The sequence below is a fragment of the Rhodococcus sp. NPDC059179 genome (assembly GCF_042754885.1).
Classification (GTDB): Bacteria; Actinomycetota; Actinomycetes; order Mycobacteriales; family Mycobacteriaceae; genus Rhodococcus_G.
The window spans coordinates 704,214-759,576 of the sequence record NZ_JBHZBV010000001.1 but is presented as its reverse complement, the minus strand read 5'-3'; the positions used below and the strand labels follow the sequence as shown (position 1 = coordinate 759,576).

At 69.8% G+C, this 55,363-nt stretch carries 55 protein-coding genes, 1 tRNA gene and 1 pseudogene (2 of these 57 only partly in view); 29 read left to right on the top strand and 28 right to left on the bottom strand.

Features of this window, described 5'->3' with window-relative positions:
- Positions 1-665: the 5' portion of a dienelactone hydrolase family protein gene (locus ACFXMV_RS03470; RefSeq protein ID WP_378498674.1), read on the bottom strand. 64 nt of this gene lie to the left of the window's left edge; 665 of the gene's 729 nt are visible here — the first part of the coding sequence; its start codon is at positions 663-665; its stop codon lies off the left edge, out of view.
- A 114-nt stretch (positions 666-779) separates the two neighbouring features.
- Between ACFXMV_RS03470 and hisC the strand changes: the two genes are divergently transcribed.
- A complete protein-coding gene (hisC, locus tag ACFXMV_RS03465; RefSeq protein ID WP_378498675.1) occupies positions 780-1,871 on the top strand; it encodes a histidinol-phosphate transaminase in 1,092 nt (363 codons plus the stop codon).
- A 23-nt stretch (positions 1,872-1,894) separates the two neighbouring features.
- Here the strand turns inward: hisC and ACFXMV_RS03460 are convergent, their stop codons facing one another.
- The 5 genes from ACFXMV_RS03460 to ACFXMV_RS03440 all read right to left on the bottom strand — a co-directional run bounded on the left by ACFXMV_RS03460 (position 1,895) and on the right by ACFXMV_RS03440 (position 6,982).
- Positions 1,895-2,890 (bottom strand): alpha/beta hydrolase, encoded by a 996-nt coding sequence (locus tag ACFXMV_RS03460; RefSeq protein ID WP_378498676.1) that lies wholly within the window; start codon positions 2,888-2,890, stop codon positions 1,895-1,897.
- Positions 2,891-3,014: 124 nt separating this feature from the next.
- Positions 3,015-3,104, bottom strand: a tRNA-Ser gene (locus ACFXMV_RS03455).
- A gap of 52 nt (positions 3,105-3,156) precedes the next feature.
- Positions 3,157-3,651 (bottom strand): MarR family winged helix-turn-helix transcriptional regulator, encoded by a 495-nt coding sequence (locus ACFXMV_RS03450; protein WP_378498677.1) that lies wholly within the window; start codon positions 3,649-3,651, stop codon positions 3,157-3,159.
- Positions 3,652-3,754: 103 nt separating this feature from the next.
- The gene (locus ACFXMV_RS03445; RefSeq protein ID WP_378498678.1) at positions 3,755-5,617 is read right to left on the bottom strand and encodes a DUF5615 family PIN-like protein; all 1,863 of its coding nucleotides are present in this window, start codon (positions 5,615-5,617) and stop codon (positions 3,755-3,757) included.
- Positions 5,618-5,818: 201 nt separating this feature from the next.
- Positions 5,819-6,982: an alpha-hydroxy-acid oxidizing protein gene (locus ACFXMV_RS03440; RefSeq protein ID WP_378498685.1), complete on the bottom strand. Its 1,164-nt coding sequence runs from the start codon at positions 6,980-6,982 to the stop codon at positions 5,819-5,821.
- Between the two features lie 118 nt (positions 6,983-7,100).
- On the opposite strand from ACFXMV_RS03440, the gene ACFXMV_RS03435 reads away from it, so the two are divergent.
- The gene (locus ACFXMV_RS03435; RefSeq protein ID WP_378498679.1) at positions 7,101-8,087 is read left to right on the top strand and encodes an NAD(P)H-quinone oxidoreductase; all 987 of its coding nucleotides are present in this window, start codon (positions 7,101-7,103) and stop codon (positions 8,085-8,087) included.
- Between the two features lie 15 nt (positions 8,088-8,102).
- Here the strand turns inward: ACFXMV_RS03435 and ACFXMV_RS03430 are convergent, their stop codons facing one another.
- Positions 8,103-9,305, bottom strand: a complete 1,203-nt coding sequence (locus ACFXMV_RS03430; RefSeq protein ID WP_378498680.1) for a cysteine desulfurase-like protein — start codon at positions 9,303-9,305, stop codon at positions 8,103-8,105.
- Between the two features lie 150 nt (positions 9,306-9,455).
- Between ACFXMV_RS03430 and ACFXMV_RS03425 the strand changes: the two genes are divergently transcribed.
- The 4 genes from ACFXMV_RS03425 to ACFXMV_RS03410 are packed head-to-tail and all read left to right on the top strand — an operon-like array spanning position 9,456 to position 12,715.
- Positions 9,456-10,040, top strand: coding sequence for a bacterial proteasome activator family protein (locus tag ACFXMV_RS03425; RefSeq protein WP_378498681.1), 585 nt, complete (start codon positions 9,456-9,458; stop codon positions 10,038-10,040).
- Positions 10,041-10,088: 48 nt separating this feature from the next.
- Positions 10,089-10,964, top strand: coding sequence for an ABC transporter permease (locus ACFXMV_RS03420; RefSeq protein ID WP_378498682.1), 876 nt, complete (start codon positions 10,089-10,091; stop codon positions 10,962-10,964).
- Between the two features lie 12 nt (positions 10,965-10,976).
- Positions 10,977-11,825, top strand: coding sequence for an ABC transporter ATP-binding protein (locus ACFXMV_RS03415; RefSeq protein ID WP_378498683.1), 849 nt, complete (start codon positions 10,977-10,979; stop codon positions 11,823-11,825).
- Positions 11,826-11,833: 8 nt separating this feature from the next.
- Positions 11,834-12,715: a glycosyltransferase gene (locus ACFXMV_RS03410; protein ID WP_378498686.1), complete on the top strand. Its 882-nt coding sequence runs from the start codon at positions 11,834-11,836 to the stop codon at positions 12,713-12,715.
- A 75-nt stretch (positions 12,716-12,790) separates the two neighbouring features.
- Here the strand turns inward: ACFXMV_RS03410 and ACFXMV_RS03405 are convergent, their stop codons facing one another.
- Positions 12,791-14,641 carry a glycosyltransferase gene (locus tag ACFXMV_RS03405; protein WP_378502574.1) on the bottom strand — a complete coding sequence of 617 codons (1,851 nt, stop codon included), beginning with the start codon at positions 14,639-14,641 and terminating at the stop codon, positions 12,791-12,793.
- 132 nt (positions 14,642-14,773) lie between these two features.
- On the opposite strand from ACFXMV_RS03405, the gene ACFXMV_RS03400 reads away from it, so the two are divergent.
- The 3 genes from ACFXMV_RS03400 to ACFXMV_RS03390 are packed head-to-tail and all read left to right on the top strand — an operon-like array spanning position 14,774 to position 19,030.
- The gene (locus ACFXMV_RS03400) at positions 14,774-17,035 is read left to right on the top strand and encodes a hypothetical protein (protein ID WP_378501200.1); all 2,262 of its coding nucleotides are present in this window, start codon (positions 14,774-14,776) and stop codon (positions 17,033-17,035) included.
- 53 nt (positions 17,036-17,088) lie between these two features.
- Complete coding sequence (locus ACFXMV_RS03395; protein WP_378501203.1) at positions 17,089-18,096, top strand: glycosyltransferase; 1,008 nt, start codon at positions 17,089-17,091, stop codon at positions 18,094-18,096.
- Between the two features lies 1 nt (position 18,097).
- A complete protein-coding gene (locus ACFXMV_RS03390) occupies positions 18,098-19,030 on the top strand; it encodes an NAD-dependent epimerase/dehydratase family protein (protein WP_378501201.1) in 933 nt (310 codons plus the stop codon).
- On the opposite strand, the gene rfbB is transcribed toward ACFXMV_RS03390, so the two are convergent.
- Entirely contained in the window at positions 19,031-20,053 is a 1,023-nt protein-coding gene (gene rfbB / locus ACFXMV_RS03385; protein ID WP_378502575.1) for a dTDP-glucose 4,6-dehydratase, read from the bottom strand.
- A gap of 62 nt (positions 20,054-20,115) precedes the next feature.
- Here rfbB and rfbA point away from each other — a divergent pair, with 62 nt between their 5' ends.
- Genes rfbA through ACFXMV_RS03365 form a run of 4 tightly spaced genes read left to right on the top strand, consistent with a single transcriptional unit; the run spans position 20,116 to position 22,958 of the window.
- On the top strand, positions 20,116-20,991 hold the full coding sequence (rfbA, locus tag ACFXMV_RS03380; RefSeq protein ID WP_378502576.1) for a glucose-1-phosphate thymidylyltransferase RfbA: 876 nt from the start codon (positions 20,116-20,118) through the stop codon (positions 20,989-20,991).
- A 3-nt stretch (positions 20,992-20,994) separates the two neighbouring features.
- The gene (locus ACFXMV_RS03375) at positions 20,995-21,600 is read left to right on the top strand and encodes a dTDP-4-dehydrorhamnose 3,5-epimerase family protein (protein ID WP_378501005.1); all 606 of its coding nucleotides are present in this window, start codon (positions 20,995-20,997) and stop codon (positions 21,598-21,600) included.
- Positions 21,601-21,648: 48 nt separating this feature from the next.
- Entirely contained in the window at positions 21,649-22,131 is a 483-nt protein-coding gene (locus tag ACFXMV_RS03370; RefSeq protein WP_378501006.1) for a GtrA family protein, read from the top strand.
- Entirely contained in the window at positions 22,128-22,958 is an 831-nt protein-coding gene (locus ACFXMV_RS03365; protein ID WP_378501007.1) for a glycosyltransferase family 2 protein, read from the top strand. The genes ACFXMV_RS03370 and ACFXMV_RS03365 overlap by 4 nt, the downstream gene beginning before the upstream one ends.
- Positions 22,959-22,970: 12 nt before the next feature.
- Here the strand turns inward: ACFXMV_RS03365 and ACFXMV_RS03360 are convergent, their stop codons facing one another.
- Together ACFXMV_RS03360 and ACFXMV_RS03355 are read right to left on the bottom strand one after the other, a co-directional pair.
- The gene (locus ACFXMV_RS03360) at positions 22,971-23,507 is read right to left on the bottom strand and encodes a hypothetical protein (RefSeq protein ID WP_378501008.1); all 537 of its coding nucleotides are present in this window, start codon (positions 23,505-23,507) and stop codon (positions 22,971-22,973) included.
- A gap of 111 nt (positions 23,508-23,618) precedes the next feature.
- Positions 23,619-24,869 carry an MCE family protein gene (locus ACFXMV_RS03355; protein WP_378501010.1) on the bottom strand — a complete coding sequence of 417 codons (1,251 nt, stop codon included), beginning with the start codon at positions 24,867-24,869 and terminating at the stop codon, positions 23,619-23,621.
- 222 nt (positions 24,870-25,091) lie between these two features.
- On the opposite strand from ACFXMV_RS03355, the gene ACFXMV_RS03350 reads away from it, so the two are divergent.
- Positions 25,092-26,264, top strand: a complete 1,173-nt coding sequence (locus ACFXMV_RS03350; protein ID WP_378502577.1) for a S1C family serine protease — start codon at positions 25,092-25,094, stop codon at positions 26,262-26,264.
- Between the two features lie 87 nt (positions 26,265-26,351).
- Here the strand turns inward: ACFXMV_RS03350 and ACFXMV_RS03345 are convergent, their stop codons facing one another.
- The gene (locus ACFXMV_RS03345) at positions 26,352-26,819 is read right to left on the bottom strand and encodes a GtrA family protein (protein WP_378502578.1); all 468 of its coding nucleotides are present in this window, start codon (positions 26,817-26,819) and stop codon (positions 26,352-26,354) included.
- A 134-nt stretch (positions 26,820-26,953) separates the two neighbouring features.
- Here ACFXMV_RS03345 and ACFXMV_RS03340 point away from each other — a divergent pair, with 134 nt between their 5' ends.
- Both ACFXMV_RS03340 and ACFXMV_RS03335 read left to right on the top strand, forming a co-directional pair.
- Positions 26,954-28,405 (top strand): FAD-binding protein, encoded by a 1,452-nt coding sequence (locus ACFXMV_RS03340; protein WP_378502093.1) that lies wholly within the window; start codon positions 26,954-26,956, stop codon positions 28,403-28,405.
- Positions 28,402-29,163: a decaprenylphospho-beta-D-erythro-pentofuranosid-2-ulose 2-reductase gene (locus ACFXMV_RS03335; RefSeq protein WP_378502092.1), complete on the top strand. Its 762-nt coding sequence runs from the start codon at positions 28,402-28,404 to the stop codon at positions 29,161-29,163. The genes ACFXMV_RS03340 and ACFXMV_RS03335 overlap by 4 nt, the downstream gene beginning before the upstream one ends.
- Positions 29,164-29,275: 112 nt before the next feature.
- Here the strand turns inward: ACFXMV_RS03335 and ACFXMV_RS03330 are convergent, their stop codons facing one another.
- A complete protein-coding gene (locus ACFXMV_RS03330) occupies positions 29,276-29,599 on the bottom strand; it encodes a hypothetical protein (protein WP_378499789.1) in 324 nt (107 codons plus the stop codon).
- A gap of 303 nt (positions 29,600-29,902) precedes the next feature.
- On the opposite strand from ACFXMV_RS03330, the gene ACFXMV_RS03325 reads away from it, so the two are divergent.
- Positions 29,903-31,750 (top strand): galactan 5-O-arabinofuranosyltransferase, encoded by a 1,848-nt coding sequence (locus ACFXMV_RS03325; protein WP_378499793.1) that lies wholly within the window; start codon positions 29,903-29,905, stop codon positions 31,748-31,750.
- Between the two features lie 51 nt (positions 31,751-31,801).
- Here the strand turns inward: ACFXMV_RS03325 and ACFXMV_RS03320 are convergent, their stop codons facing one another.
- Positions 31,802-32,698, bottom strand: coding sequence for an NAD-dependent epimerase/dehydratase family protein (locus ACFXMV_RS03320; RefSeq protein WP_378499790.1), 897 nt, complete (start codon positions 32,696-32,698; stop codon positions 31,802-31,804).
- 22 nt (positions 32,699-32,720) lie between these two features.
- Complete coding sequence (locus ACFXMV_RS03315) at positions 32,721-33,524, bottom strand: SDR family NAD(P)-dependent oxidoreductase (RefSeq protein WP_378499791.1); 804 nt, start codon at positions 33,522-33,524, stop codon at positions 32,721-32,723.
- Positions 33,525-33,652: 128 nt separating this feature from the next.
- Here ACFXMV_RS03315 and ACFXMV_RS03310 point away from each other — a divergent pair, with 128 nt between their 5' ends.
- Entirely contained in the window at positions 33,653-34,372 is a 720-nt protein-coding gene (locus tag ACFXMV_RS03310; protein ID WP_378499792.1) for an IclR family transcriptional regulator, read from the top strand.
- 62 nt (positions 34,373-34,434) lie between these two features.
- On the opposite strand, the gene ACFXMV_RS03305 is transcribed toward ACFXMV_RS03310, so the two are convergent.
- On the bottom strand, positions 34,435-34,872 hold the full coding sequence (locus ACFXMV_RS03305; protein ID WP_378499812.1) for a DoxX family protein: 438 nt from the start codon (positions 34,870-34,872) through the stop codon (positions 34,435-34,437).
- Between the two features lie 96 nt (positions 34,873-34,968).
- Positions 34,969-35,439, bottom strand: a complete 471-nt coding sequence (locus ACFXMV_RS03300; RefSeq protein ID WP_378499811.1) for a MarR family winged helix-turn-helix transcriptional regulator — start codon at positions 35,437-35,439, stop codon at positions 34,969-34,971.
- A gap of 84 nt (positions 35,440-35,523) precedes the next feature.
- Here ACFXMV_RS03300 and ACFXMV_RS03295 point away from each other — a divergent pair, with 84 nt between their 5' ends.
- The 3 genes from ACFXMV_RS03295 (at position 35,524) to ACFXMV_RS03285 (ending at position 38,117) form a co-directional block, all read left to right on the top strand.
- Positions 35,524-36,075, top strand: coding sequence for a carboxymuconolactone decarboxylase family protein (locus tag ACFXMV_RS03295; RefSeq protein ID WP_378499810.1), 552 nt, complete (start codon positions 35,524-35,526; stop codon positions 36,073-36,075).
- A gap of 83 nt (positions 36,076-36,158) precedes the next feature.
- Positions 36,159-36,836 (top strand): TetR/AcrR family transcriptional regulator, encoded by a 678-nt coding sequence (locus ACFXMV_RS03290; RefSeq protein WP_378502579.1) that lies wholly within the window; start codon positions 36,159-36,161, stop codon positions 36,834-36,836.
- Between the two features lie 54 nt (positions 36,837-36,890).
- On the top strand, positions 36,891-38,117 hold the full coding sequence (locus tag ACFXMV_RS03285; RefSeq protein WP_378499808.1) for a serine hydrolase domain-containing protein: 1,227 nt from the start codon (positions 36,891-36,893) through the stop codon (positions 38,115-38,117).
- On the opposite strand, the gene ACFXMV_RS03280 is transcribed toward ACFXMV_RS03285, so the two are convergent.
- The 8 genes from ACFXMV_RS03280 to ACFXMV_RS03245 all read right to left on the bottom strand — a co-directional run bounded on the left by ACFXMV_RS03280 (position 38,114) and on the right by ACFXMV_RS03245 (position 48,102).
- Entirely contained in the window at positions 38,114-39,106 is a 993-nt protein-coding gene (locus tag ACFXMV_RS03280) for an ABC transporter ATP-binding protein (protein ID WP_378499807.1), read from the bottom strand. The genes ACFXMV_RS03285 and ACFXMV_RS03280 overlap by 4 nt on opposite strands.
- Complete coding sequence (locus tag ACFXMV_RS03275; protein WP_378499806.1) at positions 39,103-40,092, bottom strand: ABC transporter ATP-binding protein; 990 nt, start codon at positions 40,090-40,092, stop codon at positions 39,103-39,105. The genes ACFXMV_RS03280 and ACFXMV_RS03275 overlap by 4 nt, the downstream gene beginning before the upstream one ends.
- Entirely contained in the window at positions 40,089-40,994 is a 906-nt protein-coding gene (locus tag ACFXMV_RS03270; RefSeq protein ID WP_378499805.1) for an ABC transporter permease, read from the bottom strand. The genes ACFXMV_RS03275 and ACFXMV_RS03270 overlap by 4 nt, the downstream gene beginning before the upstream one ends.
- Positions 40,991-41,938 (bottom strand): ABC transporter permease, encoded by a 948-nt coding sequence (locus tag ACFXMV_RS03265; RefSeq protein WP_378499804.1) that lies wholly within the window; start codon positions 41,936-41,938, stop codon positions 40,991-40,993. Before ACFXMV_RS03265 ends, ACFXMV_RS03270 begins: the two co-directional genes overlap by 4 nt.
- Before the next feature lie 43 nt (positions 41,939-41,981).
- Positions 41,982-43,520 (bottom strand): ABC transporter substrate-binding protein, encoded by a 1,539-nt coding sequence (locus ACFXMV_RS03260; protein ID WP_378499803.1) that lies wholly within the window; start codon positions 43,518-43,520, stop codon positions 41,982-41,984.
- Between the two features lie 73 nt (positions 43,521-43,593).
- Entirely contained in the window at positions 43,594-45,114 is a 1,521-nt protein-coding gene (locus ACFXMV_RS03255; RefSeq protein WP_378502741.1) for an ABC transporter substrate-binding protein, read from the bottom strand.
- A gap of 57 nt (positions 45,115-45,171) precedes the next feature.
- Positions 45,172-46,695 carry an ABC transporter substrate-binding protein gene (locus ACFXMV_RS03250; RefSeq protein ID WP_378502580.1) on the bottom strand — a complete coding sequence of 508 codons (1,524 nt, stop codon included), beginning with the start codon at positions 46,693-46,695 and terminating at the stop codon, positions 45,172-45,174.
- Positions 46,696-46,947: 252 nt separating this feature from the next.
- Complete coding sequence (locus tag ACFXMV_RS03245) at positions 46,948-48,102, bottom strand: RNA-guided endonuclease InsQ/TnpB family protein (RefSeq protein WP_378501341.1); 1,155 nt, start codon at positions 48,100-48,102, stop codon at positions 46,948-46,950.
- Between the two features lie 89 nt (positions 48,103-48,191).
- Here ACFXMV_RS03245 and ACFXMV_RS03240 point away from each other — a divergent pair.
- Together ACFXMV_RS03240 and ACFXMV_RS03235 are read left to right on the top strand one after the other, a co-directional pair.
- Positions 48,192-48,332 (top strand): annotated as a pseudogene (locus tag ACFXMV_RS03240) (heme-binding protein); the annotation flags it as partial.
- 142 nt (positions 48,333-48,474) lie between these two features.
- Positions 48,475-48,621: a heme-binding protein gene (locus tag ACFXMV_RS03235; RefSeq protein WP_378501342.1), complete on the top strand. Its 147-nt coding sequence runs from the start codon at positions 48,475-48,477 to the stop codon at positions 48,619-48,621.
- A gap of 13 nt (positions 48,622-48,634) precedes the next feature.
- On the opposite strand, the gene ACFXMV_RS03230 is transcribed toward ACFXMV_RS03235, so the two are convergent.
- Positions 48,635-49,228 carry a TIGR03086 family metal-binding protein gene (locus ACFXMV_RS03230; RefSeq protein WP_378501343.1) on the bottom strand — a complete coding sequence of 198 codons (594 nt, stop codon included), beginning with the start codon at positions 49,226-49,228 and terminating at the stop codon, positions 48,635-48,637.
- The gene (locus tag ACFXMV_RS03225; RefSeq protein WP_378501344.1) at positions 49,225-50,211 is read right to left on the bottom strand and encodes a sigma-70 family RNA polymerase sigma factor; all 987 of its coding nucleotides are present in this window, start codon (positions 50,209-50,211) and stop codon (positions 49,225-49,227) included. Before ACFXMV_RS03225 ends, ACFXMV_RS03230 begins: the two co-directional genes overlap by 4 nt.
- A 178-nt stretch (positions 50,212-50,389) precedes the next feature.
- Between ACFXMV_RS03225 and ACFXMV_RS03220 the strand changes: the two genes are divergently transcribed.
- Together ACFXMV_RS03220 and ACFXMV_RS03215 are read left to right on the top strand one after the other, a co-directional pair.
- Positions 50,390-50,686: a type II toxin-antitoxin system Phd/YefM family antitoxin gene (locus tag ACFXMV_RS03220; RefSeq protein ID WP_378501345.1), complete on the top strand. Its 297-nt coding sequence runs from the start codon at positions 50,390-50,392 to the stop codon at positions 50,684-50,686.
- 6 nt (positions 50,687-50,692) lie between these two features.
- Positions 50,693-50,974, top strand: coding sequence for a type II toxin-antitoxin system RelE/ParE family toxin (locus tag ACFXMV_RS03215; protein WP_378501346.1), 282 nt, complete (start codon positions 50,693-50,695; stop codon positions 50,972-50,974).
- A 26-nt stretch (positions 50,975-51,000) separates the two neighbouring features.
- Here the strand turns inward: ACFXMV_RS03215 and map are convergent, their stop codons facing one another.
- A complete protein-coding gene (gene map / locus ACFXMV_RS03210; protein WP_378502581.1) occupies positions 51,001-51,768 on the bottom strand; it encodes a type I methionyl aminopeptidase in 768 nt (255 codons plus the stop codon).
- Between the two features lie 51 nt (positions 51,769-51,819).
- Between map and ACFXMV_RS03205 the strand changes: the two genes are divergently transcribed.
- From ACFXMV_RS03205 to ACFXMV_RS03190, 4 genes are all read left to right on the top strand, one after another.
- Positions 51,820-52,089, top strand: a complete 270-nt coding sequence (locus ACFXMV_RS03205; RefSeq protein WP_378498496.1) for a helix-turn-helix domain-containing protein — start codon at positions 51,820-51,822, stop codon at positions 52,087-52,089.
- A 48-nt stretch (positions 52,090-52,137) separates the two neighbouring features.
- Positions 52,138-52,602: a hypothetical protein gene (locus ACFXMV_RS03200; RefSeq protein ID WP_378498497.1), complete on the top strand. Its 465-nt coding sequence runs from the start codon at positions 52,138-52,140 to the stop codon at positions 52,600-52,602.
- 184 nt (positions 52,603-52,786) lie between these two features.
- The gene (locus ACFXMV_RS03195) at positions 52,787-54,577 is read left to right on the top strand and encodes a glycosyl transferase (RefSeq protein WP_378502582.1); all 1,791 of its coding nucleotides are present in this window, start codon (positions 52,787-52,789) and stop codon (positions 54,575-54,577) included.
- A 53-nt stretch (positions 54,578-54,630) separates the two neighbouring features.
- Positions 54,631-55,363, top strand: partial view of an arabinosyltransferase domain-containing protein gene (locus ACFXMV_RS03190; protein WP_378498499.1) — the 5' portion only. The gene runs 2,558 nt beyond the window's last position; only the first 733 of its 3,291 coding nucleotides appear in the window; the start codon lies at positions 54,631-54,633; its stop codon lies beyond the right edge, outside the window.

The window sequence follows — 55,363 nt, the reverse complement described above, 5'->3', positions numbered from 1 at the left end:
GCCGGATCGTTGTCGTCCCCGTCCGCCGGAAACTCCGGCGGCTCGTCCGCGCGATGCTCCAGGCCGCTGTAGCTGACCACGAGGGTCGCGACGTCGGCGCGCGCGATCGCCTCCCGCAGTCGCTCGACGTGCTCGGGCGGGGCGCCCGGGTCGTCCTCCCCGTACAGCCCCAGCCACGGCGCCAGCAGGCCAGGGGCCGCGTCCACCAGCGCCGGCGCACCCTCTCCGAGCGACTCGACGATGCCGCGCGCCGACACGCTGACCGCCGCCCCCACCGGCCTGGTCGTCGCGACGAGCAGAGCGGCCGTCCCCGCGTCGTCGAATCCGAGCACCCCGACGCAGTCCGCGTAGACGCCGCGCGCGGTGAGCCAGTCGAACGCCGCGTCGAAGTCGGCGAACAGGGTGTCGCCGAACACCTCTCCGGTGCTGTGCAGCGGTTCGCGGTGGAACAGGTGCGGCGCCACCGTCAGCCATCCCTCGGCCGCGAGCGAACGCATGAGATCGAGCAGGGCGTCGGTGAACTCCCGCGACTCGTGCAGGACCACGATGCCGCCCCGGGCGGGTCCGTCCGGTTCGACGGCCGTCACGGGAACGCGGACGGGAGGCTCGTCCGGATGCTCCCCCAGTGCGCGCAGTGCCGCGCTGTCTGTGAAGATTCCCGACATACGTATACCTTGGCACGCCCACGGCCCACCCGTTCAAGATTCTTTTTCGGGTACCCGGCTTCGTGTTCAGCACACCCGCCCCGCCCGGCGGGGCGCGGCGCGTAATCTCCATCCATGACCGTTCGCACCCGCCCCGACCTCTCCGGAATCGCGCCCTACGTGCCCGGACGCAGCTTTCCCGGCGCTATCAAACTGGCCAGCAACGAGACCACCGCCGGTCCGCTGCCCAGCGTGATGAACGCGATCGCCGAGGCCGCCGCGAGCGCGAATCGCTACCCGGACAACGGCTCCGTCGCCGTGCGCGAGGCGCTGGCCGCCAAGCTCGGCGTGAGCGTGGACCGAATCACCACCGGCTGCGGATCGGTGGGCCTCTGCCTCGAACTGGTGCAGGCGACCGCCGGGCCGGGCGATGAGGTGATCTATGCGTGGCGCTCGTTCGAGGCCTACCCCGTGGTGGTCAAGGTGGCCGGCGCCACCCCGGTCGAGATCCCGCTGACCCCGGACTACGGGCACGACCTCGACGCCATGCTCGCGGCCATCACCGACCGCACACGGCTGATCTTCGTGTGCAACCCGAACAACCCGACCGGATCCCTGATCGCCGCCGAGGCCCTCGCACGGTTCCTCGACGCGGTGCCCGCCCACATCCTCGTCGTGCTGGACGAGGCCTACTTCGAGTACGTGCGACCCGAGGACGGCGCCGAAGCTGCACCCGACGGCGTGGCCTTGGCCGAGGGCAGACCGAATGTCGTTGTGCTGCGGACGTTCTCGAAGGCTTATGGCCTGGCCGGGCTGAGGATCGGGTACGGGATCGGCGACCCTGAGATCATCGCCGCGCTGTTCAAGGTGCACCTCCCCTTCGCGGTCAGCAGCGTCGCCCAGGCCGCCGCGGTGGCCTCACTCGCCGCCGACGCGGAGTTGCTCGCCCGCACCGACGAGGTGGTCGCCGAGCGGACCCGGGTCCGGGACACCCTGATCGCGGCCGGCTACGACGTGCCCCCGTCGTCGGCCAACTTCCTCTGGCTTCCGCTCGGCGCGCAGTCGACGACGTTCGGCGAGGCGAGCGTCGCCGCGAAGGTGCTGACGCGGCCCTTCGTGGGGGACGGCGTGCGAGTCACCATCGGCGATCCCGACGAGAACGACGCATTCCTGGCCTTCGCGGTCGGGGCCGGCCTGCCGATCTGGAAGGCGTCACAGCAGGGCTGAGCGACCGCGGTGACCCGACGGACTCAGCGTCCGAGCGCGCGTTCCAGGGTCGGCCAGGAGTCGTGCAGGTCGTCCTGCCAGTACCGCCAGCGGTGGGTGCCGTCCGGCCGGTAGACGAAGGTGGCGGGGATGTTCAGCTCCCGCAGGCGTCGGTCGAACTGCTGGGTGCAACGCAGCGCACCCACCTCGAGCGAGCCGCCGAGCGCGATGATCAACGGCAGGTCCGGGTCGGCCAGGTCGTCGTGCGCCCCCAGCGCTCCGGTGCCGACCGACGAGTAGACGACCTTCCCGCGCAGCGCCTCGGCATTGCGCATCGGGTTGTGGGCTTGCCAGGCGGGGTCGCCGTCCGGGCCCCACATGTTGGTGGCGTCGCCCTTCTTGAACCCGACCGTACGGCGCACCGAGAACTGCGCCTCCGGGGTGTCGGCGGTGTCCGCGCAGCCGCTGTACGACGCGACCCCGGCGTACAGGTCGGGGTGGCGGGTGATCAGGTTCAGCGCGCCCGCCGCGCCCATGGACACGCCGGCGACCGCGTTGACGCCGTTGCCCTCGAATCGGGAATCGATGATCGGAGGGAGCTCCTTCGCCAGGAAGGTCTCCCACCGGTTGACGCCGAGGACCGGGTCGCTCTGCTTCCAGTCGGTGTAGTAGCTCCCGGTGCCGCCGACCGGCAGCACCACGTTGACATCCTTGTCCGCGAAGAAGTCAACGGCGTCGGTCTCCAGCGTCCAGGTGCTCTCCGCGTAGTCCGACTCGTCGCCGCCGCCGACGCCGTCGAGCAGGTACAGGGTCGGCCGGGTCGCATCGCGGCCGGCGGGCAGCAGCACCTGCACCTGCACGACGCGGTCCATCGCGGGCGAGTTCACGAACACCGCGGCACGCTGATCGGTGAGCATGGTGACGTGATCGACAGTGGCGACGGGCGTGGCCGGGGCGCCGACGACGCCGCCCGCCGCCGCCATCGGGCTGACGAGCCCCGTGAGCACGACCGAAACAGCGAACGCCGCGCCGAACCTCATGAGTCCACCTTCACCCGAGCCCACGGGTGCGGGCGATCGTCGTCCGACAACCTAGCGGAACCCGTATTCGTACAACACAAAACGGCTCCGACCGGGGTTGCGCCCTGGTCGGAGCCGTTTGGTTTGGCGGAAGCGGAGGGATTTGAACCCCCGGTGGGTTTAACGCCACGCTCGCTTTCAAGGCGAGTGCATTCGGCCGCTCTGCCACGCTTCCATCGCAGATCCTAACGGCAGCGCCGGTCCGGGGAGGAATCCGCCGCGGCGGGTCAGCCCGCGGGTCGACGGCTGAGGGCGTCGTCCACCTTGGCGAACACCCCCGCGACGGTCTTCAACTCGTCCCGGCCCAACAGGTCGACGAGATAACGGCGGACCCCGCCGACGTGTGTCGGGGCGGCCTCCTCGAGCCGTCGGCGCCCCTCCTCGGTGAGGATCGCGAGCACCCCGCGCCCGTCCTCGATGCAGGTGTTCCTGGCGACCATGCCGTCCGCCTCCATCCGGCGGACCTGATGGGTCAGCTTGCTGCGCGACGCGACCACGCCGTCCGCGAGCTCGCTCATCCGGACCGATCCGTCGGGCGATTCGGACAGCATCACCAGAATTCGATAGTCGGCCAAGGTGATCCCGTGCCGATCCTGTAAGTCCCGGTTGAGAACTTCCATCAATCGCTGGCCGCCGTCGATGAAGCCGCGCCACGCGGCCATCTCCGTGCCATCGAGCCAGCGGGGAGTCGCACCCTGCACACCGTCAATCTGTGTTGTCACACAAACATTCTAGTGGGAGGCGTGCGCAGTTTCATACCGCTCGGTCTGAAACGACAACGGACCCCGGCCGCGATGGCCGGGGTCCGCGTCGGATCGAAATGGATCAGCTGCGACGCAGCGGCAGCGAGCGAACCCGGATCCGCTCGACGCCGAGCGAGGCCAGCGCGCCCGAGCCGATCGCGGGCGCGACCTTCGGAATGCTCGCCAGCAGCACGGAGGCCTGCTCGTCGATGGTGGCGCCGCCACGGCGCAGCAGCAGCACGCTCGGACCCGACTGCGACGCGATCAGGTCGTCGACGTAGCTGAGCTCCGCGGTGATCAGCGTCCGGCCGTCCGCGGTGGCACGGGCGAGCACCTGATCGTTGTTGCCGCCACGCAGGTCCGCATCGAAGACGTGGACCGCGTCATAGCCCGCATCGCGCAGCAGGCCGGCCACCTTCGGGCTGAGGTTCTCGTCGACCAGGAACTTGACCCCGCCGACCGCCGCCGTGGGAATGCCGGTGACGACCTCCTCGTAGCTGACGTCGATGTCATCCGTGCCGCCGAGCCCGGCGTAGACGGCCTCGAGATTGGCGTCGGAGCCACCCTTCTTGCTGGTGAGCCAGGTCAGCGCGCCCGCACCGAGGCCCGCGGCCGTGAGGCCGCCCGCGACCTTGCCCGCACCGGACAGGCCGACGTTCGGCGCGTCCACGTCCAGGCCGCCACCCAGCTTCGGCGCGTTCACGTCGACATCGGCCTTCGGCAGGTCGACGCCCGCGTCGGGCAGGTCGACGTCGGCCTTCGGCAGGTCGGCATCGACGTCCCTGCCGGAGCCGGTCAGCTTGCCGCCCAGGGCCGCAGCGCCCAGCCCGGCCGCACCGACGGCACCGGCCGCACCGGCGACCGCGCCGCCACTGAGCTTCGGCGCCTTCACATCCGGCAGGTCGGCATCCGGCAGGTCCAGGTCCGGGGCGCTGTGCTTCGGCACCTTGACGTCGGGAGCCTTGACATCCGGCAGGTCGACATCCGGGGTCTTGAGCGTCGGGGCCTTGAGGTCCGGTCCATCGATCTTCGGGGCCTTGAGGTCCGGTCCGTCGATCTTCGGGCCCTTCACGCCTGCCACGTCGACGTCACCCTTGCGGCGGCGTCCGAGCAGTCCGAGCAGTCCGCCCGCGCCCGCCGCGATGGCCAGGCCGACCGGGACGGCCCACCACTTGTTGATGCCGCCGCCGTCGTCGGTCGACTCCTCCGAACCGTCGACATCGATGTCGACACCCGGAACGTCGACGTCAACGGACGGCACCGACGCGTCAACGGTCGGAACGCTCACACTCGGCACGCCGGGGATCGCCAGGCCCTCGAGATCGGCCGCGAGTTCCGGTGGCACGGTGACGAATCCGTCTGCCTCACTCCAACGGATCTCCGCGGTGCCGCCATTGCCGCTGAACTTGGCGACGTGCACGCCGTCCACCTCGGCCTCGGCGGCGATCGGGTAACCGATCGGGCCTGCCGCGCCGCCGAGCTTGTCCCACGCGGCCAGAATGGGTCCGCGGACCAGCCAGGCACCCGCCTCGGGAGTCCAGAAGATCTTGGCGCCGCCAGGCGTGCGGAATTCACTCACCCGATTCGCGCCACCGGTCGCATCCGCCTCATCGGTGCTCGGGAAGCCGACATCACCGGCCGGACCGCCCAATTCGCGGTACTTATCGAGGATCACGCCGTACATGACCTTCGCCCCGCTGTCGGGCGAATAGAAGATCACACCGCCCTCGTAGTTCTGACCGAATCCGTTTCCGACGACATAAACCTCGCCGACCGGACTGCCCAGAGGCGAACCCGCGCCGCCCCATTCGACGTACTTCTTCTCGATCTCGACGTTCTGGGCCTGCTGATGCACGATGGCCGGACCTGCCAGCAGCGGCGAAGCCGCGACCGGCGACGCGAGGAGCAGACCGGCGCCGACTGCCGTCGCACATCCGATGGCCACTCGATTGACTAGCGGTGAATGCTTCGGCTGTTCCATTGACACAACGGACTCCTCACTGGGTGCGCGCATCGACGCGGCAACTGATCACACCAAAGTAAAACGAGTTTGATCTTGTAGGAAGTAAAACATGCCAAAGAGTTTGTTGACCGCTCATTCCGCGCCCGCGAGTTCTTCGGGAGTCGCACCGGCACAACAAACAAATCAGCCGGAAACGGCACGCAACGCGGAGGTGTCAATCTCGTCGATGCTCGCGAATCCGGCCAATCCGAGCGTCAAATCGAAATCCGCCAGCAGGATTCGCAGGGCGTGCCGCGCGCCCGCCTTGCCCGCGAGGCCGAGCCCGTACACCCAGGGTCGGCCGTAGAGCACCGCGTCCGCGCCGAGGGCAAGAGCCGTGAGGACATCAGCTCCAGATCGAATTCCGGAGTCCAGCAATATATCCGCGCGATCCCCTACCGCCGCGGCCACCGGCGCGAGGGCGTCGAGCGCGGCAATTGCGCCGTCAACCTGCCTACCGCCGTGGTTGCTCACCACCACGCCCGCCGCGCCTGCGTCGACCACCGCCCTCGCGTCGTCCGGGTGCACGATGCCCTTGACCGCGATCGGCAGGTCCGTCCACTCCCGCAGCCGGGCCACATCGGAGGGCCGCAGGCTGTGATTTCCGAACATCGACACCCAGGTCAGCACCGCCATCTGCATAGCCTCCGCACTCTCCTCCGGCGCCGTCGCGAGCCGGGAACGGAAGACCGGGTCGGTCAGATAGTTCGCGATTCCCTTGCCCTGCAGGAACGGCAGGTGACCCAGCTCGAGATCTCGTGGGCGCCATCCCATTCCCGGCGTATCGGCGGTGACCACGATCGCCTTTGCGCCCGCCGCCTCGGCCCGGCGCACCAGCGACTGCGCCACCTCGTCATCGGCCGGCCAGTACAGCTGGTACCACCAGTTCTCACCGGAGACCGCCCCTACCTCCTCGATCGGGGTGGACGACGCCGTGGACAACACCGAACCGATCCCGAGTTCGTCGGCGGCCTCGCCGATCGCGAGCTCCGCGTTCGGGTGCACCAGTTCGAGAACACCGACGGGCGCGGTCAGCACCGGCGCGGCCAGCCTGGTGCCGAGCACCTCGACGCTCAGGTCCCGCGCGTCCGGCGCCGCCGTCCCGCGCAGCATCCGGGGCACGATCGCGTGCCGCTCGAACGCGGCCAGGTTCGCGGCGGCGGTCCGCTCGGTCGACGCGCTACCCGCGATGTAGGCGAAGGCCTCCGGCGACAGGGTGGCCGCGGCCAGTTCCTCCAGCCCGGCAGCGGTCATCGGCAGCTCAGGCCGGGCGCCGCCGATCCCGGACAGGTAGATCTCGTTCTGCATGTTGCCGTAGTAGGTCACCCGCGTGACGCTAGCGGGTCCGGACCCCCAACGGGTGGGAGCAACGCAGCGGTTCGGCCGCTCCCGCGACAGCCGGGCTCGGCGGGGCTAGCGTCGACTCATGCGCGCCATCACCGTGACCGGCCCCGGCGGACCCGAGGTGCTCAAGTGGACGGAAGTCCCCGACCCGCGACCCGGCCACGGCCAGGTCCTCGTCGACGTCGCGGCCACCGCGGTGAACCGTGCTGACCTGCTGCAGCGGCAGGGCCTGTATCCGCCTCCGCCCGGTGCGAGCGAGATCCTCGGGCTCGAATGTTCGGGCACCATCGCCGAACTCGGCGACGGCGTGCGCGGGTGGGCCGTCGGCGACCAGGTGTGCGCGCTGCTCGCGGGCGGCGGCTACGCGCAGCGGGTGGCGGTCCCCGCGACCCAGCTCCTGCCGATTCCCGCGGGTCTGGACCTGGTCGCGGCGGCCGCATTGCCCGAGGTGGCCTGCACCGTGTGGTCGAACCTGGTGATGATCGCGGGCCTGCAGGCGGGACAGGTGGTGCTGATCCACGGCGGCGGCGGGGGCATCGGCACCCACGCCATCCAGGTGGCCGCAGCCCTCGGTGCCACCGTAGCCGCGACGGCGGGCTCGGAGGAGAAGCTGGCCGTGTGCCGCCGGCTCGGCGCGTCGATCGCCGTCAACTATCGCGAGGACGACTTCGTGGCCGCGCTGTCCGGCACCCCGCACGGCGGGGCCGACCTGATCCTCGACAACATGGGCGGCGCCTACCTCGGCCGCAACATCGACGCCCTCGCCAAGGACGGTCAGCTCTGCGTCATCGGCATGCAGGGCGGCCGGGTCGGCGAGCTGGACCTCGGCAAGCTGCTCGCCAAGCGCGGCCGGGTGTTCGCGACGGGTCTGCGTGGCAGGCCCGAGACCGGGCGCTCGAGCAAGGCGGCCATCGTCGCGGCCGTCACCGAACGCCTGTGGCCGTTGGTCGCGGACGCCGTCGTGCGGCCGGTCGTGCACGCCGAGCTACCGATCACCGAGGCCGCGGCCGCGCATGCGCTGCTCGACGCCCCCGAGACGGTCGGCAAGGTCGTGCTCACCGTCGGGTGACCACCGGGTCGGCGGTCAGCCGAGGGCGGCGACGGCGCGGACGAGCTGATCGATCTCGTGCCGGGTGGTGTACGGCGCCAGGCCGATCGTCACGGCGCCGCCCTCGTCGCTGACGCCGAGCGAATCCAGCAGCCTGCTGTCGCCGCGCCCGCCGACGAGGGTGCCGATCCGGCGCTCGGCGAAGTGCTCCGACACCTTCTCCGCTGGCACCCCGGCGACCGTGAAGCTGATGGTCGGCACCCGGCTGTGCGAGGTGCCGATCAGCATCACCTGGGGCAGTCGGCGCAGCGCCCGCAGCAGGTGGTCGAAGAGCTGGTCGTGGTAGTCCTGCAGCGAGCTGATCGAGGTCTCCAGGCGCTCCCTGCGGCTGCCGCGGGCCGTCTCGTCCAGCCCGGCCAGGTAGTCGATCGAGGCGGTCAGGCCGGCCAGCAGCGCGTACTGGTGCCCGCCCATCTCCAGCCGCTCCGGCCCGGTGGCGTACGGGTTCAACGAGATTGCGGGGATCTTGTCGAGCAGTTCGGGCTCGCGGAAGATCAGCGCACCGATCTGCGGCCCGCCCCAGCTCGGCGCGTTCACCGCGAGCACGTCGGCGCCGATCTCGTGGATGTCGACGTGCGCGTAGGGCGCGGCCGCGATGGCGTCGGCGACCAGCAGGCCACCGACCTCGTGGATCCGGTCCGCGGCCACCCGGACGTCCGGCGCCGACCCGACGATCGGCGAGGCCGCCGTCAACGCGACCAGGCGGGTGGTTGGTCCGATCAGCTCGGCGAACTGCCAGCTGGGCAGGTCACAGGTGTCGATCTCGACCTCGGCCCAACGCACCTGCGCGCCATAACGATTCGCGACCCGCAACCAGGGCGCGACGTTGGCCTCCTCGTCGAGCCGGGAGAGCACCACGCCGGTACCGAGGCCGAGCCTCGAGCTGAGCGCCTCCGCCAGCCACGCCAGCAGCACCGCCCGGTCCTGCCCGAGCACCACGCCCGCCGGGTCGCCGCCCACGAGATCGGCGACGGCCTCGCGGGCCGCGTCCAGGGTCGCGGCGCTGCGCCGCGCGGAGACGTGCCGACCGGTGTGCGAGGCCGCGGAGCCACGAAAGGCGGTCGACACGGCCGTGGACACCGAGTCCGCGTGCTGCATGCCGGACTGCGGATCGAGATGGATCCATCCGTCGCCGAGCGAAGGGATAAGTCCCCGCACCCGGGCGACGTCGTATGCCATGCCGACAGCCTAGGACCTAATTTCCGAACGGTGCGATGCGGAGGGTCGGATTGTGAGGCATCACAGTATGTGTAACCGTGCAGAACACAAACTTTCGCGTGTTTGCCGTCGGCCGATGCGCGGGCTCCGCTCCTGATACAAGATGGAGCCATGACGCAACCGGACAATCAGCAGGTGGTCGTGATCGGACCCGACGGGCAACCCATGACGGTGGCCGCCGCAGGCCTCCCCGGCGTCGGAGCGGGACCGGGCGACGGCGGATTCGCGGGCGCTGGCGCAGCCAACGGGGAGAACGGCGAGTCACTCGCGGACATGGTGGAACAGCCCGCCAAGGTGATGCGGATCGGCACCATGATCAAGCAACTCCTCGAGGAGGTCCGCGCGGCACCGCTCGACGACGCCAGCCGGAACCGGCTCAAGGAGATCCACCGGTCCTCGATCCGGGAGCTCGAGCAGGGCCTTGCCCCCGAGCTCCGCGAGGAGCTCGAACGACTGACGCTGCCGTTCACCGACGACACGGTGCCGACCGATGCGGAGCTGCGGATCGCGCAGGCGCAGCTCGTCGGCTGGCTCGAGGGCCTGTTCCACGGCATCCAGACCGCGCTGTTCGCCCAGCAGATGGCGGCCCGGTCCCAGCTCGAGCAGATGCGCCAGGGTGCGCTGCCGCCCGGCATGGGCGCCGGCCACGGGCACCAGAATCCGCAGCAGGGCCCGGGTACCGGCCAGTACCTGTAGCTGTGCGCGTGGTCGGGCCCGCGGAGCGGACCAGTAGGCTCGACCCTCGTGTCAGCATCCGCCGCAGAATCCGAGGCATTGGCCACCAATGTCCCCCCGGTCTCCGACTCGCAGACCTTCCGTCGCGCGTTCAAGGACCTGCGGGACGGATTCGCCCAGCGCGAGCTGTGGCTGAGTCTCGGCTGGCAGGACATCAAGCAGCGCTACCGCCGCTCGGTGATCGGCCCGTTCTGGATCACCATCGCCACCGGCGTGCAGGCGGCGGCGATGGGCATCCTCTACTCGGCGTTGCTGGACATCCCGCTCGACGAGTTCCTGCCGTACGTGACCGTCGGGCTGATCGTGTGGAACCTGATCAGCGCCTCGATCCTGGAGGGCTCCGAGGTCTTCGTCGCGAACGAGGGGCTGATCAAGCAGCTGCCGTCGGCGCTGAGCGTGCACGTCTACCGCCTGGTGTGGCGTCAGCTGCTGCTGTTCGCCCACAACCTGCTGATCTATGTGGTGATGCTCGTCGCGTTCGGGGTGTGGCGCGAGCTGACGTGGGCCTCGCTCGCCGCGATCCCCGCACTCGCGCTGATCATCGTCAATGCGCTGTGGGTGTCGATCGTGTTCGGCATCTTCTCCACCCGGTACCGGGACATCGCGCCGATCCTCGGCAGCCTGACGCTATTGCTGTTCGTGTTGACCCCGATCATGTGGACGACGCAGAGCCTCGAGGACCAGGGCGGCACCGCGGCGGACCGGGTCAAGCTCGCCGAGCTGAATCCGCTGTTCCACTACCTCGACATCATCCGCGCGCCCATGATCGGACAGCCGCAGGACGCCTACCACTGGTACATCGTGCTCGCCATCACCGTCGTGGGCTGGGCCGTCGCGCTGCTGGCGCTGCGCAAGTACCGGGCGCGCGTGCCCTACTGGGTGTAAGGACCGCAAACAATGACACAACACGTGAGCATCGAGACGCACAACGCGTGCGTCGACTTCCCAATCTTCGACGCCAAGTCGCGGTCCCTCAAGAAGGCATTCCTCGGCAAGGCGGGCGGGGCGATCGGCCGCAACGACTCCGATGTCGTGGTGGTCGAGGCCCTGCGCGACATCACCCTCTCCCTCAAGGAGGGCGACCGGATCGGGCTGGTCGGCCACAACGGCGCAGGCAAGTCCACGCTGCTGCGGCTGCTGTCCGGCATCTACGAGCCGTCCCGCGGCAGCGCCCGGATCCGCGGCCGGGTGGCACCGGTGTTCGACCTCGGCGTCGGCATGGACCCCGAGATCTCCGGGTACGAGAACATCATCATCCGCGGCCTGTTCCTCGGCCAGACCCGCAAGCAGATGCTCTCGAAGATGGACGAAATCGCCGAGTTCACCGAGCTGGGCGAGTACCTGTCGATGCCGCTGCGCACCTACTCGACCGGCATGCGGGTGCGGGTGGCGATGGGCGTGGTCACCAGCATCGATCCGGAGATCCTGCTGCTCGACGAGGGCATCGGCGCGGTCGACGCCGAGTTCATGAAAAAGGCCCGGGTGCGGCTGCAGGCACTGGTCGAGCGCTCCGGCATCCTGGTCTTCGCCAGCCACTCCAACGAGTTCCTCGCCCAGCTGTGCGACACGGCGATGTGGATCGATCACGGCCAGGTGCGAATGCACGGTGAGATCGAGGACGTGGTGCGCGCCTACGAGGGCCCGGAGGCGGCCGCACACGTCGCAACCACCATCGCTGAGATGGCGGCCGAGAAGAGCGCCACGGCGGTGGACGGCGCCGCTCGGCCGGGGAACGGTGGCGCGTGAGCGAGCCGATGATCGTCGGGGTCGTCGTCACCCACAGGCGCCGGGAACTGCTCGCCGAGTCGCTGAAGGTCCTCGCCGCGCAGACCCGCCCCCTCGACCACCTCATCGTGGTGGACAACGCGAACGAGGACGCCGTGCGCGAGCTGGTGGGGGCCGCGGACGTGCCCACCACCTACCTGGGCTCGCGCCACAACCTGGGCGGGGCAGGCGGCTTCGCCCTCGGCATGCTGCACGCGCTCTCCCTCGGCGCCGACTGGGTCTGGCTCGCCGATGACGACGGCCGCCCGGAGGGCCCGGAGGTGCTGGCCACCCTGCTCGACTGCGCCACCCGGCACGGACTGGCCGAGGTGTCGCCGGTGGTCTGCAACATCGACGAGCCGGCCCGGCTGGCCTTCCCGCTGCGCCGCGGGCTCGAGTGGCGGCGGCTGCGTTCCGAGCTCGGCGACGACGGCGACCTGCTGCCCGGGATCGCGTCGCTGTTCAACGGCGCGCTGTTCTCCGCTGACGCGATCGACGCCGTCGGCGTCCCTGACCTGCGGCTGTTCGTCCGCGGCGACGAGGTCGAGGTGCACCGCCGGCTCGTGCGCTCCGGACTGGCGTTCGGCACCTGTCTGCGGACGGCATACCTGCATCCGTGCGGCACCGAGGAGTTCAAGCCGATCCTCGGCGGCCGGATGCACACCCAGTACCCGGACAACGAGACGAAGCGGTTTTATACCTACCGCAACCGCGGCTACCTGCTCTCGCAGCCCGGCATGCGCCGGCTGCTCCCGCAGGAGTGGCTGCGCTTCGGCTGGTACTTCCTGATCACCGAACGCGACCCGGCGGGCCTGCGCGAGTGGGTGCGGCTGCGTAAGCTGGGCCGTCAGGAGCGGTTCGAGCGGCACTGAGCCGCGAGTTCTCACGGGGTCTGCGAGGTGCCCCCCATGCGGGCCAATCGCACGGGGGCGAATCCGCCCGCGACCCTACTGCTCGTAGAGACGTTCCCAGTTCTCCCGGCTGGTCAGCTGCGGGACCGCGTCGCGGTACTGGCGGGAGACGGCGGCGCCGTCCTCGCGGAGGCGCCGCAGCACCTTGACGGTCCGCCGCAGCAGCGCGACCGCGGTGGCCTTGTCCCGCTGACGGATCCGCACGCCGGACTGCGAGGCGTCGGTGACCACCACGTGATCGAACAGCGAGATGTGCCACCAGTGCGCATCCTCGCGCGGAACGTTGATCAGGCCGTGTTGGGTGCGGCCGAACCACTGGTCGATGGCCCGCTTGATCAGGATCAGCCGCATGTGGCTGGGCTCGCCGCCGGAGCGCCTCGTGGTGAGGTCCGCGGACCGCACCGGGGCGGTGGCCGCGTCGTGCTTGACCGTCTCCGGGTACTTCGCCCGCTCCGCACGGATCGCGGCCATCACTTCGATTCCGCCGTCCTGCAACACCTTCGGCCCCTCGAGGAAGTCCTCGATGCCCCGCAGCGTGGTGGCCGCGAGACCGTACTGCATGCCGACGATGAACTCGCTGATCTGCCGGAAGAACATCCGCCCCAGCGCCTTGGTCTCGAGTTCGCTGTGCAGGGCGCCGACGATCAGGGAGTTACGGGTGCTGAAGTAGCGCGCCCAGTCGTCGAAGTCCTTCCAGTAGAAGTCCGCGTGCCAGACCGCCGCGTTCGGCAGGGTGACCGTGACGAAGCCCGCCTCGCGGGCGCGGACGCCGTACTCCACGTCGTCCCATTGGAAGAAGATCGGGATGGGCAGGCCGATCTTCGCCACGACCTCCGCCGGGATCAGGCAGGTCCACCAGGCGTTGTAGCCGGCGTCGACCCGGCGCTCCTGGTTCTTCTTCAGCATGCTCGTGTTGCGCAGCGCCTTCGGCACCTTCTGCCCGTGCTGGAGGGTGGCCAGGTTGACGCCTTCCGCGCCCACGTTGAGGTAGTCGGGGTTGAGCAGGAACATCATCTGCGCGCCGACCAGGGTCGGCTCGACGGTGACGTTCGCGAAGGCGTTGAGCCGCAGCACCGTCTCCGGCTCGCACAGGATGTCGTCGTCCATCAGGATCACGTCGGCATGCCCATCGGTGACGGAGGCCTCGTAAAGACCGCGGGTGAAGCCACCCGCGCCGCCGAGGTTGGGCTGGCGCAGGTAGTGCAGCTTGTCGCCGAACCTCGGCGCGACCTCGCCGTACAGGTCGCGGTCCCGGACCAGGTCGGTCCCCTGGTCGACCACGTAGACGGCGTCGATGACCTCGAGCACCCGGTCGTCGGACGCCAGCGCCGCGACCGTCTTCGCGCAGTCGTCGGCGCGGTTGAACGTGCAGATCGCGATCGCGACCGGGCGGACGGTCTCGGGGGCGGCCGCAGTCCACTCGAGCCGGTCAACGGTCAGCGGGGCGTCCAGCGCGTCGATCTCCACCCAGAGGGCACCGCCGTCGACGAACTTGTCGAGCGGTGAGGAGAGTTCGACCGCCTGGTCGCCCGATCCGGCGACGGCGCCGACGATCCGGCGGTGCCCCGCGATGTCGGAGGCCACCAGGCGGACCCGGAAACGGCCGGAGCCGGCCGCCCGCAGGCTGACCCGCACCTCGGTCACGGTTGTCCAGCGCTGCCAGTAGCTGGCCGCAAACCGTCCGAAGTAGGTGTTGGTGTGGGCGCGCGCACCCTCGTCCAGGCGCAGCGTGTGGCGTTCCCTATCGCCGGAGCCCTTGCTGAACGCGACATAGAGATCGTCGTTGACGATCGGCGACATGCCGACGAAGACGCCGCGCTGCACGAGCAGCCGTGCCGCGACCTCGGTCGCCGGAGCCCCGGACTCACGGAATTCGGGCTTGTTCATCCAACCGCCAACTCTCGATCGTGTCGCCAATGTCCACCGGCAGGGTATCGCGACGTGCAGTTGACCGACGAAACCACCGAGCTCGACCTCGGTTAATGTCACTGGGCACCCGACCGCTACCTGGAGCTCCTCGTGACACTCGAACCGCCCGCATCCACCCGGCGCACCCGATGGGCATGGGGGGCCGTGGTCGCAGGCGTCATCTGCCTCGGATTCCTCATCGTCCTGCGCGTGGACCCCCGCTACTTCTACGTCGACGACACCGAATCGGGCGCCGTCGGCAACTGGATCCAGCTGGGTCATCTGATGCGGGACGGTCAGTGGTTCCCGACCCTGGTACTCGACCAGTGGATGGCGGGCAACTACCCGGTGGAGGGTCAGGGCGGCCTGTGGAACCCGGTCCAGATGGCGATCAACTATGCGGCCCCGTCGGTGGACGACCTCGCGTTGCTCGCGACGGCGGTCAAGCTCGGGTTCTCGATCGTTCTCGGCTGGGGCGTCTACCGGGTGGCGATGGAATACGGTGCCCGCCCGGCCTGGGCCGCGGTCGCGGGCGCCGCAGTCCCGTTCGGGGGTTTCACCCTCTACTTCGAGGACCCGTCGTGGGTCACTTCGCTGATCGGCATGGCGTGGGTGGTGCAGGCCTGGGCCAGCGGGGTCCGATACGCACGCGGCAGGTCCGGCCCGCTCCCCCTGTTCGCCTTCCTCTATCTCGCGATCAGCGTCGGCTACGCGCATTCCGCGCTGATGGCAGGCGTGCTGATCGGATGCCTGATGATCGGCGAATACCTGTACCAGCGGCGCTGGTGGCCCTCCCTGCTACTCGGAGGGGTCGGCGTCGCCGCGGCGGCCTGCGGGGCCGTCACGTTCCTGCCCGGGATGCTGTCGTCCTCGGTGACCTGGCGCACCGGCGAGGAGGGCGCGCTCAACGACAACTTCCTCACCGCACCCTGGTCGGAGACGTTCACCGCGAGCATCCCGTCGTCGGTGTCGAGCATCGAGTCGTGGACCGGGGAGACAACCACCGCGCCGATCACCTACATCGCCTGGTTCGCGATTCCCGCCCTCGCGTTCATCGCGTGGCGGAAGGCGCAGCCGGCGCTCCGCGAGTTCTCCGCGCCGCTGCTGCTGCTCGGCTTCATCCTGCTGTTCACCGCCGGTCCGAGCGACATCGGGCAGATCCGCTGGCCGGCCCGTCTGCTGCCGTTCGTGGCGGTGATCTCCCTGGTCCTGCTGGCGACGCTGCTCAGCCGGTACGGCACCACGCGACCCGTGCGGCCGCGGTTAGTTGCGGCCGGGCTCCTGATCCTGGTGCTGGTGCTGCGCGCGAGCTCGTCGGGACCCCAATACTTCGGACGCCACGTCATGTGGGGCGCGCTGATCGCCGTTTTCGGTGGCCTAGCCCTGTACCTCGCCCGCCGGTTCGGCGATCGCGGCGTCGCGGCGCTGCTGATCGCCACGATCCTGCCGATCCTGGTGTACCAGGTCTCCAACTATCCGCAGGCGCTGAACAAGTGGTACCTGCCGACGTCGCAGTCCGAGGCTAAGGCCGGGTTCCCTGACTGGGAGGGCACCACCCTGCAGCTCGGCGACCGGAGCCTGATCCGGATCGACGCGGAGACCTCGGAGCTGCCCTGGCAGTCGCAGGTGTACGGCAACTACGCCAAGGACCTGGACCTGACCTACGTCAACGCATACACACCGGTCGGGCACCGCTGGTTCTCCGGCATGCTGTGCATGGGCTTCGACGGCTCGACCTGCCCCGACGCGCTGGAGAACGTGCTCACTGTCGACCCCTACACCGGCCGGACCTTCGCCGACCTGATGCTCATCGACCGGATCGTGCTGCAGGACAAGCAGTATCCGGACGCCGCGGACAACCCGCCCCCGCCCGGCTGGACCTGGGTAAGCGTCCCGGAACCAGCCGCGGGCCAAGTGCACGCCCTCGAGCGGGTCGACGGCCCCGTGTCCGGCCAGGCGGGTCGGGTGAGCGCGGCGGTCGGCACCGAGGTCGTGCCCGAGTCGGCCGCGGTCAACTCGGAGCGGCTCCGGGTCACCGCACCCGACGGCGGCAGCGTGGTCTTCGCCCGGCTGGCCTGGCCGGGATACACGGCCACCCTGGACGGCGCGCCCCTGCAGACGAAGGGTCTCGGCGACATGTTCCTGATGGTCGATCTGCCGCGGGGCACCGACGACGCCGAGCTGGTCGTCACGTTCCGACCGCCTGGGCAGCGGCTCGGCTTCGCTGCGGCGGGGGTCGGCCTGGTGCTGATCGTCGCGCTGACCGGCCTCTACTACCGCGACCGTCGGGCTGCGCGGCGCGGGGTGGGCCGGCCGTACGCGGACGAGGCGGCGACCGCTTCCGGGGACGGCGCCCCCGGGCAGGGTGTATAAACTCCCAGCCTGTGACCTCCGATGACGCCCGACCCACGGCGGCGCCGCACCGTATCTCCGTCGTGGTGCCGGTGTACCAGGGCGCCCAGACGCTGCGCGCCCTGGTCGACGAGATCCTGCCGTGGACGACGACCCGATTCACCCCGGCGGGTAGGCCGATGCTCGTCGAGGAGGTCCTGCTCGTCTTCGATCACGGCCCCGACGCGTCGGCCGAGGTCATCCGCTCCCTCGCTGCCGAACACGACTTCGTCAGGCCGATCTGGCTGAGCCGGAACTTCGGCCAGCACCCCGCGACGCTGGCGGGCATGGCGTCGAGCGGCGGCGAGTGGATCGTCACCATGGACGAGGACGGCCAGCACGACCCGGTCGCGATCGGCGGGATGCTCGACACCGCCCTCGACGAGCAGGCCACCGTCGTCTACGCGAATCCGACCAACCCCGCCCCGCACGGGATGCTGCGCAACGCCGCCTCCCGCGGCTCGAAGTGGCTCATCGCGCACGCCCTCTCCGGCGACAACACCCGCAGCTTCCAGAGCTTCCGCCTGGTGCTCGGCGAGGTCGGCCGGTCGGTGGCCGCCTACGCGGGTTCCGAGGCCTACCTGGACGTCGCGCTCGGCTGGATCGCGGGCGAGGTGACCACCAGCCCGGTGGCGCTGCGCGAGGAACACGGCCGCCGCTCGGGCTACCACCTGCGCAGCCTGCTCTCCCACTTCTGGCGGATGGTGCTCTCCAGCGGCACCAAAGGCCTGCGCATGGTCAGCTTCATCGGGGTGCTCTTCGCCGCACTTGGACTCGCGCTGATGCTGTACGTCCTGGCGTCCTACCTGTTCAGCGATGTCGGCAGCGAGGTCCGCGGCTGGGCCTCGACGATGGTGATCCTGCTATTCGGCATGGGCGCGATCCTGTTCTCGCTCGGGGTGATCGCCGAGTACGTCGGCGTCGCGGTCAAGACCGCGATGGGCAAGCCGCCCTACCTGATCGTCGGGGACCCGGCCGCCGGCCCACTCGGCCGCACCGCGCCTGTCCCGCACGAGTGCCGAGCCGACGCAGCGGGCGACTGACGTGACCACCCCGACCTGGGTCGTGGGCGGCGGCGGGCTGCTCGGCGGCGCCGTCACCCGCGAACTCGGGCGGCGGGGCCTGCGAGTCGAGACGAGCCGCGTCCCGTGGCACGACGGCGACGGCGCGAGGCGGGTGCTGTTCGCGGACGCCCGTCGGGTGATCGACTCGACGAACGGAGGGCCGTGGCGGCTCGTCTGGTGCGCGGGCATCGGCGTGAATGGCACCACCGCCGCCGAGTTCGCGGCGGAGAACGCGGTCGTGTCCGACGTTCTCGACGAGATCGCCGCGATCACGCGCGGCAGCGTGCACCCCGGTGTGATCGTGCACGCCTCGTCGGCAGGCGGCGTGTACGCCGGGTCCACCGGGGCGCCATACACCGAGGACACCGCCCCGGTACCACTCGGCGATTACGGCAGGGCGAAGCTGACGGCCGAGCAGCTGATGCACCGATTCGGCGCCGCCACGGGGGCGTCCGTGGTGGTCGGCCGGTTCGCGAACCTGTACGGACCCGGTCAGAACCTGGCGAAACCCCAGGGATTGATCTCTCACCTGTGCCGCGGCTACCTGATGTCGGCGCCGATCTCGATCTACGTGCCGATGGACACGATGCGCGACTACCTCTACGTGACCGACGCCGCCGCGATGGTCGCCGACGCCCTCGACCTCGCGCAGTCGCGCCCCGGCCGGCAGGTCACCAAGATCTTCGCCTCGGGCCAGAGCACCACCATCGGCGCGCTGCTCGGCGCCTGCCGAACCGTGTTCCGTCGCAAACCGACCGTCGTGCTCGCGGCGTCGCCGCTCGCGAGCGTCCAGTCCGGGGACCTGCGATTGCGCTCGACCGTCTGGCCGGAACTCGATCATCGGTCGTACCGGACGCTGCCCGCCGGGATCGCCGCCACCCTGGAAGCGACCCGGCGCTCCCTCGGCCGGTAGCTACGCGGGTCCCGGGGTTCCCAGCACCGTCTCGCCCGCCGCCGCGTAGGCCTGTTCGGTGGCTCCCTTCTGCGGACGCCACCACTGCTCGTTGTCGCGGTACCAGTCGACGGTCGCGGCCAGGCCGGAGCGGAAGTCCCGGTAACGCGGCTGCCAGCCGAGTTCGGTGCGCAGCCGGGTGGCGTCGATGGCATACCGCATGTCGTGGCCCGGCCGGTCGGTGACCGCGTCGTAGTCGTCCGGATCCTTGCCGAGCAACTCCAGGATGGTCCGCACGACGGTGCGGTTGTCGACCTCGCCGTCGGCGCCGATCAGGTAGGTCTCCCCCGGCGTGCCGCGCTCGATGATCGTCCACACGGCGCGGTTGTGGTCGTCGACGTGAATCCAGTCCCGGACGTTGAGGCCCTGACCGTAGAGCTTCGGCCGGACACCGTCGAGGACGTTGGTGATCTGCCGCGGGATGAACTTCTCCACGTGCTGGTACGGCCCGTAGTTGTTCGAGCAGTTCGAGATGGTCGCGGAGATGCCGAACGAGCGCGCCCAGGCGCGCACCAGCAGGTCGCTCGACGCCTTCGTCGAGGAGTACGGGCTCGACGGGTTGTACGGGGTGGCCTCGGTGAACCGCGCCGGGTCGTCGAGTTCCAGGTCGCCGTACACCTCGTCGGTCGAGATGTGGTGGTAGCGCACGCCGTGCTTGCGAATGGCCTCCAGCAGAGTGAAGGTGCCGATCACGTTGGTCCGCACGAACGGGGACGGATCGTTGAGCGAGTTGTCGTTGTGCGACTCCGCCGCGAAGTGGACGACGAGGTCCGTCCCGGCGATCAGCCGGTCGACCAGGTCGGCGTCGGCAATGTCGCCCTGCACGAACTCGATCCGGTCCCGGACCGGCGCCAGCGATTCGACGTTGCCCGCGTAGGTCAGCGCGTCGAGGACGGTCACCTCCACATCGGGCCGCTCGTCGACGGTCTGCTGGACAAAGTTGGCGCCGATGAATCCAGCACCGCCGGTCACGAGTAGCTTCACGATCCGCACGATACCGGTGGCCGGAGTTTGCCAGGGAACCGAACACTGGAACACTGCCCGCTATGCGCGGAATCATTCTGGCCGGTGGAACAGGGTCGCGGTTGCATCCGATCACGCTCGGGGTCAGCAAGCAGTTGGTGCCCGTGTTCGACAAGCCGATGATCTACTACCCGCTGTCGACGCTGATGCTGGCAGGCATCCGCGACATCCTGGTGATCACCACGCCGGAGGACGCCGCACAGTTCCAGCGGTTGCTCGGGGACGGATCCCGCTTCGGCGTCTCGCTGACCTACCAGGTGCAGGCCGAGCCCAACGGGCTCGCGCAGGCGTTCGTGCTCGGCGCCGAGCACATCGGGTCGAACTCCGCCGCGCTGGTACTCGGCGACAACATCTTCTACGGACCCGGTCTCGGTACCCGGCTGACGCGGTTCGAGCAGATCGAGGGCGGCGCGGTGTTCGCGTACTGGGTCGCCGACCCGACCGCGTACGGCGTGATCGAGTTCGACGGCGACGGTCGCGCGATCTCGCTGGAGGAGAAGCCCCAGCGGCCGCGCTCCAACTACGCGGTGCCGGGGCTGTACTTCTACGACAACGACGTGGTGTCGATCGCTCGCGACCTGAAGCCCTCGGCGCGCGGCGAGTACGAGATCACCGACGTCAACCGCGCCTACCTCGAGGCGGGGCGGCTGCAGGTCGAGGTGTTGCCGCGCGGCACCGCCTGGCTGGACACCGGCACCTTCGACTCGCTGCTCGACGCCTCGAACTACGTGCGCACCATCGAGGAGCGGCAGGGCCTGAAGATCGGCGCGCCGGAGGAGGTGGCCTGGCGGCGGGGCTTCATCACCGACGACGAGCTCCGGGTGCGGGCCGAGTCCCTGGTCAAGTCCGGTTACGGCAACTATCTGCTCGGTCTGCTCGACCGCGGCAAGGAATGGTGAGGAATGCAGTTTCGCGAACTGAAAGTGCCCGGCGCCTGGGAGTTCACCCCCCAGCAGTTCGGTGACGACCGCGGCGTGTTCCTGGAGTGGTTCCGGGACCCGACGTTCACCGAGGCCACCGGCCGCACCCTCGACCTGCAGCAGGCCAACTGCTCGGTCTCCGCGGCAGGCGTGCTGCGGGGCGTTCACTTCGCGGACGTGCCGCCCGGTCAGGCGAAGTACGTGACCTGCGTCCGCGGCGCGGTCCTCGACGTCGCGGTGGACCTGCGGGTCGGGTCGCCGACCTTCGGGGTGTGGGACGCGGTCCTGCTCGACGATGTCGACCGCCGCGCGGTGTTCCTGAGCGAGGGTCTGGGCCACGCGTTCCTCTCGCTCGAGGACGACTCCACCGTCGTCTACCTGTGCTCGACCGGGTACGCGCCGGGTCGCGAGCACGGCATCGACCCGCTCGATCCCGAGGTCGGCATCGACTGGCCTACCGCCGGCCGGGACGGCACCGAGTTCGAGTTGCGGCTCTCCGACAAGGACGCGGCCGCGCCCTCGCTCACGGCCGCGCTCGAGTCCGGGCTGCTACCGCGGTTCGGTGCCGGTGCACAACCGCTCGGGTAGGGTGCACCGGGCAAGCGGGCAGCACCACCAGCGATGAAGGACCACCAGTTGACCGACCGAGGTCCCCAGGATCCGAGGGGCACCGCCGAGGCGACCCCGCCCGCGGGTATGTCGGGCGGTGCCGGACCGCTGATGCGGCTGGTCAAGAACCAGGGGCTGGCCTTCCTGCTGGTCGGTGGGTTCAACACGGCGCTCGGCACGGCCTGGTTCATCGTCTGGCAGCTCGCCGTCGGTGACCAGCTGGGTTACCACTTCGCGATCGTCGCGGGCTACCTGTGCAACGTGCTGTGCGCGTTCGCGATGTACCGCTACCTGGTGTTCCGGGTCCGCGGGCACCTGCTCCGCGACCTGTGGCGGTTCGTGGCGGTCAACTTCGGCGCGTTCGCGATCAACATGGCCCTGATGACGCTGGCGGTGTCGGTGTTCGGGTTCCCGCCGATCCCAGCGCAGATCGCGATCACCGCGGTCACCGCGACCGCCAGCTTCTTCGGTTACAGAGATTTCTCCTTCAGTAGAAAGAAAACCGCATGACGCCTCGGGTCTCCGTCGTTGTTCCGGCGTACAACAACGCCGACTACATCGCCGAAACCATCGACTCGATCCTCGGGCAGACCTTCGAGGACTTCGAGCTGATCATCGCCGACCACGCGTCGACCGACGGCACGCTCGCCGCCCTCGCCCCCTACGCCGACGACCCCCGCGTCACGATCCTGCACACCGCCGCCGGTGGCGGCGCCAAGGCCAACTGGGACCGGGTCAGCCAGGCCGCGAGCGGCGATCTGCTCAAGCTGGTGTGCGGCGACGACACCATCTTCCCGACCTGCCTCGCCGAGCAGGTCGCCGCCTTCGACGAACATCCCGAGGCGGTGCTGGTCGCCTCGCAGCGCACCCTGGTCGACGCGGCGGGCAAGACCGTGCTCGCCGCCCGCGGACTGGCCGGACTGTCCGGACCGGTCAGCGGCCGGGTCGCGGCGCGGCGGGCCGTGACCGCCGGGGCGAACATCTTCGGCGAGCCGGGGTGCGTGCTGATGCGGCGGGGCGTGCTCGAGAAGATCGGCTGGTGGGACGACGCCAACCCATACCTGATCGACGAGGCCACCTATGTCGGGGTCGCCCTGCACGGCGACGTCGTCGCGATTCCCCGTCCGCTGGCGTCGTTCCGCATCAACGCCGGTCAGTGGAGCGTGCGACTGGCGCGCCAGCAGGCCTCCCAGGCGGCGGCGTTCCACGAATCGTTGCGCGCGGCCGAGCCGGGGCTGCTGTCCGCGATGGATGTGCGGGTCGGCAATGCCAAGGCGCTAGGCACTTCGTTCATGCGCCGCGCGGTGTACATGGTGCTCAAGCGGCGCATGGGCTGACCGCGGTGGGGCTCAGTTCCAGTTGATGCCCAGCGACCCGAAGCCGACCGATCCCAGCCCGGTGATGAGGATGCCCTCGGTGAGGATGCCGGTGTTCCCCGAGCCGGTGTTGAGCGAGCCGGTGTTCAGGTTTCCCTCGTTGCCCCAGCCGGTGTTGCCGATCCCGACGTTGCCCGAACCGGTGTTCGCGACCCCCTCGTTGCCCGAGCCGGTGTTCGCGAGCCCCTCGTTGTAGGAGCCGGTGTTGCCGGTCCCGGTGTTGTGCGAGCCGGTGTTGTTGGGGCCGTTGTTGGACGAGCCCGCGCTGCCGGAGTCGAAGGTGAGCCCGACGCTGCCGAGACCGGCGAACCCGGTGTTCAGGCTGCCGACCGCGGGACGGGACAACGACTGCGCGAACTCGGCGAGGCCCGGCGAGGCGGCGGGGGGTGTGGCCGGGGCGGTCGATGCGACGGCAACGCCTGCCGACCCGGCGGTCACGAACGCAGACGCGAGGGCAATCGTCGTCGCCCGCGCGAACCGGCGCGGCCGTCGCTTCGATGTGACCTCCATGGAGTGCCCCTCCCGGCTCGCAACGAATGATCGTGCTACGCGGGCGACGCTACCTCCGCGACGCTGCGGAACCACCGGAATCGGCGCTTCTCGGCGCGTCTGAGGGGCACGCTATTTGGGCCCGACCCCGAGCAGCGGCGCGAGTTGCGTTGCGATCGGGTTCAGGTTCAGCGACTCGGGGGCGCGCTTCGGCTTCGCGTCCCACGGCTGCGGGATCCTCGGGTCCCCGTAGACAATTCGGTTCGCCGACCGCACACCCGTCGGGCTGCCCAACGGGGTGGTGCAGTTCGCCTCGGTGTTGAGCGGGAACTCGTCGCGGGTCTCGTCGAAGTCGGGGTTCTCCCGCTTCATCTTCTCGACGATCTCGCGGGTGCCCTCGTAACCCTGGGTGCACGGCGGCGGGTTGTTGGTCTCCGCCAGCAGACCCAGGTGGATCGTGCCGTCGCCGGGCGCGACGGAGCTCGAACCGGCAGAGAGCGCGGGCAAGAAGGTCAGCAGGGTGTTCAGGGCGAGTGCGCGGGGACCGAGCGACCGGGAGACCAGCGCCAGGTTGTTCAGGTTCGTGGTCAGGGTCGGGCCAGCCGCGCCGACCAGCGAGCCGACCTCCGTGCCCGCCGCGGTGCCGGTGTCGATGAGGCGGCGCAGGTCGGGGTCGTTGGCCCGGATCTGCGCGCTGAGGGCGTCCAGGTCGCCGCTGAACCGGCGGATCGCGGAGGATTGCTCGGTCTGGGTATCGAGCACCGTCCGGGTGTCGCGGAGCAGCGTCAGGGTCTGCGGCAGGTTCTCGATCCCGTCCCGCGACAACGAGTTCAGCGAGTCGACGAGCACCTGCAGGTCGTCGCCCTTGCCGTCGAACGCCCTGCCCAGCTCGGTGACGGCGGTGGTGAGCGACCGCAACGGAACCGAGCGCACGAGCGCGTCGGTGGTCGCCAGCACCTCCTCGACGGGGACCGGGATCGCGGTGTTCGCGCGCGCGATCCGGGAGCCGTCGGTCAGGTACGGGCCGCCGTCGCTCGTCGGCTGCAGGTCCACGTACTGCTCGCCGATCGCCGACCGGTTCGCCACCACCGCGCGCGCCGACGCCGGGACCGCGGGTGCGTCGGTGTCCAGCATCAGGTCGACGAGCACGCCGTCCGCGGTCAGGTGCAGGTCCCCCACCGTCCCGACCGGGACCCCGCGATAGCTGACCTCGGCGTTGGTGAAGATGCCGCCGGATTCGGCGAAGTCCGCCTGCACGGTGTGCTGACCGAAGCCGAGCAGGTTGTCCAGCCGCACGTAGGTCGCGCCGACGTACAGCAGCCCGACCACCCCGAGGATCACGAACGCGACCACCTGCCAGCGTTCCAACCGGGACATGACCATGCCGCCCACCTCCGTCTGATGCACGACGGAGGCCGCACTGCTCCAACAAGTTCGCGCAGGAAACTACCGGGCGGGCAAATGTGTCCGCAACTCAGAGTTACGTACATCTCATTCGCGAGGGGTCGGGGTGGCACCAATCGGCCGACCCCCGGCACGGCGCGCGCGTAATCTTGAACCGCCGCACCACCGTCGTTCAGAGCTACCGCCGGATCCCGGGTGTACATGAACAGGACCGAGCACGACCGGACCACCGCGCCGCGCCGCCGTGCCCGTCGCACGCTCTCGATCCTGGCCGTCGCCGCGGCCGTCACGGCCAGCCTGCTCGCAGGCCAACGCCTGACGTCCGGGCCGCCGACCCCGCTGCTCGCCCCCGCGCCATCGGGGGTCGTCGCCCCGGAAGTCGGTACCCCGCAGCCATTTACACCGCCGGCACCACCACCGCCGCCCGCCTCGCTCACCCCCGAGCAGATCCACCAGCGGGTGGCCCCCACGACCGTGCACCTGATCTCGAGCGTGGGCTGGCGTGACACCGCGGGGACCGGCATCGTCCTGACCCCGGACGGCCTCGTCCTGACCAACCACCACGTCATCGACGGCGCCACCGACATCCGCGCGGTGAACCAGGGCAACGGCGCGAGCTACGACGTCGAGGTGGCCGGATACGACCGAACCCGGGACCTCGCGGTGCTGCGGCTCGCGGGCGCCGCAGGCCTGCCCACGCCCGCGCTCGGCCGGTCCGCGGAGGTGCGGACGGGCGACCCGGTGACCGCCATCGGCAACGCGGATGGCGGCGGCGTCCCGATGGCCGCGGGCGGCGTCGTCACCGCCATCGACCGGACCGTCACCGCACGCGATTCGGCCGACGGCTCGACCAACAGGCTGTCCGGGCTGATCGAGGTCGACGCCGACATCCGGCCCGGCGACTCCGGCGGTCCGCTGGTCGACGACACCGGGGCCGTCATCGGGGTCAGCACGGCGGGCACCGCGGTCTCGCACGACGACGGTCCGACCCCGGCGCCGCCGCGGGAGATCAAGTCGTACGCGGTCCCGATCGACGAGGCGATCACCGTCGTGGACCAGGTCCGCGAGGGCCGCGGCTCCGACACCGTGCACATCGGGCCGACGCCGCTGCTCGGCATCAGCGTCAGCGACTCGGTCACGGTGCCCGGCGCCCGGGTCGTCGCGGTCGGCTACGGGACGCCAGCCGAGGGGGCGGGGCTGGTCCGCGGCGACGTGATCACGACCTTCGACGGCAGGCCGATCCGGAGCGCCGCGGAGCTCACCGCGCTCATGGTCGCCCGGCATCCCGGCGACCGCGTCGAGCTCGGGTGGACCGACGAGGCCGGCAGGCCCAGGACCGCGGCGATGGTGCTGACGACCGGGCCGCCGCGCTGACCCACGCTGTCTGGGCAACACAGATCGGGCAGAGTTCCGCCCGGAATGCGGGCGGAACTCTGCCCGATCAGGCGCCGGGCGTAGCCCCTAGCGGATCTTGAAGATGACCGCCCGCTGCACGACGAAGTTGATCACCGTCGCGGTGCCCTGCGCGATGACGAAGGCGAGCGCGTCGTAAATCAGGGTGTCCGCCCAGACCTCTCCGAGCAGCGTGTAGATGCCGACCTGAACCGCGAACGTGACCGCGTACAGCGCCACCACCGCGATGAACCGCGCGCGGCTCGGCGGGGCGTTGAACGTCCAGCGACGGTTGATCAGGTACGCCGTCGTCGTGCCGAGGACGAATCCGACGGACTTTGCTGCCGCGCGCGGCAACCCCAGCCCGTTCTGCAACAGCATCGTGATCGTGAAGTCGACCACCGCGGACAGCGCACCGGTGAGCACGAACCGGACGAGCTGCGTCTTGAGATCCACGCCGGCCGCCGTCTCGTCGCGCAGCGGTAGATCGACCGCCGTCGGCAGGTGCGGCTCAGGGGCAATGGGGGTTCCGGACACGGAACGAGGATAGGCGGCGCGGGACCCGGCGAGCGCCGAGCGTGCAGATATGGGGGCAAACGTCGAGTGGCGGCGACGATTTCTGCACACTCGGCAGGGGTCGGATGCGCTACCGCCAGGTAACCTCTACAGCGATGTCTACGACAGCTGAAGAGTCCCCGGCCGCCGCCGAGCAGCCGCAGCCTCTGACCACCCAGACCCGCACGCTCACCGGCTGGGGGCGCACCGCGCCCACCACCGCAGAGGTGCTTTCCACGCCCGACGTCGAGGCGATCGCCAACGCGGTCGCACAGGTCGCCGAGCAGAACGAGGGCAAGCCCTCACACCTGCGGCGCGGCGTCATCGCCCGAGGACTCGGCCGGTCCTACGGCGACTCGGCGCAGAACGCGGGCGGCCTGGTCATCGACATGAATGCCCTGAACCGGATCCACCGGATCGACCGGGACACCGGCCTGGTCGACCTGGACGCGGGCGTGAACCTCGACCAGCTGATGAAGGCGGCGCTGCCGTTCGGCCTCTGGGTCCCGGTGCTGCCCGGCACCCGCCAGGTGACCATCGGCGGTGCGATCGGCTCCGACATCCACGGCAAGAACCACCACAGCGCGGGCAGCTTCGGCAACCACGTGGTGTCGCTGGACCTGCTCACCGCCGACGGCCAGGTGCGCAAGCTGACCCCGAAGGGCGGCAAGGCCGACCCGAAGGGCGCGTTGTTCTGGGCGACGATCGGCGGCTGCGGCCTGACCGGCATCATCCTGCGCGCGACGATCAAGATGACGCCGACCGAGACCGCGTACTTCATCGCGGACAGCGTGCGCACCACCGGACTCGACGAGACGATCGCGCTGCACAGCGACGGCTCGGAGGACAACTACGACTACTCGTCGGCGTGGTTCGACGCGATCTCGGCGCCGCCGAAGCTGGGTCGGGCCGCCGTGTCCCGCGGCTCGCTGGCGAAGCTCGACCAGCTGCCCGCGAAGCTGCAGAAGGATCCGCTGCGGTTCAACGCCAAGCCCCTGGTGACGTTTCCGGACATCTTCCCGAACGGCCTCGCCAACAAGGTCGACTTCTCGATCGTCGGCGAGTTGTACTACCGGAAGACCAAGAACGCCACCAACCAGGTCCAGAGCCTGACGGCGTTCTACCACCCGCTCGACCTGTTCGGCGAGTGGAACCGCGCCTACGGTTCGAAGGGCTTCCTGCAGTACCAGTTCGTGGTGCCCCCGGAGGCGGTCGACGAGTTCAAGAAGATCATCGTGGACATCCAGCGGTCCGGGCACGTGTCGTTCCTCAACGTGTTCAAGCTGTTCGGCGAGGGCAACCAGGCGCCGCTGAGCTTCCCGATGCGCGGCTGGAACGTCTGCGTCGACTTCCCGATCAAGGCCGGGCTCAACGAGTTCGTCACCGAACTCGACAAGCGTGTCCTCGAGTTCGGTGGCCGGCTGTACACCGCGAAGGACTCCCGGACCACCGCCGAGACCTTCCATGCCATGTACCCGCGCATCGGTGAGTGGATCGCCACCCGCCGAAAGTACGACCCCACAGGCGTTTTCGCCTCCGACATGTCCAGAAGGTTGGAACTCCAGTGATCAACGCCGTCGGCAACCCCCAGACCCTGCTCCTGCTGGGTGGCACCTCGGAGATCGGCCTGGCCATCTGCGAGGAGTACCTGAAGAAGGGCCCCATGCGGGTCATCCTCGCCGCGCTGCCCGGCGACCCGGGCCGTGACGGTGCGGTCGCGCAACTGAAGGCCAAGGGCGCCACCGAGGTCGACGTCATCGACTTCGACGCCGTCGACACCGACAGCCACCCGAAGGTCATCGACGAGGCCTGGGCCAAGTCCGACGTGGACGTCGCGATCGTCGCGTTCGGCCTCGACGGCGACGCCGAGGAACTGTGGCAGAACCAGCGCAAGGCCGTGCTGGTCGCGAACGTGAACTACACCGCCGCCGTCTCGGTCGGCGTGCTGGTCGGCGAGAAGATGAAGGCGCAGGGCTTCGGCCGGATCCTCGCGATGTCGTCGGTCGCCGGCGAGCGGGTGAAGCGCGCCAACTTCGTTTACGGCTCCACCAAGGCCGGACTCGACGGCTTCTACCTCGGCCTCGGCGAGGCGCTGGCCGAGTTCGGGCCGCGAGTGACGGTGATCCGGCCCGGCATGGTGCGCACCCAGTTCAGTGCGCACGTCAAGGAGGCGCCGCTGACCGTGAACAAGGACGACGTCGCCGCGCTTGCCGTCTCCGCGTCCGACAAGGGCAAGGAAATCGTCTGGGCGCCAGGCCCGTTCCGCTTCGTGATGATGATCCTGCGGCACGTCCCGCGGGCGATCTTCCGCAAGCTGCCGGTCTAAGTCTCCGCGACCGGATCGCGCCACGAATCGGCCCACCACAGTTGCACTGTGGTGGGCCGATTCGTTCGGTCGCGGGATGGCACTGAAGCTACGTCGAGACCGCACGAGGCGCTCAGCCGACGAACCCCGAGGGGACCGCCATACCGGTAGGTCCACCCATGCACAGGCCGGTGACCGCGCCGTACCCGGTGAACGCGCCCGTGACGTGACCGAATCCGCCGCCCGCGGGGTTCGAGCCGAACCCGACGCCGGGGCCGACGATGACACACGAGTACCCGTCGGCCCGCGTGGACGTGTCGTAGAGCGATCCATCGACCCGTGACAGATCCGGCCCGGTGACCACTCGCGGCGACGCCGCCGCCTGACCGAACCCGAGCATCAGCATCGGAATCACCGCGGCGACGGTGAGGATCGATCGTCGAGCATTCCCATTCATGCCCTTCTCCTTCCACGGACACCTCTTTCTGAGGCGTGTCCTGTGATGCGGCGGTCCCTGTCCCGCTGCCCTGGCCGTCCGCCGTCAGCGGGGCACTCCTGATTCCGGCCGCCTCCCCCAGTGTCCGCTCTGCGGCAAGGGGAGGCCAGGGTGCCGCGCCAGGCCCGCGACCGGATCCCAGGAGGTTCACTAAGCTCAGTGGTTGTGACCGACGCTCCCACAGCTCCGCTCCCCGACACCGCCCCGAGCACGTCCCCCGCCCGCCGCGGTCCGCTGCATCGCGCCGCGTCCGCCGCCGGGGAGATGATGCTGGCCGCGGTCGTCGCGGCCGTCGTGGCCGGGGTCGGCCTGGTGGCCTTCTCCCTGGTGGACTGGCCTGCGTTCAACTCCTCCAACGTCACCCGTGCGCTGACGACGGTCGGTCAGGTCGTGACGCTGACGGGTCTTGCCCTGTCGGTGTGGCTGCTGCGGTCGCGGCGCGCGGTGACCGCGGCGAAGGTGCTGTCCTGGGCGGCGCTGTCCGGCTTCGTCACCGTCACCCTCGGGATGCCGCTGGCCGCGACGAAGCTGTACCTGTTCGGCGTGTCGGTCGACCAGGAGTTCCGCACCGAGTTCCTGACCCGGATGACGGACACCGTCGCACTGAAAGACATGACCTACGCGGACCTGCCGTCGTTCTATCCGGCCGGCTGGTTCTGGGTCGGCGGGCGGGTGGCGAACCTGCTCGGCATGGACGGCTGGGAGGTGTTCAAGCCGTACGCGATCGCGTCGATCGCGGTCGCGTCGGTACTCGCATTGGTGTTGTGGTCCAAGCTGATCCGCGACCACGTCGCGGTGCTCGTCGCGACGGCGGTGGCCGCGATCGCACTGGCCTACGCCTCCCCCGAGCCGTACAGCGCGGTACTCGTGGTGCTGCTGCCTCCGGTGCTGGTGCTGGCATGGGGCGGGCTGCACCGACCGCACGGGACCGGCGCCGACGGCTGGGGCGCGATCGTCGGGACCGGACTCTTCCTCGGCGTCGCCGCCACCTTCTACACCCTCTATCTGGGCTGGGCCGCCTTCGCGGTGACCCTGATGGCCGTGCTCGCCGCCGCGATTGCGGCGCGCGCCAACGGGATCAGGGCCGCGCGGGGCCCGTTGCTGCGCCTGGCGGTGGCCGGGGTGATCGCGGGCCTGATCGCGCTGATCGTGTGGCTGCCGTACCTGAACGCGCTGCGCACCGGGTCGACGGCGAGCACCGGCACCGCGCTGCACTACCTCCCCGACGCGGGCGCGCGGCTCCCGCTGCCGATGTTCCACTTCTCGCTGATCGGGGCGCTGTGCATGCTCGGCACGGTGTGGCTGGTCGGCCGGTTCACCTCCTCACGGCGCGCACAGGCGCTCGGGATCGGCGTCGTTGCCGTATATGCCTGGTGGCTGCTCTCGATGGCGGTGACGGCGATCGGCAACACCCTGTTGTCCTTCCGGCTCGAACCGGTCCTGCTGGTACTGCTCGGCGCCGCAGGCGTTTTCGGGTTCCTTGACTTCGCGCGCTGGGCGATCCTGGCGACCAGCGAGAACCCCCGGGTCCGGGCCGCGATCGTCGCTATCGGCGCGCTCGGCGCGGTGGCGTTCGCGCAGAACATCCCGCAGGTGCTCGCGTCGGAGATCACCACCGCGTACACCGACACCGACGGCGATGGCGAGCGGGCCGACCAGCGCCCGCCCGGCGCCGCCTCCTACTACGCCGAGGTAGACGCGGCGATCGCCGCGCAGCGCCCGGGACCGCGCTCGGACACCGTGGTGCTCACCGCCGACACCAGCTTCCTCAGTTTCTATCCGTACTTCGGCTTCCAGGGGTTGACCTCGCACTACGCGAACCCGTTGGCGCAGTTCGATCGGCGCGCCGCGGCGATCGCTGACTGGGCCGAATCCGAGAACCCGGACGCGCTGATCCGCGCCATGGACGAAAGCCCCTGGCGCGCACCGGATGTGTTCGTCTTCCGCAAGGGGGCCGACGGCTACACCCTGCGACTGGCAGAGGACGTGTACCCCAACGACCCGAACGTGCGCCGCTACACGGTGACGTTCCCGGAGCGGCTGTTCGACGACCCCCGGTTCACCAAGACCGAGGTCGGCCCGTTCGTCGTCGTAGGCGCTTCGCGCCCGTGAGTCCTTTTGGTCCCCGCACGGGCCAAAAGGACTCACGGGCGGCGGAGCCGCCTAAACGACCGCGTCGACGAGTTCTCTGACCGCTCGCGCGCAGTCGTTGCGGTCGTAGCCCAGCACGCCCACCTCCGGCTCGTACGCCAGGGTGTTGCCGCGGCCCTGGACGATCGCGGCGTCCGAGAGCAGCGGGTGCTCCTCGTCCCGGGCGACGATCTCCCGGTCGCCGCCCGCCGCGTCGACCATCAGCTGGAAGAACTGGCGGTACTCCAGGTTCTCGCCTCCGACGAGGTACGCCTTGCCCGACTCACCGTGGTGCACGGCGCCGCGGACCGCCTGCGCGAGCGAACGCGCCGACATGTAGTTGGTGCCGCCGACGGGCGCGAAATCGGGAATGCCCGGCTCGTTGCCCGCGGCCCACGACACCATCTTTCGATAGCGTCGGGTCGACGCCCCCGGCACGACGCCGATGATCGACGGCGGATTGAGCGTGCACACGCTGAACGAGTCGTCGGCGAGCGCACGGGCACCCTCGTCCGCCGCCTTCCGTGCCGCCACATACGGATTGGTGGTCGCGATGTCGGGTCGGATCTGGTGGTAGTAGCTTCCGATCTGCACGAAACGGCCCACGCCTGCCTGTTTGGCGAGCTCGGCGAAGCGCGGAACCCCGACGCTCTGCGTCGTCGCCCAGAATTCGGCGTCGTCGCGGTCCGCGGCGGTCCGGTGGCGCGGGTCCTGACCGGCGGCGAAGACGACGGCGTCGAACCCCGACAGCTGCGCACGGGTGAACGACGGCACCGTGTAATCGCCCGCGAGAAGCGGGAAGTCGGCGACCGGGGACTCGTCGGGGATCGGTCCGCGCCCTGCCACGGTGACGTCGTCGCCGTGTTCGCGCAGGAGGAGGGCGGCGTGTGCACCGATCATGCCGGTGCCGCCGATGACCAGGATCTTCATGGTGTGTCTTTCGGTTAGTGGATCAGGGATTGAGGGGGCGGTTCGTCCAGCCACCGGAGCGGCGAGGGACCCATCCGCCGGACGAGTGCGTGCCGCCGTCGACATGGATGGTGCCGCCGGTGACGAACCGCGACAGGTCGGAGGCGAGGAAGAGTGCGACGCCTGCGACGTCCTCGGGTTGTCCGGGGCCCCCGAGCGGCGACCAGGTCGGCCACAGTTCCCGCTGCTCCTCCGGGACCAGCGACGCATACGGCACCTGGACCGACTCGATGAGGTCCGGCGCGATCGCGTTGACCCGGATACCGGACGGGCCCACCTCCGCGGCCAGCGACCGGGTGAACTGCGTCAGCGCGGCCTTGTAGGCGGAGTACACGCTGTGACCGGGGATCGCCCGGTGCGCCTCGACGGTCGTGAGGTTGACGATCGAACCGTCGCCCCGCTCGGCCATGCCCGGCAGCAGCGCCTGCGTCAGGCGCATGACGTGCGCGAAGTTGATCTCGTGCAGCTCTTCCCACAGCGACGGCGCATTGTCGGCGAACGCGTGCGGGGGTTGCAGGTAGTGCCCGACGTTGTTGACCAGCACGTCCGGCCGGTGGTCGACGAGTTCGGGCGGGCACGCACCCGTGCGCACATCCCATTCGAGCGGGCGTATCGAGCCGCCGGCCGCGGGATCGAACTCGAGCGGGCCGAGCGGTTCGACGTCCGCGACCAGCACGTCGGCGCCGTGGGCGGCGAAGGACCGCGCGATCGCGGCACCGATACCCTGGGCACCGCCGGTGACCACGGCGCGACGACCGATCAGCATCGCGCCCGGAGTGAAAGCCATGAGGTTGGGCATGGACGCCAGTACACCGCGACCCGCGGCGCGGCGACAGGCGCGATTCCGGTGTCCGGAAGAATTGGCCCGCGCGCCGATGAGGTGTACTGACCGAGTGGATAGGCGAGGAGGAACGGATGCGACCGCACCCTTCTGACGAGGGCACCACCGGAACCCTGCAGCGCGCTGCCCTGATCCTCGGCGCCTTCACCGGCGACGCCCGTCTGAACCTGTCGCAGATCGTCGCCGCCACGGGCTTGCCGCGCACGTCGGTTCATCGCGCGTTGGAGCAGCTGGTCGCGCTGCGGTGGGTGCACCGGCACGGCATGGACTACCAGCTGGGCATGCGCATGATCGAGTTGGGGGCGGTCGCCGCACAGCAGAACTCGCTGCGCCGGGCCGCGCTGCCCAGCCTGCACTGGTTGCACCAGCGGACCGGATGCATCGTGCACCTGGGCGTGCTCGACGGGCCGGAGGTCGTCTACCTCGAGAAGGTGGGCGGCGAGTTCGCCCCCAGCGTCCGGTCCCACGTCGGCAGTCGGCTTCCCGCAAGGTCGTCGACGATCGGCGCGGCACTGCTCGCCGTGGCCGGTCCCGCACCCGAGGATGCGCCGGACATCGACCGGGTGCGCGAGTCACGGATCGCGTACGGCCGCGAGCAGTGCCTGAAGGGGTTCAGCTGTGTCGCGGTCCCGATCGGTCCAGTCGACCGCGTGGAATCCGCCGCCGCGCTGTCGCTCTTCGGTCCGGCCGCGAAGATCGACGACAAGCAGCTGCTGCTGTCTGCGCAGACCGCGGCGGCCCAGATCTGGCGTCGGATCGCCACCCCCGGATCCGACGACTCGGGTAGGCGCTGACGCACCCGTGCGCGGTTGACGGGTCTGTGGACCCGTCAACCGCGCACGGGCAGCGAAGCTGCCTATCCGCGGACGAGCGGCATGATCGCGCGGACCCGCGGATCGCGCAGGTACAGCCCGCCCCACACCAGGATGCCGAAGTAGATCGGGAACAGGGTGGTGCTGAGGATCGGCTGCTCGGTCACCAGGTTGGTGGCGACGGCGCCGCCCAGGTAGCCGGTCAGCAGGACCGCGCCGAGGATCGACGTCACCGGCAGGACGTAGAGGGCGAGGCAGGCCAGCAGCACCACCCCGAAGACCCTGTTCAGGCTCGGGTCGAACCCCAGATCGGCCATCGCGGTGCGCACCTGCTCGACGTTCGCGATGTGGGTGAGCGAATCGAACAGGAAGAAGACGACGACCAGGCCGCTGATGACCAGCCCGGCGGTCCGCGCGCGCTTCGAGGGGACGGCGGCGGTGACCGCGGTTGCGGTGGATGAGCGGTGCGGCGTGGTGGTCATGGCGGGCTCCGATGCGGTGTTTGCTCCGTGCACGGCGCGCGAAGCGGTTGCCATATAGACCGGCCCCGATCGCGAAACTCATCGCGCGGGTGGAAATTACCCCCCGAACCAGGCCTGGGCGTCGAGACGGAAGCCCTGACCTGCGGTGACCGCGCGGAGGTCGGACTCGAGCGCGCGCAACCGTTCCGGCCCGATCGTCGCCGCCCAGTCCGTCCACAGCCGATCGAAGACGGCCGCGGAGCGGCGCAGGCTCTCGAGCCCCCGGTCGGTGAGCACCACGCGCTTGCTCCGCGCGTCCGACGGATCATCTTGGCGGGCCACGTATCCCAGCGTCTCCAGCCGATCGACGGTCTTGCCTGCCGCCTGCTTCGAGACCCCGAGCCTGCGCCCCAGCTCGCTCGCGGTCGTGCCCGAGACCCCGATGGCCTGCATCGCAAATCCGTAGGCCGGGCGCATGTCCGGGTGACCCTGCGCGGCCAGCTCGCGATGCAACTCGTCGATCAACGTCCGGAAACCGGCGAACAGCAGCAACGGCAGCTCGAAGCCGCGAACCTCATCGATCGACACGGCGCACCCCTTGCCGCACATCGACAACTATGTTTACTATTTGGACAACCACATTGACGATATTACCGCAGAGAGGCCGCCCACATGCCCTTCACCCACCACACCGCCGATACCGCTCCCGCCGCCGCCCGCCCGACCATGGCCGCCATCGAGGGCGCGTTCGGCTTCCTCCCCGCCCCCGCGGCGCTCATGTCGGAATCGCCGGAGCTGCTGCACGCCTTCACCCGGTCGAACGCCCTCTTCGAGTCCTGCACACTGACCGCACTCGAACGCGAGGTGCTGGTCCTGACCATCGCGACCCGCAACGAATGCCACGTCTGCGTCGCCCTGCACACAGCGACATTGACCAGGACAGGGGCGTCCGCGGACCTGATCGAGGCACTCCGGACCCGCCGACCCCTCGACGATCCCCGCCTCGAGGGGCTGCGCGCGTTCACCCTCGCGGTGCTCGACCACGCCGGCGCGGTGCCGGATGCCCAGCTGGACGAGTTCCTCGGGCTCGGGTTCACCAGGCGCAACGCCCTCGAAGTGGTGCTGGGCGTCGGCTCCTACACGCTGTCCACGTTCGCCAACCGGATGACCGGGGCGCCCCTGGACGAGGCGTTCGTTCCGTTCGCCTGGGACGGTGCTGCGTAACCCGTTTCCCGAAACGCCCCAGCCACCACGCCGGTGTTGTCATCATTGATGACAACACCGATGTGGCAGGGGGGGAATGCACGATGGTCGACGACGGCTCGCGCCGCCCGGTTCGGTTGACTCCGGAGGTGATCGTCGAGGCCGCCGTTCGGATCGCCGCCCGGGGCCGCCCGGACGGGCTGACCGGGCGCGCGCTCGGCGAGGAACTCGGCGTCGACCGGTCGGCGGTGTGGCGCCACTTCTCCGACAAGGACTCGCTCCTGCGGGCCGTCGGCGACCGACTGCTGACGATGGCGCACGACCGGGTTCCCGCGGGGCTCGGCCCGAAGCGGCGCATGGAACGCCTCGCGGGCGCGGTGGTCGCGGTGTTCACCGAACATCCCTACGTCGGCGCGGCGGTGGCGCCCCGCACCACGCGCGGCCCCGGCGAGTTCGCCCTCGTCGAGATGATGTTGACCGCGCTCGGCGAACTCGGCCTCGACGCGACGGATGTGGTTCGGTACCAACGGATGCTGGCCGAGAGCGTGCTGTCCTACGCGGGAATGCGGGCCGGCTATGCGGTACTGCCGGACACGCTCCGCGCCGCCGACGTGCGGGCCTGGGTCCGCGAGTACGCGGGCGCGGACCCGGTGCGGTACCCCGCGATCGCCGCGCACGCCGCCGCCCTGGCCGAGGTCGGCCCGGACCTGGTGCTGGACACCCTGATCGAGGCGTTCTGGACGGCCGTCGACGCCAGGTCCGGTGCCGCGACCACCGGCTGATCACCCCTGCCCCGCCACACCCAACCTGCACCCGAGATCGAGGATCACCCGGCCATGACCGAGCCCAGCACCACCACCGAGCCCACAGCCACCGAGCCCACAGCCGTCGCGCCCGGGCGGGCGCGGCCGGGTTCCCGGCTCCGCAAGGCCGCGATCGCCCTGCCGGTGGCCGCCGCGACGCTGGTGGCCGCGACGTATACCGCCGCCGCCGCCCTCGACATCCCCGCGCCGCCGACCCTGGCCCGGCTGCTGACCGACGCACCGTCCAAGCAGGGCGAGCTGTATCCGGCCCGCGCGGTGGCGGCCTCGCCGAATCCCGCTCCACTGCAACAGAACCCGATGCCCTTGCCAGCGACGGTGCCGTGGAAGGGCGAGCAGATCCCGGTCGCGCAGTTCCTCGAGACCACCAACACCAACGCCTTCCTGGTGCTGCGCGACGGCGCACTCACCCACGAGTGGTACCGCGACGGGGTGGAGCCCACCACGCGGCTGTCGTCGTGGTCGATGGCCAAGTCCGTCGTCTCGCTGCTGATCGGGCGGGCGATCGACGCGGGCAAGCTCAGCGAGGACGACCGGCTCGTCGACGTCCTACCGGAGCTCACCACCGGCGGCGAGTACGACACCGTGACGGTGCGGCACCTGCTGGACATGACGGCGGGCGTCGACGTGTCGGAGAACTACAACCCGTACTGGCCGCTGACCGGCACCGCCCGCATGTACCTGACCCGGGACCTCGACGAGTTCGTGGCCGACCACCGCGGCGTGACGTTCGCACCGGGCAGCGAGAGCGACTACCGGAGCGTCGAGACCCAGCTGCTCGGCCAGGTGCTGGCCCGGGTCGAGGGCCGACCGCTGACCGAACTGCTCGAGCGGGACCTGTGGGCCCCGATCGGCGCCGAGGACGGCGCGACCTGGAACCTCGACCGGGACGGCGGCCAGGAGAAGGCGTTCTGCTGCATCAACGCCACCGCCCGCGACTACGCCAAGATCGGCCAGCTCGTCCTCGACGGCGGTCGCGCCGGTGACGCCCAGGTGGTCCCGACCGCCTGGATCGAGCGCATCAGTACCCCTGCGCCGCACCAGGTCTCGAAGTGGGGCTACTCGGCGCAGTGGTGGCACCCCACAGCCGACAGCCGGGACATGTCCGCGCTCGGCGTCTACGGCCAGTACACCTACGTCGACCCGTCCACCGGCACCGTCATCGTCAAGCTCAGCGACCACGGCACCGAGCAGGACGAGCAGGAGACGTTCGAGGTGCTCCGGGCCATCGCCGGCGCCTAGACGAGATGACAGGCCACCTGGCCGCCGCCTGCGACCTCGGTCACCGCGGGCACCTCGGTGCGGCACCGCTCGGTCACCAGCGGGCACCGGGTACTGAACGCGCAGCCCGACGGCGGGTTGGCCGGGTCGGGCAGTTCACCGGTGAGCCGGATCCGGTCCCGGTCGCGTTGCCTGCGCGGGTTCGGCACCGGCACCGCCGACAGCAGCGCCTTGGTGTACGGGTGCGCCGGTTCGGCGAACAGCCGCTCCGACGGCCCCCACTCGACGATCCGGCCCAGGTACATCACCGCCGTGGTCTGCGCGATGTGCCGCACCACCGCGAGATCGTGCGCGATGAACAGGTACGCGATGCCCAGTTCCCGCGACAGTCGCTCGAGCAGGGCGATCACCTGGTTCTGGGTGGACACGTCGAGCGCGCTGACGGCCTCGTCGGCGACGATCAGCTTCGGCTCGACGGCGATCGCGCGGGCGATCGCGATCCGTTGCCGCTGGCCGCCGGAGAACTCGTAGGGGTAACGCTGGGCGTGCTCGCGCCGCAGGCCGACCTGTTCGAGCAGATCACCCACCCGCCTGCGACGTGCCGCGGCGTCGAGGTCGGTGTGCACCTCGAGCGGCTCGGCGATCGCGTCACCGACCGTACACGCCGAGTCCAGCGACGAGTACGGGTCCTGGAACACCATCTGCATGTTACGGCGGGCGTCACGTAAGTCCTTGCGGGACAGCGCCGTCACGTCGATTCCGCCGAGGGTGACGGAGCCGTCGGCGACGTCCACCAGTCGCAGGATGCCGCGCGCGGTGGTCGACTTGCCGGACCCGGACTCCCCCACCAGGGCGAAGGTCTCACCGGCGCGGATGTCGAAGCTGACGTCGGTGACCGCACGCACGACGCGCTTGGTCCCGAACATGCCGGAGCCGCTGCGGAACTCGACGCTCAGCCCGCGCACGCTGAGCAGCGGTGTGACGACCTGTGCCTGCACGTCGACGGTCATGCGCATCCCTCCAGGACCAGATCCTCGACCCGCGTGCACCGCGACAGTCGTCCGCCGCCGAGCTCCCCGAGCACGACCGTGTTGTCGCACACCGGATCCCGGTAGCTGCAGCGCGGCGCGAACCGGCACCCACTGGTGATCGAACCGGGAACGGGCGGGGAACCGGGGATGGTGTGCAGGTCGGCCCGGCCGTCGATCGACGGCACCGACTTGAGCAACCCCTCCGTGTACGGGTGGCGGGGTGCGTCGTACAGGTCGACGGTGCCGGCCCGTTCGACGACCTGCCCCGCGTACATCACGACCACCTCGGTGCACAGGTCCGCGACCACGCCGAGGTCATGCGTCACGAACAACACCCCCATCTCGAATTGCGCCGCCATCTCGCGGATCAGGTCCAGCACCTGCGCCTGGATGGTCACGTCAAGTGCGGTGGTCGGCTCGTCGGCGATCAGCAGTTTCGGCTCGCACGCGAGGGCCATCGCGATCATCACCCGCTGCCGCATGCCGCCGGAGAACTCGTGCGGATACTCCTTGACCCGTCGGGCGGCGTTGGGGATGCCGACCAGGTCGAGCACCTCGACGGCGCGGGCGAGTGCCTGTTTGCGCCCCACCCCGCGGTGCCTGCGGACCACCTCGGCGATCTGGTCGCCGACGGTGTAGACCGGGTTCAGGCTCGTCATCGGCTCCTGGAAAATCATCGCGATGTCGTTGCCCCGCACCGCGCCCAGGTCACGTTCCGACGCCGCGAGCAGGTCTGCGCCCTCGAAGAGGATGCGACCACCGGTCACCCGGGACTGGCTCGGCGGCAGCAGTCGCAGCACCGACGAGCAGGTGACGGACTTGCCGGAACCCGACTCCCCCACCAGGCCGACGAGGTCACCGGGCCGGACGTCGAACGAGACGTCCTGCAGCACGGGTGTCCATCCTCCGTGGGTGAGGAACTCGACCCCGAGTCCCTGAACCGACAGCAGCGGTGTCCCGGTCATCGCTCACTCCTGTTCTCTCGTCCGACGCTGTCACGGATGCCGTCGCCGAGGGTGTTGCAGGCGAGCACCGCGGCGATGATCGCGACCGCAGGGATCAGCACCGGCCACGCGGTGTAGTTCCACGCCTCCCGCCCCTCGGCGAGCATCCGGCCCCAGCTCGGGTCCGGGGGTTGCACCCCGAGCCCGAGGAAGCTCAGGGACGACTCGGCCAGCATCGCGAATCCGCAGGCCAGGCTGATCTGGACGATCAGCGGCGAGAAGATATGCGGCAGAATGTGTTTGCGAATGATTCGCCCGGTGGGCGTGCCGATGCTGCGGGACGCCTCGATGAACGTGTCCTCCCGGACGGAGATCACCGCACCGCGGACCACCCGATAGAAGCGGGGCGCGAAGACGATGCCGATCGCGATCATCGCGTTGGTCAGATTCGGGCCCATAACCCCGACGATCGCCATCGCCAGCAGCAACGGCGGGAAGCTGAGGAAGGCATCCGCGACCCGGGAGATGACCGCGTCCCACCGCTTACCGAGGAAGCCGGCGATCAGCGCGGGCACCACGCCGAGTGCGAGGCCGACCGACACCGAGATCGCGGCGGCGGACACCGCGACCCGCATCCCGTACATCAACCGGGACAGCGTGTCCCGGCCGAGGTTGTCGGTGCCGAGCAGATAGCCGTCGCTGAGCGGGGGCAGTCGACGCGCGGTCAGGTCCTGGACCAGCGGATCGTGCGGAGCGAGCAACGGCGCGAGCAGACCGATGACGGTGATCGCGATCAGGAACACCGCCGACACCACGGCCGCGCGACGGCCACGGAAGCGGCGCAGGAACCGGCGGCGCGGCGACTCGACGGCGTCGGCGACGGATTCGGCCGCGACCGCGGCGGATTCGTCCAGTGCGGTCATGCGCCCCTCCTGGTCTTCGGGTTGAGGTAGCCGTACGAGATGTCGACCACCAGGCTCATGACGACGGTGGCCAGTACTCCGAAGATCACCACGCCCTGGATCGCGGGCAGATCCCCGGACAGCACGGCCTGGACCGCGAAATCACCGAGACCCTTGAGCCCGAACACCGCCTCGATGACCGCGGTGCCGCCGAGCAGGAACGCGATCTGCATGCCGAGGACGGTGGCCGTCGGGATGAACGCGTTCTTCAACGCATGCTTGACCAGGACGGTGCGACGCGGCAGGCCCTTCGCCGTCGCGGTGCGCACGTAGTCCTGCTGCATCACGTCGATCATCGAACTGCGCAGCTGCCTGGCGATCTCGGCGGCCGCCGCGACGCCGAGGGCGACGGCGGGCAGGAGAAGGTGTGACAGCCACGGCCACAGGCCCTTGCTCAGCGGCGCGTATCCGGTGGCGGGCAGCATCTTCAGGTTCATCGCGAACACCAGGATCAGCAGCAGCGCGAGGACGAAGTTCGGGGTGGCGACGCCGAGTGTCGAGCCGACACTGCTGACCCGGTCCTGCCAGCTGCCGGGCCTGCTGCCGCCGATGATGCCGGCGGGGATCCCGATCAGCAGGGCGATGACGACCGAGACGATGGCCAGCGACAGCGTCACCGGGATGCGGTCGACGATCATGTCCAGCACCGGTGCCTTGTAGGTGAAGCTGGTGCCGAGATCTCCCTGCAGCAGCCCCGTCAGGAAGTTCACGTACTGCACGACCACCGGGCGGTCGAGACCCAGTTCCTGCCGGACCATCTCGACCTGTTCGGGGGTCGCGGACTCGCCGGCGATCCGGTGCGCCGGGTCACCCGGGATCAGGAAGACCAGGCTGAAGGTGATGGCCGTGGCGATGAGCAGCAGCGGTATCACCGCCAGCAGCCGACTGGCGATCAGGCGTAACACGACTCGGTCCTCCTCTGACGTGCGATTCGATGGGCGGGGTGGGTCATTCGGCTGCGATGCCGACGCCGCCCCACTCGTCCATGGCCCGGTACGGCCGGTAGCCGACGACGGGGTCGGTGACGATGCCGCCGAGGTCCGAGAACGCGAGCGGCACCATCGGTGCCTGTTCCATGACCGCGGCAGACGCCGCCGCGATCCGGTCACCGCGAGCGTCCGGATCGGATTCCCGGTTCGCCGCGTCGAGCGCCTCCTGGAACCCGGGGATGGTGTCCTTCGACGGATTCTGCGGCGATGTCGGCGAGTAGTAGGTGGTCAGCAGCAAGGACGGGTCGGCGCGCCCCACCACGGTGGTCAGGACGGCGTCGAGTTCGCCCCGGTTGAACACCGGCGACATCTCCTGCGGGGTCATGATGCGGATCTCCATCCGAACACCGACCTTCGCCAACTGCTCCTGCACGATCTGGGCGATCAGCTGGTTTTCGGGCAGGTTAATCACACCCGCGGTGAACGCGAAGCCGTTCGGCACGCCGGCCTTCGCGAGCAGATCCTTCGCCGCCTGCTCGTCGTAGGTGTACTGGTCGGCCAGATCCTCGTTGTAGGCGAAGTATCCGGACGGGAAGTTCTGGCTTGCCGCTTCACCGTGGCCCTCGAGCGCTGTCTGCGCGATGACGTCGCGGTCGATCGCCCGGGTGACCGCCCGTCGGACGTCGACATTGCCGAAGTCGCTCCGGGTGCGGTTGAAGTGCAGCGCATAGTGGTTGAGGCTGGTCTGCACCTCGGCTTCCAGGCCCGACTGTCTGGCGGGGTCGATGATCAGCGGGGTCGCGATCGCGGCATCCATCTGGTCGGACGACAACGCGTTCAGCCGGGTCTGCGGGTCGGCCATCACGGTCCACCGGAAGTGGTTGGACTTCACCGAATCCGGGTCCCAGTAGCCGTCCCAGGAAGCGAACTCGTATTCCGCGCCGGGGGTGGAGCGGGCCACCGTGTAGCGACCGGCACCCACCGGGGTCAGCACCAGGGCCGCATCCCTCTCCTTCGTTCCGAATGCGCTGGGGCTGACCATCATTCCCGGAAGGTCCGACAGCGTGAGCACCAGTTGGGCGCCCGGGCCGCTGAGCGCCAGCACCACCGTGCGCGGGTCAGGGGTGTCGATTCGCGTCACCGGAGCCAACATCGTGGTGGTGATCGAGTCCGGTTCCTGCGCTCGCTCCAGATTCGCCTTGACCGCCGCCGCGTCGAAAGGTGTGCCGTCCTGGAACACCACCCCGTCCCGCAGGTGGAACGTCAGCGACGAACCGTCCGCGGCGAACTCCCACGACTCCGCCAGCCCCGGAACGGGATTGGCGTCGCGGTCCCGGTGTACGAGCCGATCGTAGACCTGGGCGAGCAGAATGTTGTCCTGCGCGACCTTCGTCTTGTGCGGATCGAACGAGGACGTGCCGTACGTCGTCGCATAGCGGAACGTGGCCGTCGGATCGGTCTGCGACGAGGCCGCCGCGGGCCCGTTGTCCGTCGAACTCGAGCACCCTGACAGCAGGGCCACCGACACCCCGATCGCGGCAATCACCTTACGAGACACAGTCACTCTCCCCCATTTGCCTAGTCGTCGTCTCCGAACCCCGACCCGAACGGTCGAGGAACGCACGTTCAGATCAGTTCGCCGCGACCCCGACACCACGCCACTCGTCGACCACCCGGTTGGGTTCGTAGCCGACCATCTGATCCGAGGTGATCGCCCCGAGCTGCGCGAAGGCAACCGGCAGCATCGCGGCCTGGTCCATCAGAACCTCGTTCACGTCACCGAGCAGCGTCGCGCGCTGTGACGCATCCGTGGCCCGGTTCGCGGCGTCCATCGCCTCCCGGAAACCCGGGATCTCGTCGTGGGCCGGGTTCTGTGCCGAGCTCTGCCCGTAGAACGAGGTCAGCAGCAGCGACGGGTCCGCGCGGCCGACCAGCGTGGTCATGATCGCGTCCAGTTCACCGCGGTTGAATGCGGGATTCAGGTCGGTCGGCGTCATGGACCGGATCTCCATGGTGATCCCGACCTGCGCCAGTTGCTCCTTCATGATCTGCCCGATCATGGTGTTCTCCGGCAGGTTCGACACACCCGCGGTGAACGAGAAGCCCCCGGGCACACCTGCCGCGGCGAGCAGTTCCTTCGCCTTGGCGGGATCGAACGCGTACTGGCCGTCGAGGGCGTCGTCGTGCGCGAAGTACCCCTTCGGGAAGTTCTGGCTCGCCGGCTCCCCGTGACCCTCGAGCGCGGACGCGACGATCGCCTCGCGGTCGACGGCGTGCGCGAGGGCGCGACGCACCTCGACCTTGCCGAACTCGCTGCGCGTCCGGTTGAGGTTGAGCACGTAGTTGTTCAGGCTGGTCTGCACCTGCGCCTCGAGGCCCTGCGTGGTCGCCGAGTCGATGGACTGCGGGGTGGCGATACCGGCATCGAGCTGGCCGGACGCGACGCCGCCGACGCGGGTCTGCGGGTCGGTCATGACGGTCCACTGGAAGTTCGCGGCGCGCACCGCTTCCGGATCCCAGTACCCCTGCCGCGCGGTGTACTGATATTCGGCACCGGGCTGCGCATTCGCAACGGTGTACCTGCCTGCCCCGACGGGGTTCAGGACCAGGGCCGCGTCCTTCTCCGGGGTCCCGAAGGCGTTCGGGCTGACCATCATTCCCGGCAGGTCCGACAGGGTGAGCACCAGCTGGGCGCCGGGGCCCGACAGCCGCAGCACCACGGTCCGCGGGTCCGGGGTGTCGATCCCGGAAACCCCCGCCAGCATGGACGCGGTGATCGAATCCGGCGCGAGCGCCCGTTCCAGGTTTGCCTTGACCGCGGACGAGTCCAGTGCGGTCCCGTCGGAGAAGGACACTCCCTCACGCAGGTGCAGCGTCAGCGCGGTGCCGTCCGCGGCGAATTCCCACGAACCGGCCAGTCCCGGAACGGGATTGCCGTCGACATCCCGGTGCACGAGCCGGTCGTAGACAAGGTTGAGCATCGTCGAGTCGCTGGTGATCTTCGTCTTGTGCGGGTCGAAGGACGACGCGCCGTAGGTGGTGGCGTAGCGCAGCGTGGCGCTCGGGTCGACGTCCGCGGCGGACGCGCCACCGGAGTCCGCGGAGCCGCAACCGGCGACGAGGGCGGCGGTCACCGCGAGTGCGGCCGTCATTCTTCGTGAGAACACAGGCATTCCTTCGGTCGTGGTGGGCGGGCGATCGGTCGGCGACTACTCGGCGGTGAGGCCGACGCCGCGCCACTCGTCGATGAGCAGGTTCGGTTCGTAGCCGACGACGTGTTCGTCGAGGGTGGAGCCGAGGGCGAAGAACACCAGCGGCAGGGCCAGCGCGTTGTCGCTGACGATCGTCGACACCGCGCCGATCTTCTCGCCGCGTGCCGCGAGATCGGGCTCCGAATTGGCGGCGTCGAGCGCCTCCTGGAAGCCGGGTGCGTTGCCGTGCGACGGGTTCTGCGGCGATGCTGCCCCGTACAGCGAGGTGAGCAGGATCGACGGATCGGCGCGGCCGGTGAAGGTGGTCACGATGGCATCGGCATCGCCGCGGTTGAAGGTGGGCGAGGCGTCCGCAGGCGGCAGCGGACGCAGCTGCATGTCGACGCCGACCGCGGCGAGCTGCTGCTGCACGATCTGCGCGACGAGCTGGTTCTCGGGCAGATTCAACAGGATCGCGGTGAAGCTGAAACCGTTCGGCAGCCCGGCCTGGGCCAGCAGCTGCTTGGCCTTCTCCGGGTCGTACGGGTAGGCGTCGTCGAGCGCCGCATCGTGGGCGAAGTACTGCTTCGGGAAGTTCTGCGTCGCCACCTCGGCGTGACCCTCCATCGCGGTGTCCGCGATGGCCTGCCGGTCGATGGCGTGCGCGAGTGCCTGCCGGACCTCGAGTTTGGTGAACTCGCCCCTGGTGCGGTTGAAGTTGATGGCCATGTGGTCCATCCGGATCGGCGCCTCGACCTTCAGGCCCTGCTGCTCGGCGGCGTCGATGGTCAGCGGCGTGATGATCGACGCGGACAGCTCACCGGACGCGACGCCGTTCAGTCGGGTCTGCGGATCGGTCATCACCGTCCACACGAACCGCTTCGACTTCACCGACTCGGGATCCCAGTAGCCGTCGCGTGCCTGGAACTCGTACTCGGCACCCGGCTGCGACCGCGCCACCGTGTACCGTCCGGAGCCCGCAGGCGCCAGCACGAGCGCCGCATTCTTGTCCGGTGCACCGAAGGCGTTGGGGTTGACCATCATTCCGGGCAGGTCGGACAGGGTGAGGACCAGTTGCGCACCGGGACCGTCGAGGGCGAGCACCGCGGTCCGCGGGTCCGGCGTCTGCACCCCGCCGAGCGCCGTCAGCATCGACGCCGTCACGGAGTCGGGTTCCTTCGCCCGGTCGAGGTTCGCCTTCACCACGGCGGAGTCGAACGGGGTGCCGTCGGCGAAGGTGACCCCGTCCCGCAGGTGCAGGGTCAGTGCGGTGTCGGTGAGTTCCCACGACTCGGCGAGCCCCGGTACCGGGTTGGCGTCGGTATCCCGGTGCACCAGGCGGTCATAGACCAGGTTGAGCATGGTCGCGTCGCTGGTGATCTTCGTCTTGTGCGGGTCGAACGACGACGCTCCGAACACCGTGGCGTAGTGGAAGGTGGCGTTCGGGTCCGCCGCCGCGGTCGAGGACGAGCTGTCCGCCCCGCTACAGCCGGCGAGCAGGGCGGCGGTCAGGCCAAGTGCGACAACGAGTCTGCGTGACATACCCATCCTTCACGAGGAGCACACCGGTGCGGGCGCGCGCGAACACACCGAGGCCGGCGGTCCTTCGCGAACGTATGCAATGTGACCGGGGCCACTCCACAGCCGTCCCGCTGAGCGAGACCCACTCGACGCCCGCCGGAACCGTGCACCGTCGCCGCGACCGGTCCGCCGGGTGCTCCCACCCACCGGGACCGGGCACCCGGTACGGTCGCCGGTTAGCGCTTCCCCTGCCTAAGGCAGGAGATTTCAAGCTCAGACCGCAACCGGACCACCCACCCGAAGGGAGGGATCAGATTGTCTGACGTCGTCAACACCTGTGTGGCCGCGTTCTGCCACAGCCAGAATCACCCTGGCAGCATTCCGATCCCGACCGGCGGTGTAGCCGCAGTCATGGCAACGGAAGGTTCGTTGTGCGAGTCCGAGGCGCTGCTTGGCTCTCACGAAACACCTCGAACACGTCATGGACGTGTACGCGGGCCGCACCAACACCACCTTCCGGCCGGCCCGCACACCACGATCGATCAACTCCCGCTTCGCAACGCCGATCGCCGCATCGGCGGCCTTGCGGGCCATCGTCGACTTAGCCAAGAACCTCGGCGTGAAGTCCTCCACCGCAATCAACGCATGCCGGTCAACCACCGACTTAACCCATACCCGGGCATCGTGGACCGTCTGGCGCGCGGCCTTCTTGTGCAGCCTCGCCGCCTCCCGTTTCGCACGGTCGTAGCCCCGGGACTGCGGACCCCGCTTGCCGCTGTGACGTCGCGACATCTTGCGTTGCGCCCTCGCGAGCTCGGCGGAACAACGCTTCCGATGCCCGAGATACGGCAAATCAAATTCGGCGCAGGTGGTCGTGGCTGTGGTGGTCACACCCCAGTCGATTCCGATCCCACCCACTGCATCGGGTGCCGGTTCGGTTTCGCGGCGGACAACGAACGAGGCGTACCAATGCCCCAACGAATCCTGAGTGACTCGGACGCTGGTCGGGTCGGACGGCAACTCCCGCGACCACACCACCGGGATACTCACACCCTTCGCCAGCACCAACCGCCCGTCGCGCAGGGAGAACCCCCGCACGGTGTACTCGAGCGAGGGCAACGACTTCTTCCGCGCCTTGAACACCGGCCGCCCCCGGCCCTTGACCCTGAAGGAATGGTCCAACGCCTGCGCATAGGTGCGGAGGGCTTGTTGTTGGGCGACCTGCGATCCATCCCGCAACCACACACTGTGCGACCGGGCTTGCGTGAGGAGCTTCGACAGTTTCCCGAACGTCGGCCGCTGACCCGACTTCTGTTGATGAACGGCCTCATTCCACAGGAACCTGCACCGATGCCACTCAGCGATCAGGGCACGCTGCGCTACCGCACCCGGCCGGAGCCGGTAGCTGTAGCGCACCACTTCCTCCACACCCGGCAACCTAACCGACACCACCGACAGGAAGGAGGACGGCGCGTCCACTCCCCCGTGAACGACGGAGTATCCGCGCCGAACTTACGATGACCAAGGAGCTGAATCTGATCGGGGCCCGGGCGGCGGCGGACGCCGCGCTCACGGCGGCACGGCAAGACGACAAGCGCGTCAGTGTCGTGGTGGTGGATGCCCGCGGCCACGACGTGTTGGCGGTCCGCGACGACGGGGCGCCGTGGTTCACCGCGGGAGTGGCGCGCACGAAGGCGACGACAGCCGCGCTGATGGGGGGCGGCGTCGGGCGACCTCGCCGGGCTGAAGTCCGCGCACCCGGAACTGTTCGACCTCATCGGCGCGCAGACCGCGCAGCCGATGACGACGCTCGCGGGCGGGGTGCCCGTGCGGCTGGCCGGTGTGGTGGTCGGCGGGATCGGGGTCAGTGGCGCGGATCCCGACGAGGACGCCGCCTACGCGCGGGCAGGCGCCGCCGCGTTGAAGGCCGCCGATCAGACCCAATAGCGCGACCGTGATGCTAGGCGCGCAGGTCCCGGCCGAGGAACGCCAGCAGCCGCTCCCCCGCACCCGCCCCCGCCGACACCTCGACGGGGGCGGCGAAGCGGGACGGTCGGTCCGCATCACTCACGAAAAGCGCTGCACAGGTGAGTAGTTCCTCGGCCAATCCCGGTGGGATCGGCCGGTTTTGCCCGCACGCCCTGGCGACGTCCCACCCGTGCACGGCGATCTCCAACGCCCCGGCGGCCGGAACGATGCCCGCGGCCATCGAGACCCCACCGATCAGGATGCCCTCGGGATCGCCGGAGCGCGCCCACGATCCGAGCAGCCGGCAGGCTCGGTCACACAGCGCCGCAACGGGATCGGCGTCCGGATCGATTCCGTCGACGGCGGATACCAACGTGATGTGTCGGTCGAGTGCTGCCTCCTGCAGGGTGCGGAGGGCATCGTTCATGTGCGCCAGCAGCTGTCGCAGGTCCCAGTCACGACACGGCGTGGCCCGGCCCATCGACTCCTCCGTCACGAACTGCAGGCTGCCCAGGGTGTAGCCGATCGACCGCTCCAGCAACGCGACCGGGTCGGCCAACGGCCACGCGAGCGCGGCCCCGGTCATGACCCGACCGGCAGCGTCTCGGGCAGTCCGAACTTCGCGAACAGCGACACGTCGAAGAACGCGGTCACGTGATCGACCCCGGACGGCCCAAGGGAGACCACCTGCAACTGGAAGGCGCGGTGGACACCGTCGGGGCCGCGCATGTACATCGCGAACGCCGGCTGCCCGTTGGACACGGTGGGGATCAGCTTCATGTCTCCGGGACCCTGTGCGGGACAGTTGTTCTCGATCAGCGTCCGAATGGCCTCGGGACCCTGGTACCAGCCGACGAACGGCGGCATCTCCCAGACCGCGTCCTCGGTGAACAGCTCCTTGAGCGCGGCCATGTCGTATGTCTCGAAGGCCGCCATGAACCGGTCGAGCAGCTCGCGCTGGTCCGGCTTCACCGGCTCCATGACGGCGTCCTCGGCGGGTGCGGCCTGATCGATCTGCGCACGGGCGCGTTGCAGCGCGCTGTTCACCGCTGCGGTGCTGATGCCCAGCAGCTCCCCGACGTCGGCCGCGGGCCAGGCCAGCACCTCGCGCAGGATCAGCACCGCCCGCTGCTTCGGCGGCAGGAACTGCAGCGCGGCGATCAGCGCCAGCCGGATGCTCTCGCGGGAGGTGGCCACGACAGCGGGGTCGCTCGCGGCGGTGCCGAGCAGGGCGTCCGGGATCGGCTCGAGCCAGGGCACCTCCCCCTGCTCGATCAGCTCGCCCGCGGGATCGGAGCTCGGCGCGCCGAGTCCCGTGGGAAGCGGGCGCTTGCCCTTGCTCTCCAGCGCGGTCAGGCAGGTGGTCGTCGCGATCCGGTACAGCCAGGTGCGCAGCGACGAGCGCCCCTCGAACTTCTCGTATGCGCGCCACGCCTTCAGGTACACCTCCTGCACCAGGTCCTCGGCGTCGTGCACGGAACCGGACATCCGGTAACAGTGCGCCAGCAGCTCGCGCCGATACGGCTCCGCCAGCGGAGCAAAGTCCTCCTGAACCGCGCTGTCCGTCATCGATTCCCACCCTTCGTCGAATGCCTTCCCGAGTACAGACCCGCGGCGAGGCGAAAACTCATCGGTGACGCGCAATGAATCTTCGTACCCCGCCCGGTCAGTACAGAGGAACACGTTCCGACGGGCGAGGGAAGCCCCCGTCCGACCCCGGCACCGACGGTGAGTTCGCGCTAGAATTATGTACATGACGACGCTGCCGGTGGCCGACGCCCGCGCACAGCTCTCGCGGCTGGTGGACGAGGCCCAGCACACCCACGAACGGTTCGAGATCACCCGCAATGGTCGCCGCGCGGCGGTTCTGCTCGGCGCTGACGACTATGACGCCCTGCGTGAGACCATCGCGGTCCTCTCCGACCCGGAGCTGCGTGCGGCGCACGCGCAGGGCCTCGACGAGGTCGCGGCCGGCGATGCCCTCGATGCCGCCGGTCTCGCCGCAGCGATGCGTGCCGCCGGGCGAGCTCCCGAGACCCGGTAGCGGGTTGTGCCACCAGGACCGAGATACCGCCTGCTCATAGCGCGGTCCGCGGCACGATCACTGACCGGTGCGCTGCCGGAGAAGGTGGCCGCCGCCGTCTACGAGTTCATCACCGGCCCGCTGCTGGAGAACCCGCACCGGGTGGGGAAGCCACTCGATCCGCCGCTCGCCCCGGCCTACAGCGCACGTCGGGGCGCCTACCGCGTGCTGTATCTGATCGATCCCGACCGCCGCACCGTGGAGGTCACCGCGATCGCCCACCGCTCGGACGCCTACCGATCGACCTAACTGATTCGTCGGGGCCGTACTGGTTTTCAGGCCGCGGTGAGGATCAGCGGCCCGTCCGCGGTGATCGCGACGGTGTGCTCACTGTGCGCGGCGCGGGTGCCGTCGAGGGTGCGCAGCGTCCAGCCGTCCGGGTCGTGCCGGTACTCGTCGGTGCCGCCGCGGATCAGCATCGGCTCGAGCGCGAGCACCAGGCCGGCGCGCAGCTTCATCCCCCGGCCGGGCCGCCCCTCGTTGGGCACGTGGGGGTCCTCGTGCATGGCGCGGCCGATGCCGTGGCCGCCGTGGTCGGCGAGGACCCCGCGACCCCTGCTCCTGGCGAAGGCGCCGATGGCGTCGGCGATGTCGCCGATCCGGTTCCCGACCCGAGCGGCCTCGATGCCCCGAGCGAGCGCCGCCTCGGTGTCCGCGATCAGGCTCAGGTCCTCGGGGTCGGCCGCGCCGACGACGAAGCTGATCGCCGAGTCGCCGCACCACCCGTCGAGAAACGCTCCGCAGTCCAGGCTGACCAGGTCGCCGTCGGCGAGCCGGTAGTCCGTCGGAATGCCGTGCACGATGGCGTCGTTGACGCTCGCGCACACCACGCCGGGGAACGGCGACGGCGCCCAGGAAGGGTGGTAGTCGAGGAAGGCCGGGGTGGCACCCGCCGCCCGGATCACCGCCGCGGCGGCCGCGTCGAGCTCGCGCAGGCTCACCCCGACCGCCGCCGCCTCCCGCGCGGCCGCGAGGGCCTGCGCGACCACCCGCCCGGCCGCCCGCATCGAGCGCACCTCGTTCTCGTTCTTGATATCGACCATGCCACCTCACTTCCAGTTGCCAATAACTATACCGGTATTACTATAGGCGGCATGGTGCGCGTACCGCTGACGGCGGAGGAACTCGAACGGGGCAGGCGGCTCGGTGAGCTGCTACGCGGAGCCCGCGGCCAGGCCAGCATGGTGGAGGTCGCGACGGACGCGGGCATCTCGGTGGAGACGCTGCGCAAGATCGAGACCGGACGGATCGCGACGCCCGCGTTCTTCACCGTCGCCGCGCTTGCGCAGGTGCTCGGCCTGTCGCTGGACCTGGTCGCCGAGGCACTGGCCGAGCAGCCCGCGCGGCAAGAAGTGGCCTCGTAGCGCGAGCGGACGATGACCGAACGGCGCACGCGTCCGGTTCGTGCAACGGTGACCATCTTGGTCGCGATCGCGGCGGCCGCGCTCCTGACGATGGCGCTGGCCAAGGAGATTCGACGCCCGGACAACGCCCACTGCCTGCCGGTCGCGCAGAGCGTCGTCGACGCGATCGCGAGTCGCCCGACCGCGGGGCCGATCGTCCCTACAACGGCGGTCGCCGTACGGGACCCGTGGATCGCGGCCACGGTCTCGGTCCCTTTCGCCAACTACTATGCCGTCGCGATGCGGTTCACCACGGCGGGCGGCGAAACCGCATACGGCGTCTGGGGTTTAGGCACGAACGCGGCCCGACCGCAGAGCGGAGCGGCGGTCGGATTCGGCAATGGCGGCGGACTGGCGAGTGTCGACGAACAGGCGCGCAACTGGTCGGACTGGCCGACCGACCTGCCGTTCGCGGCGGACGGCACGTCGGAGGTCCGCGCCGTGCAATGTCTGGATCTCGTCGATCCCAGCTGATCCCCCGGCAACAGCCGAGGCCCGTCCGTCGAGCCGCTCGACCGGGACCAATCGATCGGCGGGCCGTGAGCGATCGACAGGCACGCCCCGGCCCACACCCAGGGACCTCCCAGACTCGGTGAGTACCGTGTCCGGGGCCGAGGGGTCGGCAACCCGTCGACCCCGACGACGGACAGGAACCTGCATGCCCCAGGCGCCGATGCTGGCGGACCCCGCGAGGACCTCGACAACGACGAGTCCCGCGCGCACCGCCGTCGGGCGCCTGCGGGGCTATTGGACCGGTCCCGACCTGGCCGCCGCGCTCGGGTTCACCGCGCTGGCGGTGGTCGTGCTCGGCCGCCAGTGGCGCTCCCCGACCGTCGGCTACCTGACCGGCAGCGGCCAGGACCAGCGGATGTGGGAGTGGTTCTTCGCGGTCGCCGCGCACTCGGTCACCCGGCTCGAGAACCCCCTCGGCACGGTCCTGCAGAACTATCCGCACGGCGTGAACCTGATGGCCAACACGGCCATGTTCGGCGTCAGCATTCCGCTCGCGCCCGTCACGCTGCTGTTCGGCCCGACCGCCACCTGGACGCTGGTGCTGACCGCGGGCCTCGCGGGCACCGCCTTCGCCTGGTACTGGCTGCTCTCCCGGTACGCGGTCCGATCGAGGGCGGCGGCGGCGATCGGCGGACTGTTTTGCGGATTCGCCCCGGGCATGATCTCGCACGCCAACGGTCACCCGAACTTCGTCGCGCTGGCGCTGCTTCCGGTGATCCTCGGCTGCGTGATCCGGCTCGGCCGCGGCGCGGGCACCCCGACCGCGGTCGCCCTCGGCCTGCTGGTCGCCGCGCAGATCCTGCTCGGCGAGGAACCGCTGCTCATCTGCGCGATGGCGTTCGCGGTGTTCACGGTGGCGTACCTCGCCTTTCGGCCGGAGTTCGCGCGCGCGGCGGTGCGGTCCGCGTGGCGTCCGCTGCTGATCGCCGCGGCGATCGCGTTGGCGATCACCGCGATCCCGTTGTGGTGGCAGTTCTTCGGGCCGCAGAGCTACCGGACCATCGACCACGGTGCGATGGGCAACGACCTCAAGGCGCTGCTGCAGTTCCCGGCGCAGTCGCTCGGCGGTCTCACCAACCCCGGACAGGACGTGTCGATCGGCGCGACCGAGGAGAACGCCTACTTCGGCTGGCCCCTGCTGGCCCTCGTCGTCGCGGCGTCGGCCTGGCTGTGGCGTGCCCCGCTCGCGCGGGCGGCCGCGGTGACGGCGGTCGTGATGGGCGTGCTCTCGCTGGGGTCCGAGCTGACCGTCGGGCGGAGCGGGACCGGAATCGCGTTGCCGTGGTCGTGGTTCGAGCACGTGCCGCTGCTCGAGTCGGTGCTCGAGACCCGGTTCGCGATGGGCGCGGTCCCCGCGGTCGCGCTGTTGCTGGCGATGGCCACCGACCGGGCTTTCCGCGAGCGGGCGACGCTGGTGCCCTGGTGCGTCGGCCTGGTGGTCGCGCTGCTGCCGCTGACCCCGATGCCGCTGCCCGCGGTCGACCGGGCGCCCGCGCCCGCGTTCTTCGCCGACGGCACCTGGCGCGGCTACGTCGACGACGGCTCGATCGTGACGGTGCCGCTGCCCCGGCCCGAGGATGCGCGGGCGCTGTCCTGGCAGGCCCGCGCCGACTTCGGTTTCCCGCTCGCAGGCGGCTATTTCGTCGGGCCTGCGGGGGTGGCGAAGGAGGCCAAATACGGCCCGGACGATCGGCCGACCGCGCTGCTGCTGGCGGAGGTCGACAAGACCGGCCTTCGACCGACGATCACCGACGAGTTGCGCGCGCAGGCGGCCGCGGATCTGCGGTTCTGGCGGGCCGACGCGGTCGTGCTCCCGCCGGGCAGGAACCGCCAGGTGCTCCGCGAGACGGTCAGCCAGCTGCTGCGCGACAGCGGGCACGCCGCGGACGACGTCTGGGTGTGGGATGTGCGCGGACTGGTCGCCGCGGGGACCTGACCCGGACGCCGTCATCCCGGTCGCTCGGGCGCCGTCCCATACGATCGGACCTTGTGTCCGACGCGCCTGAATCCAGACCAGCCGACCGAACCGCTCCGCGCAGCCCGAGTCTGCGCACCGCCCGCCTGATCGCGGTCGTCGCGGGTCTGGCCGGGTTGCTGCTGGCCGTGCTCACCCCGCTGCTACCGGTCAAGCAGACGACCGCCAGCGTGTCCTGGCCGCAGGACGGCGCCCTGACCAGCGTGTCCGCCCCACTGATCAGCTACGAACCGGTCAGCATCAGCGCGCACATCCCCTGCCCGGTCGCGGCGCAGCTGCCGCCCGACGGGCAGGTGCTGGTCTCCACCGCGCCGAAGCAGGCCGCGGAAGCCGAACTCGACGGCCTCACCGTCAAGGTCGCGGGCGACGGCGACCGCGCCGTGCAGGTGGTCCTGCGCAACAGCCTGCTGCTCTCCGCGCCGCTGGCCGACGTCGCCGCGGGCTGCTCGGCGATCACCGTGTTCTCCGACGCCGACCACACCACCGCCACCTTCGCCGGTCTCAGCAATGACGATGGCGAGCCGCTGAGCGTCGACGTCCCGGGCGACCTGCGCCCGCAGATGGTCGGCATCTTCAGCGACCTGCAGGGCACCGCCCCCGCCGGCCTCGAGGTGCGCGCCGACATCGACTCCCGGTTCTCCTCCAGCCCGACGCCGTTCAAGCTGCTCGCGATCATCGTCGGCGCGTTGGCCACCCTGATCGCGCTGGTCGCGCTGCACCGACTCGACAGCACCGACGGCCGCGCCG

Excerpts from the sequence above, each read along its gene's own strand:
- ACFXMV_RS03285 (WP_378499808.1), top strand. The coding sequence starts at position 36,891 with ATGACCGAGCCCAGCACCACCACCGAGCCCACAGCCACCGAGCCCACA.
- ACFXMV_RS03275 (WP_378499806.1), bottom strand. The coding sequence starts at position 40,092 with ATGACCGGGACACCGCTGCTGTCGGTTCAGGGACTCGGGGTCGAGTTC.
- ACFXMV_RS03435 (WP_378498679.1), top strand. The coding sequence starts at position 7,101 with ATGCGCGCCATCACCGTGACCGGCCCCGGCGGACCCGAGGTGCTCAAG.
- ACFXMV_RS03220 (WP_378501345.1), top strand. The coding sequence starts at position 50,390 with ATGTACATGACGACGCTGCCGGTGGCCGACGCCCGCGCACAGCTCTCG.
- ACFXMV_RS03405 (WP_378502574.1), bottom strand. The coding sequence starts at position 14,641 with ATGAACAAGCCCGAATTCCGTGAGTCCGGGGCTCCGGCGACCGAGGTC.
- ACFXMV_RS03440 (WP_378498685.1), bottom strand. The coding sequence starts at position 6,982 with ATGCAGAACGAGATCTACCTGTCCGGGATCGGCGGCGCCCGGCCTGAG.
- ACFXMV_RS03410 (WP_378498686.1), top strand. The coding sequence starts at position 11,834 with ATGATCGTCGGGGTCGTCGTCACCCACAGGCGCCGGGAACTGCTCGCC.
- rfbA (WP_378502576.1), top strand. The coding sequence starts at position 20,116 with ATGCGCGGAATCATTCTGGCCGGTGGAACAGGGTCGCGGTTGCATCCG.
- ACFXMV_RS03205 (WP_378498496.1), top strand. The coding sequence starts at position 51,820 with ATGGTGCGCGTACCGCTGACGGCGGAGGAACTCGAACGGGGCAGGCGG.
- ACFXMV_RS03305 (WP_378499812.1), bottom strand. The coding sequence starts at position 34,872 with ATGACCACCACGCCGCACCGCTCATCCACCGCAACCGCGGTCACCGCC.
- ACFXMV_RS03235 (WP_378501342.1), top strand. The coding sequence starts at position 48,475 with ATGACGACGCTCGCGGGCGGGGTGCCCGTGCGGCTGGCCGGTGTGGTG.
- ACFXMV_RS03320 (WP_378499790.1), bottom strand. The coding sequence starts at position 32,698 with ATGAAGATCCTGGTCATCGGCGGCACCGGCATGATCGGTGCACACGCC.
- ACFXMV_RS03295 (WP_378499810.1), top strand. The coding sequence starts at position 35,524 with ATGCCCTTCACCCACCACACCGCCGATACCGCTCCCGCCGCCGCCCGC.
- map (WP_378502581.1), bottom strand. The coding sequence starts at position 51,768 with ATGGTCGATATCAAGAACGAGAACGAGGTGCGCTCGATGCGGGCGGCC.
- ACFXMV_RS03425 (WP_378498681.1), top strand. The coding sequence starts at position 9,456 with ATGACGCAACCGGACAATCAGCAGGTGGTCGTGATCGGACCCGACGGG.
- ACFXMV_RS03310 (WP_378499792.1), top strand. The coding sequence starts at position 33,653 with ATGCGACCGCACCCTTCTGACGAGGGCACCACCGGAACCCTGCAGCGC.
- ACFXMV_RS03375 (WP_378501005.1), top strand. The coding sequence starts at position 20,995 with ATGCAGTTTCGCGAACTGAAAGTGCCCGGCGCCTGGGAGTTCACCCCC.
- ACFXMV_RS03255 (WP_378502741.1), bottom strand. The coding sequence starts at position 45,114 with ATGACGGCCGCACTCGCGGTGACCGCCGCCCTCGTCGCCGGTTGCGGC.
- ACFXMV_RS03225 (WP_378501344.1), bottom strand. The coding sequence starts at position 50,211 with ATGACGGACAGCGCGGTTCAGGAGGACTTTGCTCCGCTGGCGGAGCCG.
- ACFXMV_RS03430 (WP_378498680.1), bottom strand. The coding sequence starts at position 9,305 with ATGGCATACGACGTCGCCCGGGTGCGGGGACTTATCCCTTCGCTCGGC.
- ACFXMV_RS03355 (WP_378501010.1), bottom strand. The coding sequence starts at position 24,869 with ATGGTCATGTCCCGGTTGGAACGCTGGCAGGTGGTCGCGTTCGTGATC.
- ACFXMV_RS03270 (WP_378499805.1), bottom strand. The coding sequence starts at position 40,994 with ATGACCGCACTGGACGAATCCGCCGCGGTCGCGGCCGAATCCGTCGCC.
- hisC (WP_378498675.1), top strand. The coding sequence starts at position 780 with ATGACCGTTCGCACCCGCCCCGACCTCTCCGGAATCGCGCCCTACGTG.
- ACFXMV_RS03330 (WP_378499789.1), bottom strand. The coding sequence starts at position 29,599 with ATGAATGGGAATGCTCGACGATCGATCCTCACCGTCGCCGCGGTGATT.
- ACFXMV_RS03460 (WP_378498676.1), bottom strand. The coding sequence starts at position 2,890 with ATGAGGTTCGGCGCGGCGTTCGCTGTTTCGGTCGTGCTCACGGGGCTC.
- ACFXMV_RS03340 (WP_378502093.1), top strand. The coding sequence starts at position 26,954 with ATGTCTACGACAGCTGAAGAGTCCCCGGCCGCCGCCGAGCAGCCGCAG.
- ACFXMV_RS03325 (WP_378499793.1), top strand. The coding sequence starts at position 29,903 with ATGATGCTGGCCGCGGTCGTCGCGGCCGTCGTGGCCGGGGTCGGCCTG.
- ACFXMV_RS03195 (WP_378502582.1), top strand. The coding sequence starts at position 52,787 with ATGCCCCAGGCGCCGATGCTGGCGGACCCCGCGAGGACCTCGACAACG.
- ACFXMV_RS03365 (WP_378501007.1), top strand. The coding sequence starts at position 22,128 with ATGACGCCTCGGGTCTCCGTCGTTGTTCCGGCGTACAACAACGCCGAC.
- ACFXMV_RS03250 (WP_378502580.1), bottom strand. The coding sequence starts at position 46,695 with ATGTCACGCAGACTCGTTGTCGCACTTGGCCTGACCGCCGCCCTGCTC.
- ACFXMV_RS03415 (WP_378498683.1), top strand. The coding sequence starts at position 10,977 with ATGACACAACACGTGAGCATCGAGACGCACAACGCGTGCGTCGACTTC.
- ACFXMV_RS03350 (WP_378502577.1), top strand. The coding sequence starts at position 25,092 with ATGAACAGGACCGAGCACGACCGGACCACCGCGCCGCGCCGCCGTGCC.
- ACFXMV_RS03280 (WP_378499807.1), bottom strand. The coding sequence starts at position 39,106 with ATGACCGTCGACGTGCAGGCACAGGTCGTCACACCGCTGCTCAGCGTG.
- ACFXMV_RS03290 (WP_378502579.1), top strand. The coding sequence starts at position 36,159 with ATGGTCGACGACGGCTCGCGCCGCCCGGTTCGGTTGACTCCGGAGGTG.
- ACFXMV_RS03230 (WP_378501343.1), bottom strand. The coding sequence starts at position 49,228 with ATGACCGGGGCCGCGCTCGCGTGGCCGTTGGCCGACCCGGTCGCGTTG.
- ACFXMV_RS03360 (WP_378501008.1), bottom strand. The coding sequence starts at position 23,507 with ATGGAGGTCACATCGAAGCGACGGCCGCGCCGGTTCGCGCGGGCGACG.
- ACFXMV_RS03315 (WP_378499791.1), bottom strand. The coding sequence starts at position 33,524 with ATGGCTTTCACTCCGGGCGCGATGCTGATCGGTCGTCGCGCCGTGGTC.